This is a genomic window from uncultured Bacteroides sp. (assembly GCF_910586915.1).
Lineage (GTDB): Bacteria > Bacteroidota > Bacteroidia > Bacteroidales > Bacteroidaceae > Bacteroides.
Genome location: NZ_CAJULN010000001.1, coordinates 1 through 57,671, shown reverse-complemented (window position 1 = coordinate 57,671; position 57,671 = coordinate 1). Strand labels below are relative to the sequence as shown.

Genomic DNA, 57,671 nt, shown 5'->3' with positions numbered 1-57,671 from the left:
TTGGCTGCTGCGTATTGTGAGAAATCCACAATCGGATTTTTGCTGTCCGTGTTGTCCATGTAGAACTTGTTTATGAATTGGAGTTTCTTCAAGCGGTAAGTCAGGTCGATGTTTCCACTGAAATTGTCACGTTTAGAATCCTTCATCACTCCCGATATTCCGTTGTAGGAGAGCCCGATACCGAACATGAACGCTCCTTCGCCACCGTCGGCGTAGACCGAGTGGCGATGATTGAGACCGGTTTGCAGCGGTTCGGAAAGCCAGTAAGTATCCACTCCGCGGGCGATGTCTGCCAGTTTGTTGTTGTAGGATTGCATCAGACGGATTTCCTGTTCAGTGCCGGAGAAGTTGCTGTATCTCCCCACCAACCGCTCAAACTCCAGTTTCTCGCGTGCATTCATCAGATTATAGCTGGTGAGGTCGGCCCAGGAGATGTTGGCACTTCCGTTGTAGGAGAGATTAAGTTTGCCCGATTTCGGTTTCACGGTTTCCACCACTACCACACCGTTTGAAGCCTTCGAGCCGTAGATGGCTGTAGAGGCTGCGTCTTTGAGGATGGTGATGGAGGCGATGCGGTTCATATCCATGTTGTAGATGGTTTCGAGCGAAGACTCGAAGCCGTCGAGGATGAAGAGCGGCTGGTTGGGGTCTTCGGCCAGTTCGTCGCGGGTGCTGATGAGGCTCGACTTGCCGCGTATTTCGATGTCGGGCATACGGTTGGGGTCCGAGCCGAAGGCGCTGTTCTCCAAGACGTTGAACGAAGGGTCGAGCGTTTTCAGGCTGGCGATGGCGTTGGTCGTTCCCACGGCTTTCAGCTCGTCGGCGGTGAAGGAGGAGGCGGAGCCGGTGAAGCTCTCTTTCATCTTGTTGACCACGCCGGTCACTACCACGGCGTCCAGTTCGTTCACGTTTTCCACCATGACGATTTTCAGCGTGCTTTCACCGTCGTAGACGATGTTTTGCGTTTTCATGCCGATGGAGGTGAAGTTGAGCACCGTGCCGTGGGCGAGCGGTTTGCCGAAGGCGAAGTTACCGTCGATGTCGCTCACCGCCCCCTGGCTTTTGTCGCGGGTGAAAATGTTGACGCCCGGTATTCCCTGTCCCTCTTTGTCGAGCACACGGCCTTTGAGCAGCGTAGTGGCAGGAGCATCCTTGCCGTTGGCAGAGGTGATGACGATGGTCTTGCCCTTGATGTTGTAGGAGAGTCCGGTGCCGGCAAGCAGCTTCTCCATCACCTGCTCGATGCCCACGTTCTTGAACGACGCCGATACGCGGATGCCTTTCAGCAGCGATGTGTTGTAGAAGAGCTGGTATTTGTACTGCTTGCTCAGTTTCTCCAGTACTTCGGCCAACGGGCGTTTGTTGGCGGTCATCGTGATGGCGTCCTTTTGTGCGCTTTGCGCGCGCACTTCCGGAGCCGAGAAGGAGAGGATGAATGCGAGTAGCATCATGAGTCCCCGTGAGATAAATCTTACTTTCATGTAGTGCTTTTTTTATGATTAGACTTAATGTTCGTTCTCTTTTTCGCGTACGTCGATTTTCTTCTCGCCGTGGAGATGGAAGTCGAGTTCGTTGGTCATGCGCAGCGTTTCGAGCGTTTCGGCGAGGGGTTGCTTGCGCGAGAGTATGCCCGTGTAGCGTATGTGGCTGATGTCGTCGCTTACGGTGATGTCGACGTTGTACCAGCGTGATATTTTGCGCATGATGTGGTCGATGGTTTCGTTGCAGAAGATAAACTCGTCGTTGGTCCAGTCGGTGTCGGCGGCGAGGTCGGCACTGGTCACGGTGTGCTCGCCCGTGGCGTGGCGGTAGGTGAACCGTTGCCCGGGCAGCAGGGTGGCGAGGGGCTGTTTCTCTTTGCGCACGGTTATGCTACCTTCGGTCAGGGTGATGGCCGTTTCGTGTTCTTCGGGGTAGGTCTTGACGTTGAAGGCGGTGCCCGTCACTTCGATTGCCAGTGCGTCGTCCAGTTGCACGACGAAGGGCTTCGCCTTGTCGGGCGCTACGTCGAAATAGGCTTCGCCGCACAGCTTCACCCGTCGGGCGTGCGCCTCGAAGTGGGCGGGGAAGAGCAGTTCGGAGGCGGCGTTGACGTGTATGGTTGTTCCGTCCTCCAACGTCAGGCGGTGTTCGCCGCCGGCGGGGACGATGAGTTTGATAAGCTGCCGGCGGTCTTGCGGCAGGCTGATAGCCACCTCTTTCTTACCGTCGCCGGTGGTGTTGACAAGGCGGTTGCCTACTACGGAGAGTTGTTTCTCTTCCAGCGTCAGGCGGTGTCCGCCGTCGGTGCTGATGCTGGTCTTTTCGTTGCCGGGGATGGCGGCGGCCCATTGCGGCAGGGGGCGTTCGGCTTGTTGCGGTGCAGTCAGCCGGGCTATGCCGAAGAGTAGCACGAGGATGGCGGCAATACCTCCGCACAGGCGGCAGAGCGTGGCGGGAGTGATGATGCGTTTGCGCGGTGCGGGCGGCGGAAGCCGTCGGTGCAGTTGCCGCAAGGCCTCTTCGGGGTCGATGGATTCGCGGAAGCGGATTTCTTCTGTGAGTGTCTGCTGCCTGCCGATGCTTTCGTACAGGGCAGGCGATTGCTCTTTCCACGCTTTCAGCAAGGGGGAATCGGGTGTTTTTCCTGTATATAGCTCGCGGGCAAGTGCTTCGGCCAACTGTATGCTTTCTTTCAGATTGTTGTCTGTCATTAAGATTAATCAATGTTGTATTCTTTAATAAGAACAACTTAAGGGCAGATGAGTATGATATGAAAGGGCGTTTTTTTTCAATTTTCGTTTGTTTTATTAAGAAACGGGTGGTAACGCATCTATGCGCTGTGTGCAGGAGATATATGCGCTGCGTGCAGGATATATAGCTGCTGCGCGTAGGATATATGTCTCCTGCACGCAGCGTATATAGGCCTTGCGCGTCAGCAGTTAAGGCCCGCGAAAAGCAGTGAGTACAGGAGGAAGCGCAGCTCTTTCAGCTCGGTGCGCAGCTTGGCGTAGGCGTGCATCTTGTGCGACTTCACGGTGGGGAGTGATATTTGCAGCAGTTCGGCTATCTCCTGGTTCGATTTGTTTTGCAGCGTGAGGAGTATGATTTTCTGTTCGCTTGGGGTGAGTTCCTTTATCTTGGCGTGGAGCATGGCCGACACCTCCTCGCGGATGACACTTTCGATGGTAAACTCCTCGCTTTGCATCTTTTGCAGTTCCCCGTTGGCATACCGGGCTTTCACGTCCTCGTGCTTGAGGTAGTTGATGACGCGGTTGGAGATGGAGCGGTAGCAGAAGGTTTTGGCGGCAAGGCAGGTGGGGAAGTTGGCACGCTGCTCCCAAAAGCTCACGAATACGTCTTGAACGATGTCGCGTGCCTCCTCTTCGTTCAAGCAATACCGGCAGGCAAAGGAGATGAACGTAGCGTAGTGCGTTTTGAAGAAGTGGTCGAACTCCTCTCTGCTACTTGCTCCTTTGTCTGCCGGAAGGGTGATATTTCGTTGCTTTGTTCTACTCATAAAAGTCTATTTATCGCAAAAATACGCATTTTTTTTGCCTGAATGAACTTTATGGTAGTTTTTTATGGTTTCAGTGCCGCTTCGTTTGCGGCGTGGCCTACCAGGCTACCTCTACGGCGGCGGGATAAATGCGTTGCGGGTCGAAGAAGGTGGCGCAACTGTTTACCAAGTGTTTGAGGTCGGGTTTCACTTTGCCTTCAAACACCTGCTTGCCGTTTACCGTCACGGTGACCTTCTGTTTCAGGTCTACCAGTTCGCTGTTGAGGTAGAGCAGCACTTTGCCTTTGGCGGCGGGCGTGTAGCTCTTCTTGAATTTCAGTTCGATGCCCCAGTGCGGGTCTTTCTGGATGGTTTCGTAGGTTACGTCGTCCACGTTGAGCGCGATGTGGTTGCCCTCGATGGTCATTTCGTAGCGGGTACGGGCGTCGGCCGAGGGACGCTCTTTCACAACGAGGTTGTAGAAACCCTTGCGGTGCAGGCCGTCCATTTCGAAGTCTTCCCACAGCACGTATTTCGGGTAAGGGTTGCGGGTGTACTGCTTCAGCCACGGCGTGGTGGGGCGGTAGTCTATGGAGTGTCCGCGGTTGGGAATCAGTTCGATGCGGTGGGTGAAAAGCCCTGGGTGTTCTTTCTGCAGGCGTTCAAACTCGGCTTTGACATAGCCCGTCAGCATATTGCGGTAGAATCCACGGTCGACGGCTCCCGTGAGGAGCGAGAAGGCGATGTTGGCGCAGTTTTCCGCCGGTGCGTTTTTCAACGGTTCACCGCCTGCCATAGGGCCTGCTCCGGCGAGGTAGTCGGCATAGAACGAGGCAAGGCGCTGGCTGCCGTAGCCACCTTCGGAGATACCGAAGATGTACACCCTGTCCGGATTGATGTCGCCCGAGGCGAGCGCCTGGCGGAGCAGTTTCTCCCAGGCAAACTGTTTGGATTTCTGCCACCAGCGGTAGTATTCGCCTTCGTTGGGTATCTGCGGGATGAAGTAGGCCGACGGGGCGTCGTCGAACATCTGGCATATTTGGAGTCCCGTAGCCCACTCCGCCGCTTTCGGGCCGGAGCCGTGGGTGTAGAGGAAGAGCGGGTAGCCTTCATCGGGCTTCGCTGTGCCTTTGCTGCCCCAGTAGTAGGGCATCACAGCTTTCGGTTCCAGTTCGGAAGGGAGGTTCCATTGGGCGTTAGTCTTGTCCGACAGGGGTTGCAGGGGCGACAGCTTCTCTTCGTCCAGACGGCTGTTGGCCGTTTTCCACGCTTCCCATACCCGTTGGCGGTATTCGTCTGTCTTCGACAGGCTGAGCCGTTTTCCCTGTGCGAAGGCGGGGGCTTCTCCTGCCGATGTCAGGCAGGTGGTGAAGTAGTTGAGCAGGGCGGTGTTGTCCTTGCCCGCATTGCCGGCGGTGGCGGTGTTTGCTCCTGCTAAGCAGAAGAGCACGCCGCATAGGGCGGCGTTGCGCATAGCGTTCATAGCTTTCATGGTATTGTTATGTATGGTTGATAGTTTGTCAGGTTGATGGCGGCAAAAGTATGGATTTACTTTGAGATGCAAAACATTTTGACGGGTTTTATTTGTAGCATTACAGATTGGCACAGATTGACACCGATTTCTTTTAGTCTGATTATGAACTGTTAAGACGAATCGGTGTCAATCTGTGCCAATCTGCGGTGAGTTACGGTATACCGCCTGCCTTTCCGGTGGAACTGTTCGGTTTCCGGTGGCTTAATCCAGCAATTTCAGCAATTGCCGGTAGAGTTTGGGGTCGGAAGGACGTTTGGCGAAAGCATCCACAATCTTTCCCTGCCGGTCGATGATGACGATGCGAGGTACCGAACGTATTCCGTAGTGTTTCGCTATGTCCGACTTGAAACCCTTTGGCACGTTGAGTTGCAGGGTTTCCCCGTGCTTGTCTTTCACAAGTTCCCTCCACGCTTTGAGCAACGGTTCGCCGGTGTCGAGCGACAGTGTGAAGAACTGTATCTCCTTGCCCTTCATCTTCTCTGCCAGCTTCTCCATGTGCGGCATTTCCGCCTTGCAGGGGACGCAGCCGCTAAACCAGAAGTCGAGCACCAGCACCTTTCCGGCATAGTCGGCCGAAGAGTACGTCTTTCCGTCGATATCGTTGGCGGTGAATGCGGGCGCCGTGTTGCCGCGTGTGATGTTGGCGTAGTGTGCCTTTATTCCGTCGTACTGCTGTGCCAGTTGCGCCAGTTCGCTGAGGAATGCTTCGCTATGCACGGGCACGGCAGCCTTCGCTACCGACAGGTACACCGGAAAATCGTCCGAGTAGCCCGCCTTCAGTATTTGTTTCAGATAACGTATCAGGAAGGCGGCCTTCACCTCATTGTCCGATATTCTTGCCGCATACTGTGCGAGGAAGTTCGTCGGGTCGGGTTGCCACTCGCCGTTCTTCTCCAGCGTTTCCATCGACTCGCGCATCACGCTGAACCATTTGGGGTAATACAGCAGCGCGGCATCCTCATACCGGTTCTTCCGTACATCGTCGTAATAGCCCGCCGGTAAGTCCAGCTCCTTTTTCATGAACACGCGCATCAGATTCGGGCCGTTTAGCAGTTGGTGGAGGAATGCATATTGGTAATAATACGCGTGTATGTGCTTGAACTCGTCGGGCAGGTCGGACGCCTTGAGTGCATCGAGCAACTCTGCAAGTACTCCGTGCTGATACTCCAGCCACTCTTCGGAGTAGGGAGTGATGTGTTCGGGGCTTTTGAATACCGAAGAGTGCTGCTGGATGAAGCGGTTGATTGCTGCATTGTCTCCTTCGAAGGATACTTTTCCGTCCTTCTCCCCGATGCAGCTTGTAGAGCCGGGAGTGACAAACACGGTCGACATACTGCTGTTGGACGCCATGTAATAGTAGTAGGCAGGCTTTTCCAATGGCAGCGTTACCGTCTCTCCCGGCTGCACTTCCCGGTAGCCGTGCACCGTGTCGCTTTCGCTTTGGAAATAGATTTTCTTACCGTTGGTCTCCGCCTTGAAGGTGATGCGTGCCATTTTGCCGTCGGAAGAGGAGGCAAACCCCTCTGTATAGGTGAATATACAGAGAAGTGTGGCTATAAATAGAGTAAATGTTTTCATTATTTGCTGTTTTGTATTAAGTTACTGTTTTGCATGGCCGATACGGGGAACGGGAACGTCAGCAGGTGCGAACCGGGCTGAAGAGTGTATGTCTCTCCGCCGATTTCCCGCGTCAGTGTCTCGTTGAATTCGGTGCAGAAACGGCGCATATCGAAGAACCCGTTGCTGGTGAACAGCAGTTCGCGTTTGCGTTCTTCGCGCACGATTCGCATGGCATCGGCATCGTCGGCAGCCGTGAGTGCGGCGTAATACTTGGCTATGATGCGGTTCTTGCGCACTTCGTTCACGTATTTCATGGCGTTCTCCTTGTCATTGCGGCGTGCGTAACACTCGGCAGCCATCAGATAGACTTCGGAGAGCTTGATTCCCGCAGGGTTCCAATGGTAGCCGGCACTTAGACTTAACATGATGCTTCCCGGTTCGGCGGTAGGCCGTGTGGGAGTTGCTCCTAAGTTGAAGGTATAGCGCAGGTCTTCCTTCGGTTCATACAAGTCCATTACCGGCTTGCGCACCATATTGGGAGAAGGGTCGAACTGTGTCAGTCCGTTCTGCGAGAGAAGGTTTTCGGCATCTTCATACGGGTGGTTGAAGTACATCATTGAAGTGAACATACGGAACATGGAGTACATGGGCATTCCATATTCTATCATCTCTTCTGTGTACATGGGGTATAATTGCAACATATAACCGACTGCTGCTTGATACTCCGTATTCATGTTCCACAATCGGTGGCGTCCTTCGCCTTCCGCTTCCTTGATACCGTCCAGCGATGCTTGGAGCGCTTCGTCGAATTCCCTCTTGAAGAGGTGCACTTTGGCTTTCAGCGCGTAGCCGAACGACTTGTCGGGGCGGAACGTATTCATTGCCACGTGCGGAAGATGGGGCAAGGCCTCCTCGATGTCGCGCTGAATCAGCCGGTAGGCATCGGCCACGGTCGACTGCACACCTTTGGCTTCCATATCGAAGTCTTCGCGGAGGATAATTCCGCGGTCCTGCTCTGCCGTTGCCGGATTGTAGGGCTTGGCGAAGGTGTTGATAAGGTAGAAGTAGGCATACGCACGCATGATTTTGGCCTGTGCCATACCGTAGCGTTTATCCTCTTCGCTTCCTTCGGAGTCGTTGATGTTTTGGATGATGATGTTGAAGTTGGATATCTTTTTATAGCACATGGTGTACATATCGTCGCTTCCGGTGGCTATCATGTAGGCGGCGCGGTCGAACTCCTCGTCCCAATAGAATGCTGCCGAGTTGAGCGGCGCGGAATAGTTTTCGAGCAACTCCATGTTGTGTGAGGTAGCTTCGCCGCACAGATACCATTCCGACTGGATGGGATATCCGTAGACGTCTTCAATCAGTCCCAGATAGTCGCTCGTCTGATTGAGCACGAACTCTCCTTTGGGGACGAGGTCCAGGTAGTTGTCGCAGGCACTTAGGCCGAGGGCTGCGGCTATGCAGCCGATGATGATATTTCGTTTCATACTTGCTGAGTCGTTTTAGAAGTTGATGTTGATACCTAATATGTAGCTGGTTACCTTCTCGTCGGTCCGTGTGCCGGAGTTGGCGTTGAAGGCTTCGGGGTCGATGGCCCGTTTGTTGGCCGCCCAATAGCAGGGGTTGTTCACCTGGGCGCGCAGGCTCATTCCCTTGAATCCCGCTTTGCTTATCCACGCTTGGGGCAGGGTGTAGCTCAGCCCGATGTTGCGTATCTTGATGAATGCGGCGCTTGCGGTGTTGTAGTCGGCATATCTCCATTGGTATTCGCGGTCGGCACTTAGCCCGTAGACGGTCATTGAGGGGATGTCGGTATCGGTATGTTCCGGCGTCCAACGGTTGGCAACGTCTTGGTGCACGGCGCCTTTGTAGGTTTCGGAGCGCAGTCCGCTATAGAGCGGGGTGGCGTCGACGCGCAGTGAGTGTCCCGCATAGTAGACCACTTTGGTGAAGAAGCTGAGCTGCTTCCAGCGCAGGTTGATGTCGAGTGCGCCGTTCCATTTCGGGTCGAGCTGGCCTACGCAGGTCAGTGCGTCGATTTCGTCGACGGGCTTGAGCGATACGACATTGCCTTCGGCGTCGTACACCGAGGGGTCGCCCGTTTCCGTCAGTCCGGCATAGCGGTAGGCGTAGAGCGAGTTGTAAGTGTCTCCTTGCAGGTAGAAGCTGCCCGGACTGGCAAGCATATCTTTGGCGGAGGTAGGTATGTAGCCCACTTTCTTAATCTTGTTGCTGTTGTAGGAAGCGGTGAAGGCAGTGGTGAGCGACCAGTCGCGTTGGTTGAGCCAGTCGTACGACAGTGAAAGCTCTATACCTCTGTTGCGCATGGCGCCGTTGTTTACTCGTGCCGTCTGGAAACCAGTTGATGGGTCGAGGCTGGTGTTGGCAAGCAGGTCGGAGCTGTAGCGCTGGTAGAAGTCGAAGCTACCGCTCAGTTTTTTCAGCAGGGAGAAGTCGACTCCGGCGTTGAAGGTGGAGGTCTTTTCCCAACGGAGCAGCTTGTTGGGTGGCGTGAGGATGGTGGTCAGGTTGGCCTGGCTATATGGAGAGACGGCGTAGCTGCCCAGCAGGTAGGGCGATGTGTTTTGGTCCACGTTACCCGTGATGCCATACGTGGCGCGTAGCTTGAGCATATCCACCCAGGCAACGTCTTTCATGAACGCTTCGTTCGAGATGTTCCAACTGGCTCCTACCGACCACAACGGGCGATAGCGGTATTTGGGGTCGGTGCCGAAGAGGTCGGCCTGCTCGATGCGGACGCTACCGTTGAAGGCATAGCGTGCGTCGTACGAATAGCCCGCGTTGAGGTAGGCCGATACGTAGCGGTGGTGCGAGTTGCTTACTTGCAGTTGCTCTGTCTTGTTGAAGGCGTTGTTGCCCAACTGGCCGATGACACCTTCGTTCAGTGCCGCCCAGTCCACTTGCTTGTAGACGAGTTTCTGTTCGTCGTAGCCGTAACGTTCGCCAAGTGTCTTGCGGTATTTGTCTTCGCGTATTTCTCCACCCAGGAGCGCGGTAATCTCGTGCTTGTCGTTGACGGTGGTCTGGTAGTCGAACTGTCCGCGCAGGTTCATGTACGCCCAGCGTGCGTGCGATTCTCCCATTCGTCCGCCCTGGGGGATGTAGTAGATGAATCCTCCCTTCGGGTTGGTGACGGCATACTGGTTTATCATGCGTCTCATGTAGAATGAATCCTCCTCGTCCTGCCGTTCGGCGTTCTGGTCGCGTCTTTCATACTGGAACTTCACGCCGAATTTCAGTCCTTTCAGCAGTTTGAAGTCGGCGTGTGTGAAGAGCTTCCAGTAGAGGTCGTCGGTATCCTGCATATTCTTGGCCGATTCTTCCACGGCGTTGTATCCCATCGGCTTCAGCCCTTCGGTCTGGGCTATTGCCTGCGAGTTGTGGTAGTTGTGGGGGTAGATGTAGGCGTAGCTTCCGTCGGCGTTGTAGAGCGACTCGTAGGGCATGGCGGTTGTGGCGCCCTGATAGCCGGCTTGCGTGTAGCTGCTGTTGCCGATACCCACGTTTGTTCCTACGGTGAGCTTGAACCACTTGGTGAGGTCGAGTTCGTTTTTCATGTAGAACGTGAACTTGTCGAAGCCGTTGTGCTTGTTGTAGGTGCTTTCGTTCTCGTAGCGTGCCGAGAAGAAGAAGTTGGACTTGTCGCCCGCTTTGGAGAGCGAGAGATTGTAGTCCTGCACGAAGTTCATCCGTTGCAGTTCGTTGCGGTACTCTTTGCGGTAGTCGTTCTGCCGCAGGAGGTCGATGGAAGCGTTCAGTTGGCTTTCGGTGATTTCTCCTTTGGCAAGGCTTTCGTAAAGGCGGTCTACGGTGGAGAGATATTGGGGCGCCTTCATGTCGTTGAGCGATTCGAAGTAGTCCGACGGGCTCTCCAGGTAGTTGGGATGATGGGTGAGGTAGTCGATTTCATAGTCGATGATGTCGCTCGTGGAGGCGTAGCGGCGGTAGTCGAGCGATGGAAGCGGGTTAAGGTAGAAGTTGGCCGACACGTTGATGTTCGCCTTCTTGCCCGTAGCGCGTTTGGTGGTTACGACGATGACGCCGTTTGAGGCACGCACACCGTAGAGAGAGGTTGCCGCAGCGTCCTTCAGCACGGTGATGGTCTCGATGTCCTCCGGATTAAGCTCGTTGATGCTCACACCCGTGACGGGTTGTCCGTCCAGCACCAGCAGGGGTGTGGAGTTGATGGAGAAGGAAGAGGTACCGCGGATGCTCATTTTCCCGTTGTAGTTGCTCAGGCCGGGCGTGGCGCCTTCCAGCTTGCTGCCCAGGTCGGGCGCCTGTATTTTGTCGAGGTAGTTGCTCTTCACGATGGTGGCTGCGCCGGTGGCACGTTCGCGCGAGATGGTCTGGAAACCGGTGACGATGACCGCGTCCAGTTGTTTCACATCCTCCACCATGACCACTTGCAGCAGTTGTTCGCCACTGTACACCACGTCGTGGGGCTTCATGCCCACGGAAGAGAAGTTCAGTACGGTTCCGTAGGCGAGCGGCTGGGCGAAGGTGAAGCGTCCGTCGATGTCGGTGATGGTTCCCTGGCTCTTGTCCTGGGTGAAGATGGCCACTCCCGGAAGCACATTCCCGTCGCTGTCGGTGACGCGTCCGTGCAGGGGCGTCTTGGCCGTTTCTTTCTTGGGGGGTGTGGTGATGACGATGGTTCTTCCCTTGATGGAGTATTGCAGTCCGGTTCCTGCCAGGAGCGTCTTCATGGCGTGGTCGATTCCGGTTTCTTCGAGCGAGGCGGACACGTGGACACCTTTCAGTAGCGAGGCGTTGTAGAAAAACTGGTAGCCATACTGCTTGCTCAGTTTCTCCAGCACGTTTTCCAGCGGTTTTTTACTTACCGTGACGGTGATTTTCTCCGGCTGCCCCGTCTGGGCGTAGGCCGTCGGAGCGGTAAAGGACAGAAGGAGCGAAGCTGCCAACACGAGTCCTCTTGAAATAAGCTTTTTTGTCATAGCTGTGTGAAGTTTATGATATATTCTGTTGTTATTCATTCCGTTTCTCTATCGCGTCTATCCTCCGCTCGTCGCGGTATATCTTGAAGTCGAGTTCGTTGGTGAGATGCAGGATGTGGAGAATCTCCGCGAGCGGCTGCTTGCGCGACAGCATACCGTTGTAGCGTACGTCACGTATCTCTTTGCTCACGTGGATGTCGACGTTGTACCAGCGCGACAGCTCGTTCATGATGTTGCCGATGGTTTCGTTGTGAAAGACAAACTTGTTTTCCGTCCATCCCGTGACGGCGGGTATGTCCGCCGCCGACGTGGCGTAGTCGCGCGTCCTCTTGTGGTAGGTGAACTGCTCGCCCGGAGATAGCGCGGCAAGCACCTTCTGCCCTTCGCGCACGTTGACCGAGCCTTCCGTCAGGGTGATGGCGATGTGCTCCTCTTCCTCGTAGGCTTTGACGTTGAAGGAGGTTCCCGTCACCTGCACGTTCAGCGTGCCCAGCCGCACGTTGAAGGGCTTTTCGGGGTGGTGGCTCACGTGGAAGCAGGCCTCTCCCCGGAGTTCGACCTGGCGCACGTGCTGCGTGAAGTGTGCGGGGAAGAGCAGCTCGGAAGCCGCATTCACCTGCACCACCGTGCCGTCTTCCAGCGTGAGGCGGTATTCGCCGCCTGCCGGAACCGAGAGCTTGTTGAAGCGGTTGCCGGGATGCAGTTCGATGGCGATGTCTCTCTTGCCGTCGAGCGTGTGGGCGGTGAGCCGGTCGCCTTTCACCACGAGATCGTTGGCTGCCAGTTCCACCGGACGGCCGTCGCGGGCAATGAGCGAGGTCTTGGGCGGTTCGGGCACGGAGGCGGCCCATTGGGCAACGCTCTCTTCGCTGCCGGCCGTCCAAAGCAACCGGGCGGCGGCCACTCCGAGCAGCAACAGGAAGGAGGCGGCGATACCTATATTATATAAGGTACGTCGGTTCCATCTGCTTGCCGGGAGGTTCATCCGGCGGCTCACTCTCTCCAATTCCGCTACGGTGTCGACGGAGTCGTGGAAGGAGATTTCCTCGAGGAGATGCTCCTGCTTCCGTATCTCTTCGTACAGCCGTGCCGAATCCTCCTTCCACTTCCGCGAAAGGGGTGTGTCGGAGGGTTGTCCGGTGCAGATTTCCTTCGCCAGCTCGCCGGCTATCTGCATACTTTCTTTGAGTTCTTTATCTGTCATTGATATAACGGGATTTGTGTCATTTCCCAAGTAAAACAACACATATCGAATGTAGTATGATAAAAAATCAATTTTTTATAAAATAATTATTTCCCTGCTCCCACTCCCCCTATCACCGGGTTGCAGCGCATATATCTCCTGCGGCAAGGGTGTGCATCGCGCCGGGGAGGTTATAAAACAAGCAGCAGGAAGCGCAGCTCCTCGAGTTCGGCACGCAGGCGGGCATATGCGTGCATCTTGTGCGTCTTTACGGTGGGAATGGAGATAGAAAGCAGTTCGGCTATCTCCTGGTTCGACTTGTTCTGCAGGGAGAGAATGATGATTTCCTGTTCGCGCGGGGTGAGCTCCTTGATTTTGCGGCGCACGATGAACGACACCTCCTCGCGGATGATGTTTTCGAGAATAAACTCCTTGTTCTGCATCGCTTGTAGCTGGCTCTCGGCATAGCGGTCTTTCACCGCCTCGTGTTTCAGGTGGTTGAGGCAACGGTTGGAGATGGAGCGGTAGAAAAAAGCCTTGACGGCGAAAAGCGAGCTGAAGTTTGCCCGTTGCTCCCAAAAGGCGATGAAGACATCCTGGACAATGTCTCGCGCCTCCTCCGCATCGGGCAGGTAGCGGCAGGCAAAGGAAAGGAACAGGGTATAGTATTGTTTGAAGAATAAATCAAACTCCTTCTTGTTGCTTACTCTACTTGTTCCACTGTGGCCGATGTTATTTTCTTGCGATATTGTCATTCAGTCATTGTTCTTCTCCGCACGCTACAAAAGTAGCCATTTCCTTTCAGCAGCTAAACTTTTTTGGTGTTTTTTTCGAATGTTTTCTTTTCTCCTGTCGTCAGTTTCTCCCGAATACTGACGATTTGTTAGCCGATTCCCGCTTCTGCTTTTTCTGCTGATTCGCAGGGCAAGTTCGGCGGGGAAGTGCTATCTTTGCGCCCCGGATTCGATTTGTAAACACGATGTTTGTATGAAGAAAATGCTTTTATGGGCCGTGCTGTCCGTCTGCCTGTTGCCGTTGCGGGCACAGGGAGAGTTTGCGCAGATAGATTCGCTTATTAAGAAGATGCTTCCCGAAGCCTCCGAAGTTGGCATAGCCGTGTACGACCTCACGGCAAAGAAGCCCCTCTACCACTACCGGGCAGAGAAACTCTCCCGCCCCGCCTCCACCATGAAACTGCTCACGGCCATCACCGCCCTCGCCCGCCCCGACGCCGACGAGCCTTTCCGCACCGAAGTGTGGCACGACGGCGTGATAGAGCGCGACACGCTGCACGGCAACCTGTATGTGGTGGGCGGATTCGACCCCGAGTTCGACACCCCTGCGATGGACTCGCTCGTAAGCGCCGTGTGCACTTTTCCCTTCTCCGCGATAAACGGGCAGGTGTATGGCGACGTCTCGATGAAAGATTCCCTCTATTGGGGGCACGGCTGGGCGTGGGACGATACGCCTGCGGGCTATCAGCCCTATCTCTCGCCGCTTATGTTCTGCAAAGGAACGGTGGAAATCTCCGTCGTCCCCTCCACCACGCAGGGCGATACGGCAAGTGTCTCCTGCCGTCCCGTCTCCTCTTATTACACGCTGACCAACCTGACCGCATCGCACACTCCCTCTGCCGGGAAGTTCTCGTTCACAAGAGACTGGCTCACGAACGGCAACAACCTCGTCGTGGCGGGCAATGTCGCCTCCGTGCGGAAGGACGACATCAACATCTACGACTCTCCCGCCTTCTTTATGCACACCTTCGTCAAGCGTCTGCGGGCAAGGGGGGTGGCAACGCCCGCATCGTACGCCTTCGCCCCGCTGCCGTGTGCCGACAGCATCCGGCTCGAACGCATAGCCGTTTGGGATACCCCCGTGCAGAAAGTCCTGAACCAACTCATGAAGGAGAGCGACAACCTCAATGCCGAAGCGCTCCTCTGCCGCCTCGGCGCGCGTGCCACGGGAAAGAAACAAGTAGCTGCCGAAGATGGAATTGTGGAAATCATGAAGCTGATTCGCCGCCTGGGCCACGACCCGAAGGATTATAAGATTGCAGACGGCTGCGGGCTGTCCAACTACAACTACCTCTCTCCCGCCCTGCTGGTCGACTTCCTGAAATATGCGTATTCGCGCACGGACGTCTTCCGCAAACTCTATAAGTCGCTTCCCGTGGGCGGCATAGACGGCACGCTGAAGAACCGGATGAAGCGTGCGCCCGCCTTCCGCAACGTGCACGCCAAGACAGGCTCGTTCACGGCAATCAATGCGCTTGCGGGCTATCTCCGCACGAAGAACGGGCACGACGTGGCCTTTGCCATCATGAATCAGAATGTCCTTTCGGCTGCGAAGGCAAGGGCGTTTCAGGATAAGGTCTGCGAGGTGATTATCGGGCGGTAGCCTGGGGCTTTTGCCGGTGGTGTGAGGGGTGTAAAAGAAAAATTGTATTCTCTGATATACAAAAACAAGTGGATTTTGTTTATCAGAGAATACAATGATAGGCGTGCAGCGCAGGATGCTGTAAATCCTACGTTCTATTTACCTGGCATATTCCGCCCAGTCGGTATTCTTCATGTCGCCGCTTTTGGCAAGTTCGGCGTGCATACCGAGTGCCGCCCGGATGGCGTGCGGAGTCTGTGCCTTGCCGCCGGTGAGTTTGAGGTAATCCCAAAGCAACTGTTTGTAGTCGGGGTGTGCACAGTTTTCGATGATGGCTTGCGCGCGCTCCTTCGGGCTCTTGCCGCGAAGGTCGGCAACGCCCTGTTCGGTAATGACGATGTTGACGTCGTGCTCCGTGTGGTCGTGGTGGGACACCATCGGCACGATGGCACTGATTTTTCCCTCTTTGGCTACCGACGGGCAGGTGAAGATGGAGATGTAAGCATTGCGTGTGAAGTCGCCCGAACCGCCGATGCCGTTCATCATCTTCGTGCCGCCGATGTGGGTAGAGTTGACGTTGCCGTAGAGGTCGACCTCAATGGCGGTATTGATGGAGATGACACCGAGCCGGCGCACCACTTCGGGGCTGTTGGAGATTTCGGACGGACGCAGCACGAGCTTGTCGCGGAAGAAGTCCATATCGTCGTAGATGCTTTGCAGACAGTCGTTGGTGACGGTGAGCGAGCAGGTGCTTCCGAACTTGATACGCCCTTCGCGAATCAGCCCGATGACGGAGTTCTGAATCACTTCGGTGTACATTTCGAAGGGCGGAATCGTCTTGTCGCGTCCCAGTGCGCCGAGCACGGCGTTGGCGATGTTGCCCACACCCGACTGCAACGGGAGGAAGGTGGGAGGGATGATGCCGCGCTTCATGTCGGCAGCGAGGAAGTCGGCCACGTTCTGCCCGATTTTGTCCGTCAGCGGGTCGGCTTCGGAGAATGAGCGAGCCTCATCGGGCCAGTTGGTTTCCACTACGCCTACGATTTTCTTCGGGTCTACCTGTATGTAGGGCAGTCCGATGCGGTCGCTCGGCTTGTAGATGGGTATTTCGCGGCGGCAGGGCGGGTCAAGCGGTTCGTACACGTCGTGCAGGCCCATACACGATTTGCTGTGCGCGCTGTTCAGTTCGACGATGATGCGGTCGGCAAGGCGGCAGATGGTGGGCGAGATGCCGCCGGCGGCGGTGAGGTAAATCTTACCGTCGGGAGTCACTTCGCAGGCTTCGATAATGGCTATGTCTACTTTGCCCATGAATCCGTAGCGCACTTCCTGCGCCATCTGCGAGAGGTGTATGTCGTTGTAGGCAATCTCGCCGTTGTTCACCGCCTTGCGGAAGTCGGCGTTCGTGGTGTAGGGGGCACGGTAGCGGATGGCTTTGACGCGTGCCAGGACGCCGTCGCAGGATTCGCCGGTAGAGGCTCCCGTGAAGATTCCTACTTGGAAAGGTTTTCCCAGGGCGTGTTCCGCTTCCGCTATCTTTGCGAGTTCGGCCGTGACAGCCTTGGCCGTTCCTGCGGGGGTGAACCCGCTCAGGCCGATGTTGTAGCCATGTTTGATGAGGCTTGCAGCTTCTGCTGCCGAAATACGATTGAGTGACATAATGGTATAATTTCGTGATGAATACTGTTGATATGTAGTGGGGCGGGGCGGGCGTCGGCGCGTGCTCCTCTCCCCTGTCAATATTTCCTTTGGAGTATCTCTCCCCAGATGAGGGCGCGGCGTGCTTCTTCGGCCGAATGGATGGTGAAGTCGCCGTTGCCGGTGGCGGCGGTGTCGTGGGGCGCGCCGTTGTGCGGGTTTTGCCTGCGGTTGAGTTCGTCTTGCGCGGCGCTGTTGGCTATGGAGGCGGCTACGGACACTTCTTCTCTTTTCTTCTTCTTCGGGGGATGCTGTTGCTGTTTGGGTGCTTTCCGGGCGTTGCGTTTGGGGGCCGGCGGTTCGACGGGTATCGGCCTCAGCAGTTCGTGGGGCGACTGGGGGCGTGCCCAGGGTTCGGGCACGGGCACTGCGTCCGGTGCTATTTCGCCGGGCGTTGGCGTGGGGGAAACGGGTCGTTTTCCGGTTGTTTTTTTCGCTTGGCTGTTCTTGTTCATCTCCTTGAACACGCCTACAAGGATGACGCCTGCTATAAAGAGAAATTTCAGAAAATCTTCCATAGTGTTTCGCTGTTAATTAGTTGTCTGCCAAAGATACGTATTTTCTCCGGTTTAAGCCAACATTCGGGGTATGAAAAAAGGGCAGCTTCACAGCTCCCCTTAATTTTTTTAACCTAAACCTTAACTATGAAAAAATCTAATGTTTCTTTCATTGCACAAATGTGAAGAATAAATTTAAAAGCTCCAAGAGGCGGGCGCGAAAATGTTTGCTCTCTTAACATTAATTACGAATTTGCCCCTCCTGCTGTAAGTTTTCGCTTTATTTTTGCCCCAACCGGCCGCTTATTGAAAGCGAAGCCCTATCTTTGCAGCCGGATTTTTAAATATTATAAGACTTGAATATGAACGAATTGACGGGAGCGGACTTTAAATCCGCAACTGAAACGGCCGACGACAACAAGAAGTTGTTTATCGAGACGTACGGCTGCCAGATGAACGTGGCAGACAGTGAGGTGATAGCCTCGGTGATGCAAATGGCGGGTTACTCCGTGGCGGAAACGCTCGAGGAGGCCGACGCCGTGTTTATGAACACCTGTTCCATCCGCGACAATGCGGAGCAGAAGATTCTCAACCGCCTGGAGTTTTTCCACTCGATGAAGAAAAAGAAGAAGCACCTGATTGTGGGCGTGTTGGGGTGCATGGCGGAGCGTGTGAAGGATGAGCTGATTACGAACCATCATGTCAACCTCGTGGTGGGGCCTGACGCCTACCTCACGTTGCCCGACCTGATTGCCGCCGTGGAAGCGGGCGAGAAGGCCATCAACGTGGAGCTTTCCACCACCGAGACGTACCGCGACGTGATTCCCTCGCGCATCTGCGGCAACCACATCTCGGGCTTTGTATCCATCATGCGCGGTTGCAACAATTTCTGTACCTATTGCATCGTGCCCTATACGCGCGGAAGAGAGCGCAGCCGCGACGTGGAGAGCATTCTCAACGAGGTGGCCGACCTCGTGGCGAAGGGTTATAAGGAAATCACCCTCTTAGGGCAGAACGTCAACTCCTACCGCTTCGAGAAGCCGGAGGGCGAGACGGTCACCTTCCCGATGCTGCTCCGCACCGTGGCGCAGGCGGCTCCGGGCGTGCGCATCCGCTTCACCACATCCCATCCGAAGGATATGAGCGACGAGACGCTGGAGGTTATCGCCACCGTGCCCAACGTGTGCAAGCATATCCACCTGCCCGTGCAGAGCGGAAGCTCGCGCATCCTCAAGCTGATGAACCGCAAATATACCCGCGAATGGTATCTCGAACGGGTGGCAGCCATCAGGCGCATCATCCCCGACTGCGGACTGACGACGGACATCTTCTCCGGCTTCCACTCTGAAACGGAGGAGGACCACGCACTGTCGCTTTCGCTCATGGAGGCGTGCGGATACGACGCTGCCTTTATGTTCAAATATTCCGAACGCCCGGGAACGTACGCGTCGAAGCATCTCGAAGACGACATACCCGAGGAGGTAAAGGTGCGCCGGCTGAATGAGATTATCGCCTTGCAGAACCGCCTTTCGGCGGAAGCCAACCGCCGTTGCATCGGCAAGACGTATGAGGTGCTCGTGGAGGGAGTGTCCAAACGTTCGCGCGAGCAGCTCTTCGGACGTACGGAGCAGAACCGTGTCGTGGTGTTCGACCGGGGGACGCACCGTGTGGGCGACTTTGTGAATGTGCGCATCACTGAGGCCAGCTCGGCAACACTCAAGGGCGAGGAGGTCTTCTGATTTTTTCACCACAGGGTACACAGCGTCTCACAGAGTTTTTCTTCAAGGCGTCCCAGCCGGCTGCGCTCACACGTATGAGAGGGAGCGCAGGCAAACGTAGGAAGAAAAACTCTGTGAGACGCTGTGCCCTCTGTGGTGCACCTCTACATCATCATGTGCCGTCGCACCGAGAACTTCACGATTGCCATCGCGTTGATAGCCGTGAGCGGGATGTCCATCGGCTCGTGGTGCGTGTTGTAGCTCACCAGCTTGATGCATCCCTCCTTCTCCGAGCGGTTGGCGTACTTCACCGCCAGATACTCGTCGCCGTCAATCATGAACGACACTAAATATATCTCTCCGTAAATCACGTTTTCAAAGCTGCTTATCTCCTTGTACCCGATGATGTCGCCCGACTTGAGGATGGGGTACATACTGTCGCCGTTCACATACACTGCCCCGTCGCAGGCGGAGATGTTCGGAATGAGTATCTTGCCCAACGCATACTGTTGCTTGTTGGTGAACAACGTCTTGAGGTTGGCCGCCGCCGTGATGTCATACAGCACCACGCTCCGGTCGTCCTTCGCCTCCGGAGTTTTAGGGTTGTGAATAATCTCCACCTCTCCCCGCGCCAGCTCGCTCTCGCAGAAACGCTGCTGGCGTTGCGGGACGCCCTTTCCGAGCAGCAGCCAGTTGTAGTCGACCATATTCCCGAACTTGTCGAGCAACAGTTTGAAGTCAATGCTGTTGCGTGCCGCCCAGTTGGTCACCGTCGCTCTCGAAACTTCCAGATATTCAGCCAATTCGCTGTCTCTTTTCAGGTTCAACACCTGCTTGGCACGCCTGATGATGCCGGGTACGTCCAAATTTGTATCCATGCTGTTAGTGTTTAAATTTTGATGTAAAAAATCATAAACTCGCTACTTGCTCATTCATAAACGGTTATCTCTTTTTTTAAAAGGAATGGCTAAAATAATTTGTTTTCTTATTGAAAACTAATTTATCTTTGCAGCGAGAAACAATCAGAAATACGTTTCAAAATTATAAATTTAAAATAGAAAAACCATGAAAAACCGCAAAAAGTTTACGAAAGGTTGTCTGCTCCCCCGTCCGCCGCCTCTCCCATCCCCCTCTTCCGGTGGGCGGAACTCCTGTCGAATCCGCTTTCCAACCTCTATATATCCTGCCCGCAGCATCTATATATCCAATGTGCATCCGACGTATCTCCTACACACAGCAGCTATATGTCCTGCGCGCAAGCCATCTGTTACCAATACACAAACGAAGTTTTAGATATGAATACAATACAAACCTCCCAGCACATCTGCGGATGCTGCAAGCGGGAACTTCCGCGCGAAGCCTTCTACATGAACCGACGCACCCGTGCGGCGGACAACTACTGCAAGGAATGCCGCAAGGCAGACACACGCAAACGCCGCGACCAAAGTAAAAATATATTGTTCGAAAACAAACCCCTTTCCTACCCCGTGATAACCGAGGTGAAGGACTCCGCCCTGCGTATGTTCCTCATCCTCCGTGCGCGGCAGGTAGTGGCGGACAGCATACGCCGCAAGCAGGAAAAGGATAAACTACGCGCACTATGGGAAGAATAAAACAGGGACTCGACTATTTCCCCATGAGCACCGGTTTCATGCACGACCGCATGGTGCGGCGTGTCATGAAACGCGAAGGCGACGCCGCCTTTGCCACACTGGTAGAGACGCTCTCCTACATCTACGCCGGAAAAGGGTACTACATCGCCGTGGGCGACGCCTTCTACGACGAACTGACGGACGGTCTCTACAGCACCGACACGGACGACGCGAAACGCATCATCGCCCTTGCCGTGGAGTACGGACTGTTTGACGCCGGGCTTTTCCGCCAATACGGCATCCTCACCTCCGCCGACATCCAGCGGCAGTATCTCTTCATCACCAAGCGGCGCAGCAGCTCGCTCATCGAGCCTGCCTACTGCCTGCTCGATGCGGAGGAAATCGCCTCCTACCAGTCGTGCCGCAACGGCAGGAAGAGCGCAGAAGATACCGACGCACAAACGCCCCTCGAAGCGACAACATCCGCCGGTGTTGCAACATCAACCGCCGATGCTGCAACCGTGGAAGCCGAAATGTCGTCATCGGGTACACAAAACAAAGAAAAAGAAAAACAAACAAAAACAAAGAAAAACAAAACAAACCACCTCTCTGACTCTCCTCAAGGAGAGGATGGAGGAGGAAAAATCCTGAAAGGAAGGAAGATGACGACGCAGGAGGACATCGACACCCTGCAACCGCCCGCCGACGGCACGCCGCGCAACTTCGACGGACTGCTCGACAACCTCCGCTCCTACAAGATTCCGCCTTCCGAGCAATATGCCATCATCCTCAAAAGCAACTTCGGAGCCATCGGACACCCCGTATGGAAGGCTCTGAGCAGCATTCGGGGGAGCAACGGCAAAATCAAACTGCCCGGTCATTACCTGCTCAGCGTAATTAATTAATTTATGAACGCACTTTGAAAAAATGATTGGGTCAGTTCGGACAATAGCCGTATCTTCGCAGTGTCATTGAGCTTGAGGACAAAACGAAACTAATTTACTAACACAAAAAAACAATTACAACTATGCCAGTATTGTACAAAGCCATCCAGTCGATTCTGGAAACGAAAGAGAAAAAGAAACTGTTTTACCCCCGTGTGATATACACCGGCAACGTGAGCACCGCCCGAATCGCCCAGGAGATAGCCGCCTACTCGTCCCTCTCTCCGGGCGACGTGAAGAACACGCTCGACAACCTCATGACCGTGATGTCGCAACACCTGCAAGCATCGGAAAGCGTGACTCTCGACGGCCTCGGCACCTTCCGCCTGGTGATGAAGGCTGGCGGCAACGGCGCCGAACTCCCCGAAAAGGTCTCTGCCGCCCAGGCTTCGCTCACCGTACGCTTCCAGCCCGCCTACACCAAGAACCCCGACCGCACCACGGCAACCCGTTCGCTGGTCACCGGCGCCAAGTGTGTCCGCTTCGACCTTGCCGACGCTCCGGCTTCGGGCGGCAACTCCGGTAACCCCGGCGGCGGTTCGGACGGTGACGACGGCGAAACTCCGGACCCGGGAGTATAGGCCGCCCGTCGCAACGCAAACACACGAACACAAATTAAATTATCCACTAACCATGCGAACCATCAACTTAATCGTGGTGCATTGCAGCGCCACGCGGAGAGACTCTGCACTCTCTCCGGAAGCCCTCGACAGGATGCACCGCCGGCGCGGCTTCAACGGCACAGGCTATCACTACTACATCCGCACGGATGGAACGGTGCACCCCACCCGTCCGCTCCACCGCATCGGCGCCCATGCGAAAGGCTTCAACGCCCACTCGATAGGCATCTGTTACGAGGGCGGTCTCGACTGCCGCGGACGTCCGGCAGACACCCGTACGCCGGCACAACGCTGCGCGCTCCGGCAACTTGTCGGGCAGTTGCAACAGCTCTTTCCCGGCTGCCGCATCTGCGGACACCGCGACCTCTCGCCCGACGCAAACGCAAACGGCGTGGTCGAACCCCACGAGTGGCTCAAACAGTGCCCGTGCTTCGACGCCGGGAAGGAATTCAACCTGCCCGGCAAAGAGATAACACAACATGAAACAAACATTTAAAGAAACAGAAAGGAGGTAAACAATGGCAATGAACAAAGGAGTTTGGGATACAATCCTGAAAGTAATCATCGCAGTGGCTTCGGCTTTGGCAGGCGTCTTGGGCGCTAATGCGATGAATCTGTAAAGAAAGGGATTTAGTCTCCCTTCTATCAGACAAGAAAGCGCGCCGGAAAGGCTGCTATGCGTATCCGGCGCGCTATTAACAGAATATTAAATCAAACACGATTGACAGAGTATGAAACGACTGATATTATTTTTTATGTTCGGGTGCGTATTGCACCAAGTAATGGGGCAGGAGTTTGAACCCAGTCCCCAGGCTCAGGGTTATCTGCACGATAAAAACACGATTGTGGACTACGCTCCTGCGGTGTCGCAGGCCTTGATGTGGATGGATGTCTTCACCATGGTCGTACGGATTGGGTTACGGGCGGCATGGGGTCGGCAGGTGGCTTGCCCCTTGCCCCCTCGGAGAGCGCACCAACTTTAGCCGAAGGCGTTCAAAGTTGATAATGCGCTATCAACCTGCAAGCAGGTTACCACGCCAGCGAAGGTAAGCACTTTTTCTGGAATAAAAAAAGAATATAGGCTTGTGCTCTTTTATTAATATTGTTTGATTCTGTTGATTAGTAAAACTCTATTTCCTTTATTTAATGCGTTTGTTATAGAGTCGGGTAATAAGTTGTAATCTTTGCACATATTGTTCAATTCAGGGCTGATAAGGCTAATTATAGACCCTTTGTTATCAGAAAACATAGGTTCTATAATATCATATACAGAAGATTTCCTTGTAAATTTCTTATATCCAAAATTATTGGTGAATGGATTGAAAACAGCTGTGTATTGATTGTCCCCATCTTCTAAAAGTCCTATCCAAATGCTGTCAGAAATGCAGATTGGATTGTTGGCAAAGTGCAAATAATCTGTAGATTGTTCTTTTTGGATAAATGTAATATAATCAGTCTTTGCAATTTGAGGAACTGATTTGTTTAAAAAGTTAAAAATTATAAACGATTTAATTTTCCCATCTTTATCCAATATTGTTAAGGAATCCGATGGTGACCGGTAAAAATTTAATCCTGTTTTATTGCTTCTTATGATATGATTTGTTGTATATCCTCCAATATAATTGTTTCTATAGTTTAACGATTTACTAATAGTATTCATTTCAGAATCTGTATAGATTATGCTTGGTTTCTGTGTCCCATCAGGTGTTGTATTGAATATGAAATTACCATTTTTAAGTCGTTTTAAAGCATCTGCAAAAAAAGGAATTTTCCTTTCTTCTAAGAACGAACCTTCTTCACTATAGTGGATGACTTTTTTTGATTTTGTGTCTAAGATATACAGACCTGTTGTATCTATATCAAAGTCCCATGGTGAAACATATTCTCCTGGACCTTGTCCAATTCGCCCATATTTTGTTATAGGATTTCCGTCTTTTTTAAATGAAACGATAGAACGAAGTGTTTTATCCAAAATAAAATATTTATTATTATGTTCTATTATCTTATCAGCATAAGAAAACATAATGTTTTCCTTTTCTTGAAGGATTACAAATGCAGTGTCTGATATCAAGTTAATAATTGAGTCGTAGTAGTTTTTGTTTGTAGATACTTCTACTTTGTATATATTGTAATTAGAAGAAATAGTGCTCTCAAAATTGTTTTTCTTATTAGAACAATTTGAAAAAGAAAGCAACAGAATAAACAATGCTGTTATATTTTTCATGAACGTTTCTTTGTTAGGTAATTGATATTATTCTGTTCTGTGTGAATTCGAATGTATCGTTTGAATGAAAATAGTACAAAAAAACTTTTTACTCGTTTATTTTGTACTATCGGACAGCTTATGTAGTATTACTCTGAAACAAAAATAAGCATATGTTTCAGAGTAATACTTAATCAGTAAAGTACTAGAAGCAATCGCTATCTTCGCATGGGTTAGAATTAATGCCACGACATACCATTTTATGCCCACCTCCATAGCATTTTACTTGCTCTCTTGGTCCTGTATTTGAGGTTCCTGTTTCGCCATTAGCTAACGCCTCAATATTAGCCAAAGCGAGTTCGGACAATTCGGTTTTTTGCTGTGATGCGTACACGCCATAACCGGCTGCTAATGTGATAACCAGTGCCAATGCAATTTTCTTAATGTTTGTCATAATCGTATATATTTAAAGTTGCTGTTTGCAAATATAAAAAAGAGCAATCAATAAGCAAAATAAATTCTGTTTATATTGGATTACAGTTCCTTCAATTTCTTTTTGATGGCTCCAATGACATATCCTTTGGGATTTTCTGCCATACGTGCACCATTCTTCAGCTCTGCCAGGAATCCTATGAAATCCGGAATCCGGTTCTGCCCATCAACGAGCGTTTTTTTGTTCTTGTTTATTTCTGGAGAATCGAAGTTATACGAGAATCTGAGGTAATAATAACGTCAGTTCGATATAAGTATTAAATTTATAGTGTCCAATTATAACATTTAAACGATTACCACTATGTTCTCAGAGGCTAAAGTTACAGAGATTTATTGTATGGCCGATGATTTTTGCAAGGAATTTGCTGTCCAACAAGAAAAATATATGGTCAAGGATACCTCGCATAAGCATCGTAATAAACCCAACCGGATGAGTGATGGGGAAATTATGGTTATTCTGATTCTGTTTCATTCCGGTGGTTTCCGATGCTTCAAGCACTATTATCAGGAATATGTCTGCAAACATCTGACCCATTTGTTTCCCAAGCGTGTGTCTTATAACCGTTTTGTTGAATTGGAAAAGGAAGTGTTGCTCCCACTGGCCATCTTCATCAAACAGGTACTTTTAGGAACCTGCACGGGGATCAGTTTTGTGGATTCCACTCCTTTGCGTGTGTGTCGCAACCAACGCATATTGATTCATAAGACATTCAAGGGACTCGCCGAGAGAGGGAAATGCTTGGGTGGGATGGTTCTTCGGTTTCAAATTACATTTGATAATCAATGATAAAGGAGAAATCCTCAATTTCATGCTTACACCGGGGAATGTGGATGACCGGGAACCCTTGAAACAGGGACGGTTCTTAGAAAATATAAAAGGAAAACTGTGTGCCGACAAAGGATATATCGGACAGGCATTGTTTGAGACTCTTTTTCTTGGTGGCATACAATTGGTTACCAAAGTAAAGAACAAAATGAAGAACTCACTGATGAGTATTGCGGATAAAATCCTGTTAAGGAAGCGTGCCTTGATTGAAACGGTTAATGATGAACTGAAGAATATCGCACAGATAGAACATTCAAGACACCGCTCTTTCAACAACTTCATTGCGAATGCTCTCTCGGCAATTGCAGCATATTGCTTTTTTGAAAAGAAGCCCGCCATTGATATAGAATTCATCAAAGACAGGCAACTTACATTGTTTTAAGTTATATCGAACTGACGTTACATTTAGACAACAAAGCTACTTTTCCTTCAATACCTAAGTCCAATGTAGCAGTAGTTATTCCTAAAGCACGGAACACCTTTCTCATAGTGGAAATTGTGACGGAGTATTTCCCCTTTCCAACTTACATACCTGAGAACGTTTCACACCTATACGTTCGCCAAGTTCCTCTTGTGTGAGGTTTTGTTTCAGGCGTGCATTCTTGATAGCTTCCTCTACGAAGTAAGCATTTACCTCGTCTTTGAGCTGCGCTTCCATCGCATCTCTTTCAGGAGTTCCTACTTTTCCCCATACTTCATTCACCAGATTGTTTGCAGGGGTAAACTTCATTTTTTTCATTGTTATTACTTTTATTGTTAAAATATTCTTTTCTTATTTCTTCTACCCGTTGTATCTCTTTTTGAGAGATTTTCTGTGTTTTCTTTATGATTCCGTGTGTGACAACAACAAGTGTTTCCGTGTCCCCAAAAACAATCTGTAGCATATACTATTAAGCAATGTGCGCAACTCCCAAATTTCAGAATCATCCAGTTTCTTGAAAGATCTTTATCCATCACTCCGCTTTCCAGTTTGCGGATGTTATAGGTAATTTTCTGCTGCGCTTTAATAGATTGAAGCCTCACAAAACTTTCAGCTTCTTCACTCAATATGACTTTTATAGTTTTTGTATCCCATTATATTTAACTTCAAATGCAAAGTTGCTTATCTGTTTCCAAATAAGCAAACGTAATAAATATAACTATACCTGTTTTTAATATTATTTTATTAAAAGAAGTGGTTGTTTTATTTATATGATTTCTCAAAACCGATGGTTTAAGAGATTTCTTTATTTTTATTTTGAGAGGTCATATAAATATCCTATTTTCACTCCCTAAAATATTCCCTAAAACTATTCGGTATATGGTACGGAAGATGCGCCGTATGCTTTTATGCATACGGAATATGAATCTTCCCCTTTGCTCCGCCCGACGAAAACGGTCGGCTCCGGTAAGGCGTGGCATACTGCCGGCAAAGGCGTTACCTACTCTTATGGGATGAATGCGGCTGAGGAAGTCCGTCTTTACCGCATCTCTCCCGAGGGTATTCTGCTCTCTGCGGGTTTTTTTGCGCCCTGTACATTAGAGAAGGTGACGGAGACGGACGAAGACGGTCACGTCGCTATCCGTTTCACTGATAATCGTGGTCGCGACATTCTGCATATCAGTATGGACGGTGCTGAGCGTCTCTGCACCTATTATGTGTACGACTATCGTGACCATCTTTGCCTGGTTCTTCCTCCCGAAGCCTCCCACCGTTTGGAGAATGCTCCGGCGGCAGAACAGGAGACTATTCTCCGCCGTTTTGCCTACCGATACGTGTACGATAGCCGTGGACGTATCACGGAGAAACGCTTTCCCGGTTGCGAGCCTGTCTGTTTCGTCTACGACCGCCGCGACCGTACCATACTCACGCAAGACGGCCGTCAGCGTTCCTCTTCTTCTCTTTGCTGGAGATACTTTGCTTACGATGCTAAGAACCGTGAGACGGAAAATGGAGAAATCACCCTTTCGTCTCCCATGAGCCGTGAGCAGTTGCAGGCTGCTTACGATGCAAGTCCTGACTATGCAGTTACAGGTCTCCGTACTCCCCTGCAATGTACTTATTACGATGCATATCTTCCGAGCGTTGCCCATCCTTTCGTCTCTGCCGAAGGTTATTCGGTCGAACATCATCTTCGGACAGTCGGCTTGGTGACCGGACGGAAGAGCCGTATCTTGGGTACTGACCGTTGGGTTTCCTCCACCATTTATTATGATGATGAAGCGCGTGAGATTTATTCTGTGAGTACGCTTCCCGAATCGGACGGTCAGGTAAAGGAACTCCGCCTTCATACAGCATATAACTTTACGGGGCAGGTAGTGAAAAGCCGTTGGGAAGTGATAGCGGGCAATGTGTCGAACAACTTGGAGAGTACTTTTGCGTACGATGATCGTGGTCGTCTGATTATGCAGAAAGATTTCTGGAACGGTCTTTCGTCCGACACTCTTCATTATGTGTACGATGTAGTGGGTCGCTTGACAGAGAAGAGACGTGGCAATCGTACCTCCGAACAGTATGCTTATAACGTTCGTGGGTGGCTTGCTTCGCACAGTCTTTCAGGGCTTTCGCAACGTTTGCATTATACGGACGGTCCGGGCACACCTTGCTATAATGGCAATCTCAGTAGTATGTTTTGGACAGACGGTAGCTCTTCCGTTTCTCCCCGTGGCTACCGCTTTACTTACGATGGTCTGAACCGCCTGCAAGACGCTGTTTACGGCGAAGGTAACCTGCTTCAATCAAACGTCGGTCGTTTCAACGAACAAGTAACAGGCTATGATAAGAATGGTAATATCACCGACTTACTGCGCTACGGACAGGCTGGTGCCGCTACTTACGGTCTACTTGATAACTTGAACCTGACTTACTCGGGCAATCAATTACAATCGGTTTATGACAACGCTGCTCATTCTTCTTACGGCAATGGTATGTCCTTCATCGACGGCTCTAACCTTCCCGTTGAATACGCCTATGATGAAAATGGTAACTTGACTAAAGATTTGAATAAAAAGATAGCTGATATTCAATACAATTTATTAAATTTGCCGGAGAAGGTCGAGTTTGAAAACGGTGACTGTATCTGTTACTTGTATGCGGCGGACGGAACGAAGCTCCGTTCTACATATATTTCAGGAAATGATGTGACTACGGTTTCTTCTTTCGGCTCTGCGGTCTATGAGAATGATGTTTTAACAATGGTTTTGACTTCGGACGGTTATATCACGCCATCGGATGGTAAGTTTCATTATTATTTCTACGACCATCAGGGTAATGTTCGTGCTGTACTAAACCAGGATGGAGCGGTAGAGGAAACGAATGATTACTATCCTTTCGGCGGGTTGATGGCTTCCTCTTCTTCTGTTTCCGTTCAGCCTTATAAGTATAACGGTAAGGAATTAGATAGGAAAGGTAGGTTGGATTGGTATGATTACGGTGCCCGCTGGTATGATGCTGCGATTGGCAGGTGGCATATGGTAGACCCGTTAGCGGAGAAATATTATGGGATTACTTCTTATTCATATTGTGGGAATAATCCTGTTAACTACATTGATCCTTTCGGAATGGACTATTGGAGTACGAGTGATCCGAATGAAATATCTCGCTTTTTGGGTACTCTCCATTTTGACAATGGTTCTATTTTTGAAATTTTCAACTTCGATTCCTGGAATCACGCCACTGATAGTGAATTCACTGGTAATTTGACATTTAACGATCAAACGAATACCTTCTATTCAAGTTATGGTGTTGTAGAAAATGGAGTTCCTACCAGTGTTGGTATTTCTGTAAAAGCCTTAAATGTTTGGGAAGGTGGAGCTTCAATTGAAGGTGGTCGTGGTCGATGGTATAGAAGGGCATCAGGCAGGTTGGAGAATATTTATCCTGAACATCAGTTATTAAAACTTTTTTTAGGTGGATATGTTAATCCTGTTTCATTTATCTATAAAAGTACAGATGGATTGTTTGGTTTTTCGTCTTTGGCAGGTAAAGGAAAAGGGGGTAAGATAGGCATAGGTAAGTGTTCGACTAAAGGAATGCCGCATGGTGATGGTGGAAGGGCTTTAACACAGGCGGAGAAGCGGATAATGGAGTTGGAGAAACAGCTTCAGACGGCTACAGGAAAAGAGAAAGTGAAAATTTCCAAGAAAATTAGTAATATCCGAAAGGATGCTGAAAGGAAAGCAAAAGGTGAAACTCATTGGCGAAAATAGATTATAGTATGGAGAAATTAGAATTAGTTCCCAATGTTTCTGTTGGGATGTTTGTTTTAGGAGACAATATTAACAGGTATTTGAGTTTGTCACATACTGTAGAACATATAGATCGTGGATTTTATTCTTATGATGACTACGAGTTTCCAGAACAATATGTATCTATGTGGGTGGAGAATCAAAAGATTGAATTTATTACTTGTGATACATATTGTTTTTGGCATAATGAAAACTTAATAGGAATGTCATACGATCGTTTTTTATTATTGATAGGAGGACAGCAACCCGATGATGAAGATGTCTGTTATATACCTATATCCAAAGATAGAGGACAAAATCAAAAAGTTTATGACTTTGAAAATTTAGGTCTGCAAATATGGGTGTGGAGAAATAAGATTAAAACAGTCATAATTTCAAAGGATATTTTAGAGGATGAATAGAAGTATGGAATAATATTTCATTTTCAGATTATATTTTATCGGTTAATAAATAAAGATGTGTCATAATACCCAAATAGAAGAATTTACCCCTGCCATAGTGAAGTGGCAGGGGTAAATTCTTCAAAGAGTATGTTTTGATATACCCTCATTTGGGATATTTGATGTTACCAATATCAATATGACTTCTTGAAACGTCTCATGAGCAAGCGGCTGGCTATGACCGAAACGGAAATATCACCTACGGACAGGCTGGTGCCGCTACTTACGGTCTACTTGATAACTTGAATCTGACTTACTCGGGCAATCAATTACAATCAGTTTATGACAACGCCGTTCATTCTTCTTACGGCAATGGTATGTCCTTCATCGACGGCTCTAACCTTCCTGTTGAATACGCCTATGATGAAAATGGTAACTTGACTAAAGATTTGAATAAAAAGATAGCTGATATTCAATACAATTTATTAAATTTGCCGGAGAAGGTCGAGTTTGAAAACGGTGACTGTATCTGTTACTTGTATGCGGCGGACGGAACGAAGCTCCGTTCTACATATATTTCAGGAAATGATGTGACTACGGTTTCTTCTTTCGGCTCTGCGGTCTATGAGAATGATGTTTTAACAATGGTTTTGACTTCGGACGGTTATATCACGCCATCGGATGGTAAGTTTCATTATTATTTCTACGACCATCAGGGTAATGTTCGTGCTGTACTAAACCAGGATGGAGCGGTAGAGGAAACGAATGATTACTATCCTTTCGGCGGGTTGATGGCTTCCTCTTCTTCTGTTTCCGTTCAGCCTTATAAGTATAACGGTAAGGAATTAGATAGGAAAGGTAGGTTGGATTGGTATGATTACGGTGCCCGCTGGTATGATGCTGCGATTGGCAGGTGGAACGGAATCGATTCCTCCTGTGAGAAATACTACAATTGGAGCCTTTATGCTTATTGTAAGAATAATCCGGTGTTGAGGATAGATTTAGATGGGAAGGATGATTATGTGATAAATCAAAGGGCAACTTTTTAAAACTTCAACAAATAAACTTCCTTATGATAGATTGATTAGGATAAATAATGAGGATATTTCAATTGTTGTAAAAGATAAGAAATTCCTTGTAGGAATGTATGCTATGCAGAAGTCACATAATAATACCAAAATGGAATATTATAATTCAACAGTGAATCTTGACGATGCGGCTGCTGTCTTTAAGTTTGGTGCGGATTACACGAAAGTAGAATGGAATCATGTAGTAGCTCTTCATTCGCATCCACAAAATGATAGAACTTCTGATAATGATATGAGTCTTTTGAAAATCAATTTGGGTGCTATTTATTATGTTAGTGAACAAAAACTTTTGTTTTATAATAGTAAAAAAGCCCGTATTGAAAATGAGATTTTTATAATAAATACAAGTAGTGAACTGTTGAAAAGGTTGAATGAGAAATTTATGAAGTAATGAGAAGTGTATTTTTAAATTTGTTGTTTTTATTTATTATGGTAGGCTGTACACAGCCTACCATAGACCAAGTTCAGCAATCGGTAAAAGAGCAAGCCTGTTTGTTGGTTGACAGTGGAGTTATAGTCAATAAGTATGTGATATTGTATGAATTGGCAATAAATGATTCCAATCATATTTATGAAATTCATGCATCAGATTATCCCGCATGGGAGGGGGATTATCCTTCAAAAATCGTTCAATACAAGGACAGATACCTTTGTTTTATAGAATTGGATGAATTTCCAATGTCTGCAGAAGAAATGATAGAGCAGACCGGTTATTCCAATAATATTAATATGGAATTCAATGGAGGGGAAACATGGGTATTGGTAGTTTCCAAACGTGGCGAGAAGAAGAAATTGATAGAAATTTCGTTGCTTGAGCCAGGTTGGGTTACATATTTTAATATAAAGGAATTGTGGCCTTACTTTTCCGGATATGTGAAAGGGGGAAAGGTACAGATGGGAGTTATGTCTCATGATGTTGAGTCGGAAGAGTCTTTTTCATGTTATAATGTAGATAGCATAAGACAAAAAATCTTTTGGGATGAAGCACAAATGAAAACGATGATAAAAGAGATCAATGGGAAGATGTATTTAAGAAACAATACCGATTCTACAGTCTGTGTGTCATCAGAAAACCTGAAACATTATGCTGTTGTTAACAATCATGATAGCTTGTATTTGTCTCTTTGTGATTCTTTGCCTATAATTTTAGGACCTGATGAATATAAAATAGTCAATTATAAGAGTCTTCCTCGTCAAGACTGTTTTTTCAAGAATATATCGTTGGAGAAAGACTGTTGGGGCTATCTTTATGATTTGTTTTGCAATTCTACTTGGGGAAACAGTTCAAGATATGAAGAATGATTTAATTGAAGACTTTTATATTCAGGATGATGTATTGTCTGTTTTCACTGATAATAATAAATACATATATAAATTATAAAGTCTTGTTGGATTTGAAAGCTGCTGTTTATGGCGAAGGCTATTTGTTCCAGCAGCTATATATGCTGGAAGTTAGACATATATGTCCTGCAAATCAGTTATATGGAGAGGGGAGATAGCAGATAATCTTATTAATTAATTTATGAACGCATTTTGAAAAAAAGATTGTGTCAGTCTGAACAATCGCCATATCTTTGCAGTGTCATTAAGCTTGAGGACAAAACTAAAATGATTTATTAACACAAAAAACGATTGAACTATGCCAGTATTGTACAAAGTCTTCCAGTCTCCTCTGGAAACGAAAGAGAAAAAGAAACTGTTTTACCCCCGTGTGATATACACCGGCAATGTGAACACCACGCAACTCGCCAACGAGATAGCCGCCTACTCGTCCCTCTCTCCGGGCGATGTAAAGAACACGCTCGACAACCTTGTGACCGTGATGGCACAACACTTGCAAGCATCGGAGCGTGTGACGCTCGACGGCTTCGGCACGTTCCGCATGGTGATGAAGTCCAGTGGCAGTGGCGTCGAACTCCCCGAAAAGGTATCTGCCGCTCAGGCTTCGCTCACCGTGCGCTTCCAGCCCGCCTACACCAAGAACCCTGACCGTACCACGGCAACCCGTTCGCTGGTCACCGGCGTCAAGTGTGTCCGCTTCGACCTTGCCGACACGCCGACTTCGGATGGCAACAACGGCGGCAACCCCGGCGGTGACGACGGTGAGACTCCGGACCCGGGAGCATAAACCGTCCGCACGACACAACACAAACACGACAACCGGCTAAACAGAATCCTGGTCGGACTCACGCAAGTTCGAGATAAAACCAAAAGATGGTAAACCACCCGTCATTGACAAAGCGAAAGTCAATGGCGGGTTTCTTTTTTTTGAGGAAACAACCTTTCAATCAATTCACCAGGAAGTGATTGAAAGAACGGCGCCGCGAATGTCACATCCGCACAATGGCTTTCGGGTGCCTACAGGGAGTAAATCTTCTATTAAAAGTCCTTAACAAAAGCCCGTCACCTCGCTTTTTATTTGTTTCTTTGCACCAAATTCGGGTATAGTGTTGTCAGGCGGTTCGGGGGCAGCACTTAATTTTGTTTGAAATTAATGGAGAAACTCAGTATAAATGCTTGTCCGGTGTGTGGCAGTACGCACTTGAAGCGCCTTATGACTTGTACGGATTTTTATGCTTCGGGCGAACAGTTTGAGCTGCATTCGTGTGAGGACTGCGGATTTACATTCACGCAAGGCGTTCCCGTAGAAGCAGAGATAGGCAAGTATTACGAGACTCCCGATTACATCTCCCATACCGATACGCGCAAGGGCGCGATGAATACCATTTACCATTACGTACGCTCCTATATGCTGGGCCGCAAGGCGCGCCTGGTAGCAAAAGAAGCACACCATAAGACAGGGCGCCTGCTTGACATAGGCACGGGAACCGGCTATTTCGCTCACACAATGGTGCGTCGTGGCTGGAAAGTGGAAGCGGTGGAGAAAAGTCCCCAGGCACGCCAATTTGCGAAAAAGCACTTCCAACTGGACGTGAAGCCCGAACCGGCCCTGAAAGAGTTTGCTCTCGGTAGCTTTGATGTAATCACCCTTTGGCACGTGATGGAGCACCTGGAACACCTCAACGAGATTTGGCAGATGCTTCATGAATTGCTGACCGAAAAAGGCGTGCTGATTGTAGCACTGCCCAACTGCTCTTCTTACGACGCGCAACGCTACCGGGAATATTGGGCGGCTTATGACGTCCCCCGCCATCTTTGGCATTTCACCCCGGACACTGTACAACAGTTGGCTTCCCGCCACGGATTTATTATGGCAGCACGCCACCCGATGCCGTTCGACGCGTTCTACGTATCCATGTTGAGCGAGAAGCACCGTGGCAGCGCGAACAGCTTTCTGAAAGGGCTGTACGCCGGAACGCTTGCCTGGTTTAGCGCTTTGGGACAGAAAGAGCGGAGCAGCTCCATGATTTACGTATTCCGAAAAAAGAGATAGCACACATGGGAGGTAAGAGCAAACATAAGTCAGGTTCGTTTTTCGATATGCAGTTCGTCACGTCGAGCGTCAGTACCACTCTGGTGCTGCTGCTGTTAGGGATGGTTGTCTTTTTCGTGCTTACGGCGCACAACCTTTCCGTGTATGTCCGTGAGAATATCAGTTTCTCCATTCTCATCAGCGACGACATGAAAGAGGCGGATATCCTCAAACTCCAGAAGAAATTGAACAAGGAATCGTTCGTGAAACACTCCGAATACATCTCCAAGAAGCAGGCCTTGAAAGAGCAGACCGAAGCGATGGGAACCGACCCCGAAGAATTCCTGGGATACAACCCCTTCACCGCTTCCCTCGAAATCAAGCTGCACTCCGACTATGCCAACTCCGACAGCATCGCGAAGATAGAGAAACTGATAAAGAAAAACTCCAATATACAAGACGTGTTTTACCGGAAGGAATTGATTGATGCCGTGAATGACAACATCCGGAATATCAGTCTGGTACTGCTTGCTTTGGCCGTAGTGCTCACTTTCATATCCTTCGCCCTGATAAACAATACGATAAGACTTGCCATCTATTCCAAACGCTTCCTCATCCACACCATGAAACTGGTGGGAGCGAGCTGGGGATTCATACGCGGTCCGTTTCTGCGGAAAAACGTATGGAGCGGGATACTGGCAGCCATCATTGCCGATGCCCTATTGATGGGATCCGCCTACTGGGCAGTGACCTACGAGCAGGAATTGCTCCACGTCATCACCCCCGAAGTCATGCTGGCGGTATGCGCAAGCGTATTGCTGTTCGGTATTGTAATAACGTGGCTGTGCGCCTACTTCTCCATGAACAAGTATCTGAGAATGAAAGCAAACAGCCTGTACTATATTTAATCTCAAAACAAAGAAGAAACAAACTATGTCTGACAAGCGGAAATTTGCCTTCGATAAAGTGAACTTTATCTTGCTCGCGATAGGAATGGCGGTTGTTATCATCGGCTTCCTGTTGATGTCCGGACCCTCGTCGTCCGAAACGGTTTTCGAACCCGATATTTTCAGTGTACGCAGAATAAAGGTGGCGCCTGCCGTCTGCCTGTTCGGTTTTTTGTTTATGATATATGCCGTGTTGCATAAACCCCGGGTGCTTACAAATAAAGAAGAATAAATAGAGTTATGAGTTGGCTGGAAGCATTGGTGCTCGGACTGATTCAGGGATTGACCGAGTATTTGCCTGTAAGTAGCAGTGGCCATCTGGCTATCGGGTCGGCGCTGTTTGGTGTAGAGGGTGAAGAGAACCTTGCCTTTACGATAGTGGTGCACGTGGCTACGGTGTGCAGCACGTTGGTGATTTTATGGAAAGAGATAGACTGGATTTTCCGGGGACTGTTCAAGTTCCGGATGAACGACGAGACACGCTACGTCATCAACATACTGGTTTCAATGATGCCCATCGGTATCGTAGGCGTGTTCTTTAAGGACTATGTAGAAGAGATTTTCGGTTCGGGACTGCTCATCGTGGGCTGTATGTTGCTGCTCACTGCCGCCCTGCTCACCTTCTCTTACTACTACAAGCCGCGCCAGAAAGAGAACATCTCGATGAAGGACGCCTTGATTATCGGTATCGCACAAGCCTGCGCGGTGATGCCGGGACTCTCCCGTTCGGGTTCTACCATCGCTACGGGACTGCTGCTGGGCGCCGACAAGGCGAAGCTGGCACAATTCTCCTTCCTGATGGTCATTCCGCCCATTTTGGGAGAAGCGTTGCTCGACGGGATGAAGATGATGAAGGGCGAAGATGTGGTAGGCGACATCCCCGCCTTGTCGCTTGTTGTCGGTTTCCTCGCCGCTTTCGTGGCGGGCTGCCTGGCTTGCAAGTGGATGATTAATGTGGTGAAGAAAGGAAAACTAATCTATTTCGCTATCTACTGCGCGATAGCGGGATTGGTAACGATTATATGGAGCTGATGAATTTTAAAAAAGGAGAAGTACTGTTTTTCGACAAACCTCTTGGCTGGACATCGTTCAAGGTAGTGGGGCACGCCCGTTACCACATCTGCCGGCGGATAGGGGTGAAGAAACTGAAAGTGGGCCATGCCGGCACGCTGGACCCCCTTGCGACAGGAGTCATGATTGTATGTACGGGTAAGGCAACGAAGAGAATCGAAGAGTTCCAATACCATACGAAGGAGTACGTCGCTACGCTCCGGTTGGGAGCCACCACGCCGTCGTACGATTTGGAGCATGAGATAGACGCCACCTACCCTACCGAACATATCACGCGGGAGCTGGTGGAAGAGGTGCTGACACGCTTCGTCGGTACGATAGAGCAGGTTCCGCCCGCCTTCTCCGCCTGCATGGTAGACGGGAAGCGTGCCTACGAGCTGGCACGCAAAGGCGAGGAGGTCGAACTGAAGGCGAAGCAGCTTGTCATCGACGAGATTGAGTTGCAGGAGTGCCGCCTGGACATTCCCGAGCCGATGATTCGGATTCGCGTCGTATGCAGCAAGGGGACGTATATCCGCGCCCTGGCACGCGACATCGGTGAGGCACTCCACAGCGGCGCCCACCTGACAGGGCTGGTTCGCACCCGTGTGGGCGACGTCCGCCTGGAAGACTGCCTCAATCCAGAACACTTCAAAGCGTGGATTGACGGTCAGGAGATAGAAAATGAGGAAGAAAATAATTAACGTAATAAGGAATAGATATGAAATTATCACAATTCAAATTTAAGTTGCCCGAGGATAAGATTGCTCTGCACCCTATGAAATACAGGGATGAGTCTCGTTTGATGGTGCTGCACCGTAAGACCGGTAAGATTGAGCACAAGATGTTCAAGGAAGTGTTGGACTACTTTGATGACAAGGATGTGTTTATTTTCAACGATACGAAAGTGTTCCCTGCCCGTTTGTACGGTAACAAGGAGAAGACGGGTGCGCGTATCGAAGTGTTCCTGTTGCGTGAGCTGAACGAAGAACTCCGTTTGTGGGACGTATTGGTAGACCCTGCCCGTAAGATTCGCATCGGCAACAAGCTGTATTTCGGCCCCGACGACTCGATGGTGGCGGAAGTAATTGACAATACCACCTCGCGCGGACGTACGCTCCGTTTCCTTTACGACGGCCCTCACGATGAATTCAAGAAAGCCCTCTACGAACTGGGCGAAACGCCCCTTCCTCACTCCATCATCAACCGTCCGGTGGAGCCGGAGGATGCCGAACGCTTCCAGTCCATCTTCGCGAAGAACGAAGGTGCGGTGACTGCTCCGACTGCCAGCCTGCACTTCAGCCGCGAGCTGATGAAGCGTCTCGAAATCAGAGGCGTCGATTTTGCCTACATCACCCTCCACGCCGGATTGGGCAACTTCCGCGACATCGATGTGGAAGACCTGACGAAGCACAAGATGGACTCCGAGCAGATGTTTGTAGACGAACTCGCAGTGAAGACCGTCAACCGGGCGAAGGATACAGGCAAGAATGTCTGCGCGGTGGGCACGACCGTGATGCGCGCCATCGAAAGCGCCGTGAGCACCGACGGACACCTGAAGGAATTCGAGGGATGGACCAACAAGTTCATCTTCCCGCCGTATGAATTCACCGTGGCCAATTCGATGATTTCCAACTTCCATATGCCGCTTTCCACACTGCTGATGATTGTGGCGGCTTTCGGCGGATACGAGCAGGTGATGGATGCCTACAATGTGGCGTTGAAAGAGGGTTACCGCTTCGGTACCTACGGAGATGCGATGCTGATTTTGGATAAATAATGGCAAAAGTATATGTAGGCCTCGGCACAAACTTGGGAGACAAGGAACAGAATCTCCGCGATGCCGTGCAAAAGATAGAAAAGCAGATAGGGAAAGTCGTTTCCCTGTCTGCTTTTTATGTCACCGCCCCGTGGGGCTTTGCCTCCGACAACAGTTTCCTCAATGCCGCCGCCTGCGTGGATACGGCACTCTCTCCCTGGGAAGTATTACAGCAGACGCAGGCGATTGAACGCGAGTTGGGGCGCACGAAGAAATCGGTCGGCGGCGTATACAGCGACCGTCTCATCGATATCGACCTCCTGCTTTATGAAGACCTGGTGCTTTCCGCCACCTCCCCTTCGGGTGCGGAGCTTACCCTTCCCCATCCGCTGATGGCGGAGCGCGACTTCGTGATGCGTCCACTGGCGGAGATTGCGCCCGAAGTGGTGCATCCCGTGTCGGGAAAGACGATGAAAGAGATGGCCGGTGAATAGTCAATCGATAGCGGTGCGGCAACCGTATTTATGTGTTAAATACCCCCCGAAGATACGCATTATCTCCAAAAACTCTTTATCTTTGCCGCCGAAATGAAAGTGTGGACAGATTTGAGTAGCTTGCAACCACGGAAAAAAATGCTAAAACACGTCTTACCGACGCCTTTCGGCTTGTCTCCCCGCAGCACTCACCTCCTCTCCTGCTCGATTATTTTTTAATTCTCAATTCTTAATTTTTAATTCAACAAAGATGGGATACTTATTTACATCCGAATCGGTGTCAGAAGGACACCCCGACAAGGTAGCCGATCAGATATCGGACGCCGTACTTGACAAACTGTTGGCCTACGACCCCAGTTCGAAAGTAGCTTGCGAAACACTGGTGACTACGGGACAGGTAGTGCTGGCGGGTGAAGTGAAAACAAAAGCGTACGTTGACCTCCAGCTCATCGCGCGCGAAGTGATTAAGAAAATCGGCTATACCAAAGGAGAGTATATGTTTGAGAGCAACTCCTGCGGTGTATTGTCCGCCATCCATGAGCAAAGCCCCGACATCAACCGCGGCGTGGAGCGCCAGGACCCGATGGAACAGGGCGCAGGCGACCAGGGTATGATGTTCGGCTACGCCACCAACGAGACGGAAAACTATATGCCCCTCTCGCTCGACCTGGCACACCGCATCCTGCAAGTGCTTGCCGACATCCGCCGCGAAGGCGAAGTGATGACCTATCTGCGCCCCGACGCCAAGAGCCAGGTTACCATTGAATACGACGACAACGGAACCCCCGTTCGCATCGACACCATCGTCGTCTCTACGCAGCACGACGACTTTATCCAACCTGCGGACCATTCGCAGGAGGCACAGTTGAAGGCCGACGAAGAGATGCTGGCCGTCATCCGCCGCGATGTAATCGACATCCTGATGCCCCGTGTCATCGCTTCCATCCACCACGACAAGGTGCTGGCACTGTTCAACGACAAGATTATCTATCACGTCAACCCTACCGGGAAGTTTGTTATCGGCGGCCCGCACGGCGACACCGGCTTGACAGGCCGCAAGATTATCGTCGATACTTACGGCGGCAAGGGCGCACACGGCGGCGGCGCTTTCTCGGGCAAAGACCCCAGCAAGGTAGACCGCAGCGCAGCCTATGCCGCACGCCACATTGCCAAGAACATGGTAGCGGCAGGCGTGGCCGACGAGATGCTGGTGCAGGTAAGTTACGCCATCGGCGTAGCGCGCCCCATCAACATCTTTGTAGATACGTACGGCCGTTCTCATGTCAACATGACCGACGGAGAGATTGCCCGCGTCATCGACCAGTTGTTCGACCTCCGTCCGAAGGCCATCGAAGAGCGTCTGAAACTCCGCAACCCCATCTACCAGGAAACTGCCGCTTACGGCCACATGGGACGCGAACCGCAGGTGGTTACCAAGAAGTTCTTCTCCCGCTACGAGGGCGACAAGACGGTAGACGTGGAGCTGTTCACCTGGGAGAAACTCGACTATGTGGATAAAATCAAGGCTGCCTTCGCTTTGTAACAAGACCATGTAAGAGGGTCGTTCAGAAACTCGTTATGGATAGAAAGCCATTCTTTGCGGGCTGCATACACTTGTGGGCAGTCGCAGGGAATGGCTTTCTCCGTTTGCGTACAGCGCATATATCTCCTGCGTGCAGCGTATATATACCGTGCGTGCAGGAGATATATATCCAACACGCAGCGCATACGTCTCCTGCACGTACGCCACAGAGCACCTGTGCGGAGCACGGAAAGAAGGCAACGGATAATCCCGGGAAGATAAACACGAATAACGGAATTTTTTAGTAATTTTGCGCCCGTCGACATAATAACCCCTAAGTACAGCGTGATGAAGATGAACCGTATAAACTCCGTATGCGTCTACAGCGCATCGAGCACCCGAATAGCCCCCGTTTACTTTGAAGCAGCCCGCCGGCTCGGACAGTTGCTTGCCCGGCACCGCATCCGTCTCGTCAACGGAGCCGGAAGCATCGGGCTGATGCGCTCGGTGGCGGATGCGGTGCTGGAGAACGGCGGCGCGGTCACCGGAGTCATCCCCCGCTTCATGATAGAGCAGAACTGGCACCATACGGGACTGACCGAACTCATCGAAGTAGACTCCATGCACGAACGCAAGCAGACGATGGCCAGCCTGAGCGACGCCGTCATCGCCCTGCCGGGCGGGTGCGGCACGCTCGAAGAACTACTCGAGATAATCACCTGGAAGCAACTCGGACTCTATCTCAACCCCATTGTCATACTCAATGTGGACGGATTCTTCAACCCGTTGCTCGAAATGCTCGAGAAAGCCATCGGCGAGAACTTCATGCGCCGGCAGCACGCAGACATATGGCGGGTGGCACACACGCCCGAAGAGGCCGTGCGCCTGCTTTACGAAACTCCCGTATGGGACGCTTCCATCTGTAAATTTGCAGCGATATGACAAGGAGCGACACAATAGACACCCTGCACACCGACACCCTGCCGCTCTTCCAGCAAGCGCAGCCGCTTTCGGCACAGGCAGCGAACGACACCCTGCCCGCACCCGTTGCAACCCACACGGCACAGGAATCCGGTGCAGGGTTCGAGGGAACCCCCGTCTCCTACGCGCCCCGCACGGACGATGCCATCTCGCTCACCCTGCTCGCCTGCTTCTTCCTCTCCTCTCTCGCCCTGTCGCGCGGGAAGAAATTCCTTACGCAGCAAGCGAAAGACTTCCTGCTGCACCGCCAACGGGCGAGCATCTTCGACAGCTCCACGGTGGGCGACATCCGCTACCTCCTCGTACTTGTGGTGCAGACGTGCGTGCTGTCGGGAATCACCTTCTTCAACTATTTTCACGACACCACCCCCCAACTCATGGAACGCGTCTCCCCCCTCCTCGTGTTGGGAACATACGTCGGCTTCTGCCTCGCCTATTTCATACTCAAATGGCTGCTTTATATGTTTCTGGGCTGGGTGTTCTTTGATAAAAACCTGACAAATATGTGGCTCGAATCCTATTCGGCACTCATTTATTATGCCGGATTCGCCCTTTTTCCGCTCGTACTTTTTCTGGTCTATTTCGACTTGAGCCTCACCAATCTGATTTTAATTGGTTCTATTGTTTTAATTTTCGCTAAAATGTTGATGTTTTATAAGTGGATAAAGTTTTTTTTCCATCAATTTAACGGGCTTTTCCTTTTAATTGTGTACTTTTGCGCCCTTGAAATCATACCTTGCCTGCTACTCTATCAAGGTCTGATTCGAATGAATAATATTTTGCTAATAAAATTTTAGGACGTTGAAAATTAAAAAAGTACTTGTGTCGCAGCCTAAGCCTGCATCAGAGAAGTCTCCCTATTACGACATAGCAGAGAAGTATGGCGTAACCATAGACTTCCGTCCCTTTATCAAGGTCGAAAGTCTTTCGGCAAAAGAATTTCGGCAACAGAAGATTTCGATTCTCGACCATACTGCTGTTATTTTCACTTCGCGTCATGCCATCGACCACTTTTTCGGTCTGTGCACAGAACTGCGTGTAACCATCCCCGAGACCATGAAGTATTTCTGCGTCACGGAAGCAGTGGCCCTGTATATCCAGAAGTATGTACAATACCGCAAACGCAAAATCTTCTTCGGAGCTACCGGAAAACTGGAAGACCTCATGCCTTCCATCGTGAAACATAAAGCGGAGAAATATTTCGTCCCCATGTCCGACGTGCACAACGACGATGTGAAAAACCTGCTCGACAAGAGCGGAATACAGCATACCGAAGGCGTGATGTACCGCACAGTGAGCAACGACTTCACATCCGAAGCGTTCGACTACGATATGCTCGTATTCTTCAGCCCGGCAGGAGTGGCCTCCTTGCAGAAGAACTTCCCCGACTTCGACCAGAAGGACATCAAGATAGGAACATTCGGGGCAACCACCGCGCAGGCCGTACGCGACGCCGGACTCCGCCTCGACCTCGAAGCGCCCACCGTGCAGGCACCGTCGATGACAGCCGCGCTCGATATGTTTATCAAAGAAAACAACAAATAAACCAAGCTGTGGGTATATACACCTTGTGCAAAGCCGAAAGGCTGAACAGCAAAACGCAAATCGGAAAGATGTTTGAAGGCGGCGCGTCGAAGTCGTTCTCCATCTTTCCGATACGCGTCGTATATATGCCCGTGGAGCAAGGAGAAGCGGCAGCCTCCATCCTTGTCAGCGTGTCGAAACGGCGCTTCAAGCGGGCGGTGAAACGCAACCGCGTGAAACGTCAGATACGCGAAGCCTATCGCAAGAACAAAGACCTGCTCACAGCCGCGCTGCAACACAGCGGCCGCCGGATTGCCATCGCCTTCATCTACCTCTCGGACGAACTCGTAGCCACTGCCGAACTGGAAGAGAAAATGAAAACAGCGCTCGCGCGCATCTCCGAAAAACTCTCCTTATGAAACCGCACAGTGACGGGATATCCCTCGCATGGACATCCGTGAAACGGTTTCTGAGAAGCGCCTGCTCGCTCCTGCTGCTGCTCCCCGTCTACTTTTACCGCGCGTGCATCTCGCCGCTCACACCCCCTTCGTGCCGATTTACGCCCACCTGCTCCGCCTATGCCGTCGAAGCCATCAAGAAGCACGGCCCCCTGAAAGGGCTTTACCTCACCGTGCGGCGCATTCTGCGATGCCATCCCTGGGGCGGTTCGGGCTACGACCCCGTGCCGTGAAACGTCTGCCTTTTCCCCATGCTCGATATCCATACCCATAAACAGGAAGCCGGCCTCGGTGGCAAAGCCATTGTCAACTACCGGCTGTCGGAAGCACCGCCCTTCGCCGAAGGCTGTTGCTATTCCGTGGGCGTCCATCCCTGGCAACTGGCGGAAGCCGATGCCGGCCGCCAATTGCAGATGCTTGCCCACCGCCTGCCCCACAAGCAGATAGTGGCAATCGGAGAGGCGGGGCTCGACAAACTCGCCGCCGCCCCGATGGAGACTCAGGCAAAAGCCTTCGCCGCACAGGTACACCTCTCCGAAACCTACCGCCTGCCCCTCATCATCCACTGCGTCAAGGCAATGGAGCAACTCTTAGCAATAAAGAAGCAGCTCCGTCCCCTGCAACCCTGGATATGGCACGGCTTCCGTGGAAAACCCCAGCAGGCGGCACAACTACTCCGGCAAGGCTTCTACCTCTCATTGGGCGAGCATTATCCTCCCGAAACCATGAGACTGATACCCGACGACCGCCTCTTCCTGGAGACCGACGAAAGCCCGCTCGACATCGGCGAAATCATCCGCCGTGCCGCCCAGGTGCGCGGAGTGGAAGCGGAGACACTGCGTGCCGTCCTCCGCCGGAATATCCAAAATCTCTTTTTTAAGGCTTAACAGTTGTATCTTTCGAGAAAGTGTCGTACTTTTGCCACTTACAGGATTGAAAAAGAACAAAAACTAATAATTAAACAGATAATACGATGAATTTTGTAGAAGAATTGAGATGGCGCGGTATGTTGCAGGACATCATGCCGGGAACGGAAGAGTTGTTGGGCAAAGAACAAGTGACTGCCTATCTGGGCATCGACCCCACTGCCGATTCACTGCACATAGGCCACCTTTGTGGAGTGATGATTCTTCGCCATTTCCAACGCTGCGGCCATAAGCCGTTGGCACTCATTGGCGGCGCCACGGGTATGATTGGCGACCCTTCGGGCAAGTCGGCCGAACGCAACCTGCTCGACGAAGAGACCTTGCGCCACAACCAGGACTGCATCAAAAAACAGCTTGCCAAGTTCCTGGACTTTGAATCGGACGTACCCAACCGCGCCGAACTGGTGAATAACTACGACTGGATGAAAGACTTCACCTTCCTCGACTTCGCCCGCGAGGTAGGCAAGCACATCACTGTCAACTATATGATGGCAAAAGACTCCGTGAAGCGTCGTCTCAACGGCGAAGCGCGCGACGGATTGTCGTTTACCGAATTCACTTACCAGCTCCTCCAGGGCTACGACTTCCTTCACCTCTATCAGACGAAAGGCTGCAAACTCCAGATGGGCGGTTCCGACCAATGGGGAAACATCACTACCGGTGCCGAACTGGTGCGCCGCACCAACGGAGGAGAGGTGTTCGCACTCACCTGCCCGTTGATTACGAAAGCCGACGGAGGCAAGTTCGGCAAGACGGAATCGGGCAACATATGGCTCGATCCCCGCTACACTTCACCCTATAAGTTCTACCAGTTCTGGCTCAACGTGAGCGACACTGATGCCGAACGCTACATCAAGATTTTCACCTCCATCGAAAAGGAAGAAATCGAAGCACTCATTGCCGAACATCAGGCAGCACCGCACCTGCGCATCCTCCAAAAGCGCCTTGCCAAAGAGGTGACCGTAATGGTTCACTCCGAAGAGGATTACAATGCTGCGGTAGACGCTTCGAACATCCTGTTCGGCAATGCCACTTCCGATGCCCTGCGCAAACTTGACGAAGCAACCCTGTTGGCAGTGTTCGAAGGAGTGCCCCAGTTCGAGATTTCGCGCGATGCGCTGGCAGAAGGCGTGAAGGCGGTAGACCTGTTTGTTGACAATGCTGCCGTATTCGCTTCGAAAGGCGAGATGCGCAAGATGGTTCAGGGCGGCGGCGTTTCGCTCAACAAAGAGAAGCTGGCAGCATTCGACCAGGTGGTTACGGTGGCCGACCTGCTCGACGAGAAATATCTGCTGGTTCAACGCGGTAAAAAGAACTACTATCTCCTGATTGCGAAGTAAATTCCGGCAATTAATTGAGAGTAGCAAAGAAAAAAATGCATGAAAAGTTTGGAGGTTTGCTTGCAAACCTCTATCTTTGCATCGCTTTTTAACAGAAAGCACATAAGTTTGGACTATGGTGTAATGGTAGCACAACAGGTTTTGGTTCTGTTTGTCCAAGTTCGAATCTTGGTAGTCCAACAACCAAACGAAGAAAAGCCCTAAGAGACAATCTCTTGGGGCTTTCTTCGTTTTCAGTAAGTTCCTGCATGGGGGAGGGAGCGAACCGAAAAATCTCTTTCCCATCCTATTATAGTTCGTTAAAAAAGCACACGTTGCAACAGCTTTGGACATTTTTGATGGATAATTAGAACAAAATTGCAAGGTAAACCCGTTTTCTTTTGCTATTTTTGCATCGTGTACGCAAACGGTGTGCACAGAGAAAGAAATCCCAGTCAGTAATTATATAATAAAACAAGGTATGAAAACGAACTATGAAATTCGCTATGCTGCGCATCCCGAAGATGCAAAGAGTTATGATACTGCAAGAATCCGCAGAGATTTTCTGATTGAAAAGATATTTGTCCCCAATGAAGTGAATATGGTATATTCCATGTACGACCGTATGGTAGTGGGTGGAGCTTTTCCGGTAAGAGAGGTACTGACGCTCGAAGCGATTGACCCTTTGAAAGCACCTTTCTTCCTCACCCGCCGCGAGATTGGTATTTACAACGTGGGCGGTCCCGGTATCGTAAAGGCAGGCGATGCCGAATTCGTGCTCGATTACAAAGAAGCCCTTTACTTAGGTTCGGGCGACCGTGAAGTGACCTTCGAAAGCAAGGATGCCGCACATCCCGCCAAATTCTACTTCAACTCGCTGACCGCCCACCGCAACTACCCCGACCGCAAAGTGACGAAAGCCGACGCGGTAGTGGCCGAAATGGGTTCTTTGGAAGGTTCCAACCATCGCAACATCAACAAAATGCTGGTCAATCAGGTATTGCCCACCTGCCAGTTGCAGATGGGTATGACCGAACTGGCTCCGGGAAGCGTGTGGAACACCATGCCGGCACACGTGCACAGCCGCCGTATGGAAGCCTATTTCTACTTTGAAATCCCCGAAGACCACGCCATCTGCCACTTCATGGGCGAAGTGGACGAAACACGCCACATATGGATGAAGGGCGACCAGGCGGTGCTTTCGCCCGAATGGTCTATCCACTCGGCCGCCGCTACGCACAACTACACCTTTATCTGGGGTATGGGCGGCGAGAACCTCGACTATGGCGACCAGGACTTCTCTTTGATAACAGACTTGAAATAAACAACTAAAATAATTATCATCATTTAATAACCAGAAAATTATGAACCAGTTTTTGAATTTTTCTTTGGAAGGTAAAGTAGCCCTCGTTACAGGTGCTTCTTACGGTATCGGTTTTGCCATCGCTTCTGCTTTTGCAGAACAAGGTGCTACGGTTTGTTTTAACGACATCAATCAGGAGTTGGTAGACAAAGGTATGGCCGCTTATGCAGAAAAGGGTATCAAGGCTCACGGTTACGTATGTGACGTGACAGACGAACCGGCCGTTCAGGCTATGGTTGCTACGATTGCCAAAGAAGTAGGTACGATTGATATTCTTGTAAACAACGCAGGTATCATCCGCCGTGTTCCCATGCACGAGATGGACGCTGCCGATTTCCGCCGTGTGATTGACATCGACCTGAACGCTCCGTTCATCGTAGCTAAGGCCGTTCTTCCCGCCATGATGGAGAAACGTGCCGGTAAAATCATCAACATCTGTTCTATGATGTCTGAGCTGGGTCGTGAAACTGTATCTGCTTACGCTGCCGCTAAGGGCGGTCTGAAGATGCTGACACGCAACATCTGCTCCGAATACGGTGAATACAACATCCAGTGTAACGGTATCGGCCCGGGTTACATCGCTACTCCGCAGACTGCTCCGCTCCGTGAGCCGCAGGCCGACGGAAGCCGCCACCCGTTCGATTCGTTCATCTGCGCCAAGACTCCGGCAGGTCGTTGGCTGGACCCGGCAGAGTTGACCGGTCCTGCCGTGTTCCTTGCTTCCGAGGCGTCTAACGCTGTCAACGGTCATGTGCTTTACGTAGACGGCGGTATCCTTGCTTATATCGGAAAACAACCGAAATAATAGAACATAGAAGATTAATCCGTAAGGTGATAGCATGGCAAAGAGCATCCTCTTTTCATCTGTCACCTTACTTTTTGTTTCAATAAGAATCAATCATGAAGAAGATATTTTTTCTGCTTGCTGCCGCTCTGACGGCTTTTGCTTCCTGTGCCGGAAACAAGCAGGCGGTGACGGTCAGCGTGACCAACCCTTTGGCTTTGAAACGTGCGGGAGAGATGGTTGAAGTGCCCATGAGCGATGTCGTTGCAAAGCTGCAACTGGCAGACACGGCACAGATTGTCGTACTTGATGCCAACGGCCGGCAGGTGCCTTACCAAGTGACATACGACGGGAAAGTGATTTTCCCGGCTGCGGTGGAGGCCAGCGCTACGGCTACCTACACCATTCAGCCGGGCACTCCGGAACCGTTCGGAGTCATTGCCTGCGGCAAATACTACCCCGAACGCCTGGACGATGTTGCCTGGGAGAACGACCTTGTAGGTTTCCGTGCTTACGGCCCCGCCTTGCAGGCGCGCAACGAGCGTGGCTTCGGCTACGACATCTTCACGAAGTACAATACTACCGAGCCTGTCCTGGAGAGTATGTATGCCGAGGAGCTGAACAAGGAGAAGCGTGCACAGATAGCCGAACTGAGAAAGACAGACCCGAAAGCGGCTGCCGAACTGGGACGTGCCATCTCTTACCACATCGACCACGGATACGGGATGGACTGCTACGCCGTAGGGCCCACATTGGGCGGCGGTACGGCTGCTTTGATGGCGGGCGATACGATTATCTACCCTTACTGTTACCGCACGCAGGAAATCCTCGACAACGGCCCGTTACGCTTTACTGTAAAGCTGGAGTTCAATCCGCTTGTAGTTCGTGGAGACTCTAACGTAGTGGAAACTCGTGTTATCTCTTTGGATGCAGGCTCATACCTCAACAAAGCTGTTATTTCATATACCAATCTGAAAGAGGCAATGCCTGTGGTTACAGGGCTTGTGCTGCGCGAGCCGGACGGTGTGGTTGCCGCCGATGCCGCCAACGGTTATATTGCTTACGTTGACCCTACGACCGACCGCAGCGGTGCGAACGGCAAGATATTTGTCGGTGCTGCATTCCCCGCACAGGTGAAGGAGGCAAAAGCGGTTCTTTTCTCCGAAGAGGAGAAGAAGGAGCGTGGCGGTGCCGACGGCCATGTGCTGGCTGTCAGCGAATACGAACCGGGCTCTGAATATACTTATTACTGGGGTTCGGCCTGGGATAAGGCTGCTATCAAGACGGCTGACGCATGGAATAATTACCTGGCTGAGTATGCGCAGAAGTTACGTGCGCCGCTCGTAATTGCTTACTAAGAGACTGTTTTGTTCGCTCTTCATAGGACCGATTTGCGGGAGATATAGCTCCTGTTTCCACCGCATATATGTCCTGCGTGTAGCATCTATATATCTTGCGTCCAGCATCTATATCTCCTGCACGCAGCGCATATATGTGCTGTAACAGGCTGATTATTAATCTGTAACTGTATTGATTGACAAACCGCTTCAGCCATCTGCGGGGATTGGCTGAAGCGGTTTGTCTTATTGTTTGGTGTGTATTGCAGACGGTTTAGCGTATAGAAAATCCGGTACACCTTTTTGCCGTATTGATTTTCAGGGCAGAGGCTATTGCTGGAATTTCATCGTCGTGAGTTCTGTATAGGAAAGGCTCTACCATTCCCATTAGTGACCCAACACGTGTTTCTTTGGATGGGGGAGTGGCAGTGAAGGCTTCCAGACAAATGGCATCGGGATGATAATTACCCCACGAACCATTGTCTTTGAAAGATAAGATGGTATATTTTCCGTCCTCTTCTTCGCCATATTCAAATGTGCCTGCCATGCTCACGGATGTATCCCATGTCAAGTAGCCTTCGTTGGTATCCCAAATTACTGTGTGTACTTTGTAACTTCCGTAATCACCCATGTATTTCCCTCCGTTGACCGTAAGTTCCCTAGTCTTTTGGTTGTATGCGACAGGGATAGTAAGGTTGAGTCCGTTCAGCAGGATACTGTATGTATTTCCCGACTTGCTTAAAGTGGTGGAGAGGTATTTCAGTTTTCCATCCTCAGCGTCGGTGAAGTATAGCCTGTAATCACCTGCCAAGTCTTTGTCAAATTCACATTGTGTCACTTGGATGGCGTCTTGATAAGTGCCGGCAGTATAAGTGATGTTGCCTTTACGGATGTGTCCGGTGTTGTTCTCTTTCAAGGTGATGTTCATCTTTCCGTCTTCAACAGCTACCGAAATCCATTCTTCGGAAGAGTTCAGCGTGAGTTCGGTGTTGCAGGTAAGGTCGAATGAATAAGTGGCGGCTTTGTCGTCAGCCATGATTTGCGAACCGGCACTCAACTCAAAGATTACTCCCGACTGATGTACTGCAATGCGGGTGGAATCGGCACCGCAACGGATGGTAAGCATGGAGGTACGCCCTTCCAGGCCGGGGTTCTGTTCGACATTGACCTGAATGGTAGAACCTGACACGGTAGTGGTGCACCATCCTTGACCGGATGTCTTTACGCTAATTTCGCCCGGTGCTTCCACTTCGATAGTGCCTTGTGAGGCTGCCGCCGGGAAACTTACGTCCCGGCTGACAATCTTGATGGAGGATTCCTGAACATATTCTATACCTTCCTCGTTTGTACAAGCGGTATAGCTTATTGCACAAAGTGCGAATAATAGGAGGCTAAATATCTTTTTCATATGTGTACGCGTTTATTTTTTTACAATAGATGTCGGATAGGGGACACGGTATTCATCATTAATAAGCCAGGGAGCGGAGGCTCCTCCGAGTGTTGTATTGGAGGACGGCGCACCGTTGAATTCGTAAAGGATAAAGGAATCTGCCGGTGTATCCAGATAAGTATTGGTTACAAACTTATAGGTTCCTTCCTTTGCCGTGTCTTTTACCAGGAACATTCCGCACTCGGTAGACCATGAGAAATAGCCTTCTGCATCCAGTCCCCAACCACACAGCCATATTTGTTTGCCACCGCTTTCGCCAACTTTCTGCGAGGTAATGTTCAGATATCCTTTTGACCTCACATAGTTGGCTACTACGTTGTAGTTGTCGTTGAGTCCTTGAATCAGATAACGGTTGTTTTCTTTATCCGCTACCAGTGTCACGTCGATAGAACCATAATGGTAATTGAGTTCATACGTGCCGGCAAACTGGTCAAATGGCGTATAATCTGCGGGAAGGTTGCCCGTCAGCGTTACGTCATTGCCTGCCGAATCCTTGCCTGAGAATGTGTAAGTATCCGCATTATAAGCCAATTCCGAGATGCTGGCGCCATTGATTTCTATCGGTTGGTAGAAGCGGATACCCGTTTCGCTCGGGATGAAGCTGTTGCCTGCCACGATGCCTTCGTCGCCTTTCATATAAGTAAACTCCATATAACGACTGTCCAGGTCGATGCTGCATATCAGTTCTTGTGTGCCAGCCGTTCCGGTTGCGGAAGAAAGAATGAGATTCTCGCTGACGGCAGAAATGGCGTTGATGTAGTCGGCAGCAGTTTTCGTCAGGCGGCGCAGGTACATTTCGTTTCCTGTACGTTTGCCGCGCAATGTAATCAGGTCGTCGGTCGCTTCCATAATGATAAATTCAAAGTCGCCGTCATAACCTTCGTAATGCGAGGAAGAAGGAGTAGAAAAGAAATGCATCAGTGTGTTGTATGAGTCGAATGACAATACCGGCCCGTTGTCGTTGGTCATCTTATAAAGACTTGACTCAAACACTCCTGGGGCAAGCTCCGAACCCACTGTAGCTTCTTGATTGTCAAACTTTACGGTGTAGACAAAGCCGCCATACGACAGATAACGGTCTGGATAATAGTCGAATATCCATCCTTCTTCCGAACTGGTAAGTATCTTCTTGGTATTGTCGAGCATCTCCTGCATACGGATAGAAGAGGGAGCGTCAAAAATATCTTCTTGGTTTTTCAGGCACGATTGCAATAATAATGCCGGAAGCATTGCAAGAATATAGAGTAATGTTCTATTGAGTTTCATAATCATGATGTTTTAGTTATTTAACGGTCAGGTCTTCAAGGTCTACTTTGCCACTGAAAACTTCGTTCTGGCGGCGTTGTAGTGTGTTGCGCAATACATCTAAGTCGATGCCGAAAGAAGTGCTCATGTAGCTTTTTACAATATCCAACTTCTGCTGGATGAGGGCGAGGCTTTCGCTGCTGGCCCCTTCGAGCATATTTTCCCACGATGCTTCGTCGTTGGTGATGTAGATAGACATCATTTCGGCGAAGTCTTCCTGATAGGAGTGCTGTGCATAGGAGGAGATGAACCCACGCGACAGATAAATCTGGTTGAAAGGTTCTTCACTCCAACTGTCTGCTACGTAGCCGTTGCCCGTTACCAACTGGAAATCCGTAGGAATGGGTTTTGTCTGGTTCAGGATATGGGTAAATTCATGGTGTATTGTTTTGAAATAATAGTGGTTGAGCATATTTGCGTTTTGTATGTACCGGTCCAGGTCGTTCACACCTGCCAGCAGGATTTTACGTCCGCCCTCTGCCGTTCCCAAGATGAAGGTTCCGTTGTTTTTGTACTCCCATTCGCCGATGGTGAAAAACATTTTGGGGAAATACTCGCAAGTGAAATCCACACCTGCTACCTCATTATAAGTCTCTACACACAGGTATTTTACCAAATGAGCTAATTTGATAGCCTTGTTGTAGTCGGCAGGTACTACGTAGTAATCGAAGTCGGATTCAATATCCTCGTAGCGATATTTGAATGCGATGTTATACGGATTGACAAAATTGGCTTCCAGCCAAGAGTCAAATTCAGTGCTTTCCGTGTTTCCCGGTGTGATAACACTTCTGTTGTAGTCCGGTTCGTCCGACGAACACGCAGCAACGGCGATGAGAAGAACCGACAAGAACAATTTATAGATTTGCTTTTTCATAAATTCTGTTTTAATAGTTGGTGGAAAAATTAACGTGGATTTGCTTCTAATCCGGCTTCGCGTACTTTGAGTGGTATTTGAAGCGCGCGCCGTTTGTCATCTTTGCTCAAGAAATCACTCTTATACTGCGGAGTTCCTGAAGCATTCATCACGCGGCGCGGGATTTCAATGCCATAACGTTTGATGTCGAACCAGCGCAATCCGGCGTGCATTGTCTCGATACGGCGGAAACCGAGCATACATTGCAGCATATTTTCTTGCGTGCTGCCTTCTTCTTCTATTTGGAAAGCAGGGTTGAGGTGTTTCTTGAGGGTAGACTGCAAGCCCTCTGCGTCCGAATAAGAGTATTCCTGCGCATCGTAGAACTGGGCAATGTTTGCCGGCGTAAGTGTCTTGGTGCTTTTGGTGATGTTTTGCATCCATGTAGTGAGGTCGGTTGCCGCTTCGTCATATTGTTTGAGCAATATGTAGGCTTCTGCCCGGTTCAAAAGACATTCGTCAGTGGTAAATGCCGGATAAACCGTATGGTTATAACCGATACCTGCTACCGGATCGGTATATTCAAACATATATGGCATTTTCCAGAAGATGGTTTTATCCATATTGGTTCCGGTATACACTTTCGGAGTCATGTAGAAGCTGAGTGCGCCACCCCAGATATTGGTCGCTCTCATGTCTTCGTTCATGGCAAGATATTGCCCGTGGCTGTAGCGGGAGTAATTCCGATAAGGACCAAATACGATTCCCAGTGTAGAGTATCCTGTAAGCATTAACAGATTGGCGTTGGAATTGGCATTCACGTATTCGTTGGTGATTGCATCCGCTTGCTGGGTCATGTTTGCCATGCCTTTCCAGTCACGCAACATGGTTTTGGGTTGCGAGCCCAGGCATAGGTTGGCGTATTTAATTGCTTCTTCCCATTTCTCGTAATATAGGTAGAAACGGCAGGCAAATGCATAAGCTGCTTTGGTGTTGAAATGATACTTGGGCACTTTGTAGTGCGAATCTCCTATCAACGGCAAGGCTTCTTGGATGTCGCGGTCTATTTTGCTGTAAAGTTCGGCAAGTGTGCCGCGTTCGTATTGTGGGTTGAGTTCCGTTTCGGGATGTTCGATGTACGGAAGTCCTAAATCATTGGAAGCCGTAGCTGTGTAGGGCTTGCAGAACATGCATCCCAGCATAAAATGATTGTAGGCACGGCAGAGCAAGGCTTCTGCTTTACATTCTTTCAGAGAATTAGTGGCAGTGCCCATCTCTTCGATGGCTTGCAGAGCTTCGTTGGCGGAAGCAATAGCTACAAAGGCAGATTCCCAAAAACTGTTCAGAGACTCATTAGCGTCTTCCGTTTCGTCTTTCCAAGCAAATGTTTCGTCAAACCAGCGATTGGTATTGGGGTTGTTGGCGCCGTAATCGTCCATATTGTCTGAAACCAATTCTGCTACCAGAACGGGTTCATGGTCGATGTAGGCAGAAGTTAAGATGCTTTGTATTTTCTCTTCACTGTCAAGTTGTGCGCGATTGTCCGGCATAGTGTCAAGGAAATCGTTGCAACTTGCCAAGGTCAATGCCGACAAAGTCAACATGAAGGCATTGTATAATTTATTGTATTTTTTCATATTCAGTTTGTTTTTGCTATTAAATACCTAACTTTAATGTCAGTGTAAATTGTTTGGGAGTAGGAGCAGCTACACCACCGGTGTTGAAGAATTCCGGGTCTTGACCGTTGAGCTTCTTGTCTGCGTAAAGCAGGAACAGGTTGGTGCCTTGAAGTTTCAGTGAAAGACTGGATAGTTTCAATGGTGCAACAAGATGTTTCGGGAAGTCGTAGCCCACTGAGATTTCCTTCATCCTGATAAAGTCTCCTTTGGCAATGCGTGCCGTAGAGTAGTTGTATGCATTGTATGCGTATGACAGGTTGGTGTCATTCTTGTTCTGGCGTTTGGAAGCTATTACAGGAATGTCTGTCTTGTTTTCATCGCCTGGGACTATCCAACGGTTGTTGAACTCTTTGGGGGTAGCGGTCAGGTCATTGTATTCTTTCTTAAATACGGGGTCGAGCCTTACCACATTACCGAAGGAGTAAGTAATGAATACGTTTAATGATAGTCCTTTGTAGCGGAAGATGTTGCCGAAGCTACCAACGTCTGTTGGGTCTACATTGCCGGAGTATTCGAGGAAACCGAGTTTTTCGGGGTCGCTCGTTTGGAAGTAGATACCTGTTGTGGAGATGTTTCCATCTTGGTCAAGGAAAGTAGGAAGTCCTTCCTGGTTCAACCCTTTGAAGGGGATGGAGAAAAGAGAACGTACGGGATATCCCTCTTGCGCGAAACCGTTGCCCGAAACAAGGTCGATAATGCGTTTGCTTGTTTTCAACTTGGTTACTTCGTTTTTAGAGTGTGAGTAGATGATATTGGTAGTCCATGAGAAATCTTTTGTCTTAATATTGGTGGTAGTAAGGCTAAGCTCCACACCACTTGATTTCATGGTGGCGATATTTCCATACTTTTGGATTTGTCCGCCCAATCCTTGCGTGGTGGCCAATCCGATCAAGTCGTAGTTGCGGCGGCTGTACCAATCTACTTCCAAATTGATACGGTTATTGAGGAATCCGGTAGCCAATCCGAAGTTGAACTCATGCTTTTTCTCATAAGTAAGTTCCTGGTTGGCTACTTCTTTTACATACAGCATACTTTCGTTGACGCTGGCAAACGGACGCCAAGGAGTTTTTGAGCCGATGATGGCGTATGCGTTCGTTACAGAAGGACGTTCGGCGGTTAAAGAGTAAGAACCTTTCAGTGTCAGGTGCGACAGCGTCGGTTCCAATGTTTTGAACCATTCTTCTTCGTGCATATTCCATGAAGCGGCAACGTTCCATGTGGGTAACCACCGTGCTGTGCGGCTTTTTCCAAGTGAGTTGGTTCCTTCGTAACGGATTGTACCATTCAGCGTGTATCTTCCTTTGTAAGAGTATGTGGCGTTGCCAAAGAAGGCTGCGCTGCGTTCGTGGCGGTTGGTGAGAGTATAATATTGTGAGTTTTCTTCTTGGCCTTTTTTAAACGCTTGGTAAGCGTAATTGGCTACTTCGCCCATTGAATATTGCATACCCCATCCGCGGAACCATGTGGAGTGGCGGTCTACCGAGTTGGTTTCCATACCACCATAGAAATTGACAATGTGTTTTTCATTGAACACATCGTTGTAACTGACAGATGCACGCATATCCCATTTGAACATATTGCGGTCGGTGCGCTCGTAGATACCACCGTTGGGGAGAATGCTGATAGGCAGTGCATAAATGTTGTCGGGGTCGGTATATAGCAACGGATTTTTGTCGCGTATGGTAGCTGTAGGCATGGCGCGATAGGCTTGTGCCTGGTTGGAGTTGTCTTCGATGAAGTGCTCTTGCGAGGTAGTGGTGCTTTGGATACCGCCCAGTAAGGATAATTCGACTTTTGAGCAGGGCTTGTAGGTGAGGCGTCCTGTCAGTCGGAAGTCGCCTACGCCCAATTTCATGTAGTTATTTTCCAGTTCATTGAATATATTGAATGGGGCATAATTACGAGTGTAGAACTCATTGGGGTTGAGCGTACGTGAGGTATTCATAGAGTATGAATAGGGGTTGATATCGAAGTCTCGTTTCACTTCTCCTGATACGGGATCGGTTTCGCTGCCCAGTGTTCCCGGTGCTTTTTGTTTACGGTAGGAAGCATTTCCGATCAAGTTGAAATCAAGTTGCTTTGAAAGTTTGAATGTAGAATTCAAGTTGGCTGTGAAACGTTGTACGGAACTTTGTTGGTACCATCCCGGATCTAACATTGCACTGGCTGATACATAATGCTGTGCTTTTTCAGTACCGGAAGATAGGCTGACCGAGTGGTTGTGCATGATGCTGGTAGAAAATAGGCGGTCGAACCAATCGGTGTTGCGGTATTCTGCTGCACGTAAGTATTCTGCTTTGGCGCTTTCGCTATTGATTAATCCGAATTGTCCCGATGTTCTGTCGTACTCGGAGATGAGCTGGTACATTTTCCCGTACACACCGCTGCTGGATGCATTGGCGATTTCCGCATAGTTCAAATAGCCTTTTTGTGCCAATTCTTGGTAAACGGCCATTTGGTCTTGTGAATTCATGATATTGTAAGTGTTGTAGCTTGGCTTCAGACGCATTGTAAATTCGCCCGTGTAGCTGATATGGTTTTGTCCTGCTTTACCTTTTTTGGTGGTTACTACAATTACACCTGCCATAGCGCGTGCACCGTAAATGGAGGTTGCAGAACCGTCTTTCAGGATTTGGAAGCTCTCGATGTCGTCGGCATTCAAACCGGCAATGGCAGAAGAAATCAAAGTTTCTGCATTACCCGATGACAATTCGTCTGCCGATACTTCCACTACGTCTTCCATGATAACGCCGTCTACTACCCACAGCGGCTTGGAGCTACCGTAGATAGATGTAGCGCCACGTACACGAATTTTAGGGGCTGTACCGAATGTTCCTGATACATTTTGAACAGATACACCGGCAGCCCGTCCTTCCAATCCACGGCTGATGTCGGCCATACCGTTTAGCTTCACGTTGTCTGCCGTTAGTTTCGTTGAGGCTCCCGTAAACAATCGTTTGTCCATTTTCTGCATACCTGTTACTACTACTTCTTCCAGAACTTCAGAGTCCGGTTGGAGTATGATTTTTATGGTTCCTGTTTTGATGGCAACCTCTTGGGATTTCATTCCAATATAGCTGACTTTCAAAGTTCTAGCAGAACTTGGTACATTTTCAAGACTGAACTGGCCATCCATATTAGTG

The 57,671-nt window shown here is 50.2% G+C and carries 50 protein-coding genes, 1 tRNA gene and 3 pseudogenes (1 of these 54 running past the window's edge); 33 read left to right on the top strand and 21 right to left on the bottom strand.

The genetic code is table 11. The features are described from left to right. From QZ331_RS00270 to QZ331_RS00230, 9 genes are all read right to left on the bottom strand, one after another. Positions 1–1,481, bottom strand: the 5' end (the start) of a protein-coding gene (locus QZ331_RS00270) for a SusC/RagA family TonB-linked outer membrane protein (protein ID WP_294626928.1). Its footprint begins 1,822 nt before the window's first position; 1,481 of the gene's 3,303 nt are visible here — the first part of the coding sequence; its start codon is at positions 1,479–1,481; its stop codon lies off the left edge, out of view. A gap of 24 nt (positions 1,482–1,505) precedes the next feature. Then, positions 1,506–2,693, bottom strand: a complete 1,188-nt coding sequence (locus QZ331_RS00265; protein WP_294626927.1) for a FecR domain-containing protein — start codon at positions 2,691–2,693, stop codon at positions 1,506–1,508. Positions 2,694–2,914: 221 nt separating this feature from the next. Next, positions 2,915–3,499, bottom strand: coding sequence for an RNA polymerase sigma-70 factor (locus QZ331_RS00260; RefSeq protein WP_294626925.1), 585 nt, complete (start codon positions 3,497–3,499; stop codon positions 2,915–2,917). A 97-nt stretch (positions 3,500–3,596) separates the two neighbouring features. Continuing rightward, a complete protein-coding gene (locus QZ331_RS00255; protein ID WP_294626923.1) occupies positions 3,597–4,970 on the bottom strand; it encodes a hypothetical protein in 1,374 nt (457 codons plus the stop codon). A 243-nt stretch (positions 4,971–5,213) separates the two neighbouring features. After that, entirely contained in the window at positions 5,214–6,590 is a 1,377-nt protein-coding gene (locus QZ331_RS00250; RefSeq protein WP_294626921.1) for a TlpA disulfide reductase family protein, read from the bottom strand. After that, complete coding sequence (locus QZ331_RS00245; protein ID WP_294626919.1) at positions 6,590–8,068, bottom strand: RagB/SusD family nutrient uptake outer membrane protein; 1,479 nt, start codon at positions 8,066–8,068, stop codon at positions 6,590–6,592. Before QZ331_RS00245 ends, QZ331_RS00250 begins: the two co-directional genes overlap by 1 nt. 15 nt (positions 8,069–8,083) lie before the next feature. Next, complete coding sequence (locus QZ331_RS00240; RefSeq protein ID WP_294626918.1) at positions 8,084–11,560, bottom strand: SusC/RagA family TonB-linked outer membrane protein; 3,477 nt, start codon at positions 11,558–11,560, stop codon at positions 8,084–8,086. A 31-nt stretch (positions 11,561–11,591) separates the two neighbouring features. Beyond that, a complete protein-coding gene (locus tag QZ331_RS00235) occupies positions 11,592–12,764 on the bottom strand; it encodes a FecR domain-containing protein (RefSeq protein ID WP_294626916.1) in 1,173 nt (390 codons plus the stop codon). 170 nt (positions 12,765–12,934) lie between these two features. Further along, a complete protein-coding gene (locus tag QZ331_RS00230; protein WP_294626914.1) occupies positions 12,935–13,498 on the bottom strand; it encodes an RNA polymerase sigma-70 factor in 564 nt (187 codons plus the stop codon). Between the two features lie 232 nt (positions 13,499–13,730). Between QZ331_RS00230 and dacB the strand changes: the two genes are divergently transcribed. Continuing rightward, positions 13,731–15,140, top strand: coding sequence for a D-alanyl-D-alanine carboxypeptidase/D-alanyl-D-alanine-endopeptidase (gene dacB / locus QZ331_RS00225; RefSeq protein ID WP_294626912.1), 1,410 nt, complete (start codon positions 13,731–13,733; stop codon positions 15,138–15,140). Positions 15,141–15,278: 138 nt separating this feature from the next. On the opposite strand, the gene QZ331_RS00220 is transcribed toward dacB, so the two are convergent. Further along, a complete protein-coding gene (locus tag QZ331_RS00220) occupies positions 15,279–16,778 on the bottom strand; it encodes an acetyl-CoA hydrolase/transferase family protein (protein ID WP_294626910.1) in 1,500 nt (499 codons plus the stop codon). Positions 16,779–16,855: 77 nt separating this feature from the next. Next, positions 16,856–17,335 (bottom strand): ferrichrome ABC transporter substrate-binding protein, encoded by a 480-nt coding sequence (locus QZ331_RS00215; RefSeq protein WP_294626909.1) that lies wholly within the window; start codon positions 17,333–17,335, stop codon positions 16,856–16,858. A gap of 341 nt (positions 17,336–17,676) precedes the next feature. Here QZ331_RS00215 and miaB point away from each other — a divergent pair, with 341 nt between their 5' ends. Continuing rightward, positions 17,677–19,053: a tRNA (N6-isopentenyl adenosine(37)-C2)-methylthiotransferase MiaB gene (gene miaB / locus QZ331_RS00210; RefSeq protein WP_294626908.1), complete on the top strand. Its 1,377-nt coding sequence runs from the start codon at positions 17,677–17,679 to the stop codon at positions 19,051–19,053. A gap of 143 nt (positions 19,054–19,196) precedes the next feature. Here the strand turns inward: miaB and QZ331_RS00205 are convergent, their stop codons facing one another. Next, positions 19,197–19,910: a S24 family peptidase gene (locus QZ331_RS00205; protein ID WP_294626906.1), complete on the bottom strand. Its 714-nt coding sequence runs from the start codon at positions 19,908–19,910 to the stop codon at positions 19,197–19,199. A 417-nt stretch (positions 19,911–20,327) separates the two neighbouring features. Between QZ331_RS00205 and QZ331_RS00200 the strand changes: the two genes are divergently transcribed. The 5 genes from QZ331_RS00200 to QZ331_RS00180 all read left to right on the top strand — a co-directional run bounded on the left by QZ331_RS00200 (position 20,328) and on the right by QZ331_RS00180 (position 22,808). Further along, positions 20,328–20,645 carry a hypothetical protein gene (locus QZ331_RS00200; protein ID WP_294627240.1) on the top strand — a complete coding sequence of 106 codons (318 nt, stop codon included), beginning with the start codon at positions 20,328–20,330 and terminating at the stop codon, positions 20,643–20,645. Beyond that, the gene (locus tag QZ331_RS00195; protein WP_294626905.1) at positions 20,633–21,529 is read left to right on the top strand and encodes a DUF4373 domain-containing protein; all 897 of its coding nucleotides are present in this window, start codon (positions 20,633–20,635) and stop codon (positions 21,527–21,529) included. Before QZ331_RS00200 ends, QZ331_RS00195 begins: the two co-directional genes overlap by 13 nt. A 122-nt stretch (positions 21,530–21,651) precedes the next feature. Further along, on the top strand, positions 21,652–22,149 hold the full coding sequence (locus tag QZ331_RS00190; protein ID WP_294626904.1) for an HU family DNA-binding protein: 498 nt from the start codon (positions 21,652–21,654) through the stop codon (positions 22,147–22,149). A gap of 52 nt (positions 22,150–22,201) precedes the next feature. Then, entirely contained in the window at positions 22,202–22,684 is a 483-nt protein-coding gene (locus tag QZ331_RS00185; RefSeq protein ID WP_294626902.1) for an N-acetylmuramoyl-L-alanine amidase, read from the top strand. A 28-nt stretch (positions 22,685–22,712) separates the two neighbouring features. Then, complete coding sequence (locus tag QZ331_RS00180; RefSeq protein ID WP_294627238.1) at positions 22,713–22,808, top strand: smalltalk protein; 96 nt, start codon at positions 22,713–22,715, stop codon at positions 22,806–22,808. 476 nt (positions 22,809–23,284) lie between these two features. Here QZ331_RS00180 and QZ331_RS00175 read toward each other — a convergent pair whose 3' ends face one another. After that, a complete protein-coding gene (locus QZ331_RS00175) occupies positions 23,285–24,412 on the bottom strand; it encodes a 6-bladed beta-propeller (protein ID WP_294626900.1) in 1,128 nt (375 codons plus the stop codon). 184 nt (positions 24,413–24,596) lie between these two features. Then, entirely contained in the window at positions 24,597–24,845 is a 249-nt protein-coding gene (locus QZ331_RS00170; RefSeq protein ID WP_294626899.1) for an NVEALA domain-containing protein, read from the bottom strand. A gap of 339 nt (positions 24,846–25,184) precedes the next feature. Here QZ331_RS00170 and QZ331_RS00165 point away from each other — a divergent pair. After that, positions 25,185–26,091 (top strand): annotated as a pseudogene (locus QZ331_RS00165) (IS982 family transposase). A 1-nt stretch (position 26,092) separates the two neighbouring features. Here QZ331_RS00165 and QZ331_RS00160 read toward each other — a convergent pair. Together QZ331_RS00160 and QZ331_RS00155 are read right to left on the bottom strand one after the other, a co-directional pair. After that, positions 26,093–26,448, bottom strand: a pseudogene (locus QZ331_RS00160) (helix-turn-helix transcriptional regulator). Next, a pseudogene (locus QZ331_RS00155) lies at positions 26,405–26,759 on the bottom strand (type II toxin-antitoxin system RelE/ParE family toxin). Before QZ331_RS00155 ends, QZ331_RS00160 begins: the two co-directional pseudogenes overlap by 44 nt. A 279-nt stretch (positions 26,760–27,038) precedes the next feature. On the opposite strand from QZ331_RS00155, the gene QZ331_RS00150 reads away from it, so the two are divergent. From QZ331_RS00150 to QZ331_RS00030, 25 genes are all read left to right on the top strand, one after another. Continuing rightward, positions 27,039–29,897: an RHS repeat-associated core domain-containing protein gene (locus QZ331_RS00150; RefSeq protein ID WP_294626897.1), complete on the top strand. Its 2,859-nt coding sequence runs from the start codon at positions 27,039–27,041 to the stop codon at positions 29,895–29,897. Between the two features lie 8 nt (positions 29,898–29,905). Continuing rightward, positions 29,906–30,337 (top strand): hypothetical protein, encoded by a 432-nt coding sequence (locus QZ331_RS00145; RefSeq protein ID WP_294626895.1) that lies wholly within the window; start codon positions 29,906–29,908, stop codon positions 30,335–30,337. A gap of 281 nt (positions 30,338–30,618) precedes the next feature. Further along, positions 30,619–31,365: an RHS repeat-associated core domain-containing protein gene (locus QZ331_RS00140; RefSeq protein WP_294626894.1), complete on the top strand. Its 747-nt coding sequence runs from the start codon at positions 30,619–30,621 to the stop codon at positions 31,363–31,365. A 130-nt stretch (positions 31,366–31,495) separates the two neighbouring features. Continuing rightward, positions 31,496–31,795 carry a hypothetical protein gene (locus QZ331_RS00135; RefSeq protein ID WP_294626892.1) on the top strand — a complete coding sequence of 100 codons (300 nt, stop codon included), beginning with the start codon at positions 31,496–31,498 and terminating at the stop codon, positions 31,793–31,795. Beyond that, positions 31,795–32,706 (top strand): Imm65 family immunity protein, encoded by a 912-nt coding sequence (locus QZ331_RS00130; protein ID WP_294626890.1) that lies wholly within the window; start codon positions 31,795–31,797, stop codon positions 32,704–32,706. Before QZ331_RS00135 ends, QZ331_RS00130 begins: the two co-directional genes overlap by 1 nt. 337 nt (positions 32,707–33,043) lie before the next feature. Continuing rightward, positions 33,044–33,532 (top strand): HU family DNA-binding protein, encoded by a 489-nt coding sequence (locus tag QZ331_RS00125; protein WP_294626888.1) that lies wholly within the window; start codon positions 33,044–33,046, stop codon positions 33,530–33,532. 366 nt (positions 33,533–33,898) lie between these two features. Next, entirely contained in the window at positions 33,899–34,798 is a 900-nt protein-coding gene (locus QZ331_RS00120) for a methyltransferase domain-containing protein (protein WP_294626886.1), read from the top strand. Between the two features lie 5 nt (positions 34,799–34,803). After that, the gene (locus QZ331_RS00115; RefSeq protein ID WP_294626884.1) at positions 34,804–35,685 is read left to right on the top strand and encodes a permease-like cell division protein FtsX; all 882 of its coding nucleotides are present in this window, start codon (positions 34,804–34,806) and stop codon (positions 35,683–35,685) included. Positions 35,686–35,710: 25 nt separating this feature from the next. Then, positions 35,711–35,956, top strand: coding sequence for a DUF3098 domain-containing protein (locus QZ331_RS00110; protein WP_294626882.1), 246 nt, complete (start codon positions 35,711–35,713; stop codon positions 35,954–35,956). Positions 35,957–35,964: 8 nt separating this feature from the next. After that, the gene (locus QZ331_RS00105) at positions 35,965–36,756 is read left to right on the top strand and encodes an undecaprenyl-diphosphate phosphatase (RefSeq protein ID WP_294626880.1); all 792 of its coding nucleotides are present in this window, start codon (positions 35,965–35,967) and stop codon (positions 36,754–36,756) included. Then, positions 36,756–37,478: a tRNA pseudouridine(55) synthase TruB gene (truB, locus tag QZ331_RS00100; protein ID WP_294627236.1), complete on the top strand. Its 723-nt coding sequence runs from the start codon at positions 36,756–36,758 to the stop codon at positions 37,476–37,478. The genes QZ331_RS00105 and truB overlap by 1 nt, the downstream gene beginning before the upstream one ends. 17 nt (positions 37,479–37,495) lie before the next feature. Beyond that, on the top strand, positions 37,496–38,554 hold the full coding sequence (gene queA, locus QZ331_RS00095) for a tRNA preQ1(34) S-adenosylmethionine ribosyltransferase-isomerase QueA (protein WP_294626878.1): 1,059 nt from the start codon (positions 37,496–37,498) through the stop codon (positions 38,552–38,554). Continuing rightward, positions 38,554–39,027 carry a 2-amino-4-hydroxy-6-hydroxymethyldihydropteridine diphosphokinase gene (gene folK, locus QZ331_RS00090; RefSeq protein ID WP_294626876.1) on the top strand — a complete coding sequence of 158 codons (474 nt, stop codon included), beginning with the start codon at positions 38,554–38,556 and terminating at the stop codon, positions 39,025–39,027. The genes queA and folK overlap by 1 nt, the downstream gene beginning before the upstream one ends. Positions 39,028–39,277: 250 nt before the next feature. Beyond that, positions 39,278–40,570 carry a methionine adenosyltransferase gene (metK, locus tag QZ331_RS00085; RefSeq protein WP_294626875.1) on the top strand — a complete coding sequence of 431 codons (1,293 nt, stop codon included), beginning with the start codon at positions 39,278–39,280 and terminating at the stop codon, positions 40,568–40,570. A 333-nt stretch (positions 40,571–40,903) separates the two neighbouring features. After that, positions 40,904–41,491, top strand: coding sequence for a TIGR00730 family Rossman fold protein (locus tag QZ331_RS00080; protein WP_294626873.1), 588 nt, complete (start codon positions 40,904–40,906; stop codon positions 41,489–41,491). Next, positions 41,488–42,327 (top strand): DUF4271 domain-containing protein, encoded by an 840-nt coding sequence (locus tag QZ331_RS00075; RefSeq protein ID WP_294626872.1) that lies wholly within the window; start codon positions 41,488–41,490, stop codon positions 42,325–42,327. The genes QZ331_RS00080 and QZ331_RS00075 overlap by 4 nt, the downstream gene beginning before the upstream one ends. A 4-nt stretch (positions 42,328–42,331) precedes the next feature. Continuing rightward, positions 42,332–43,075 (top strand): uroporphyrinogen-III synthase, encoded by a 744-nt coding sequence (locus tag QZ331_RS00070; RefSeq protein ID WP_294626870.1) that lies wholly within the window; start codon positions 42,332–42,334, stop codon positions 43,073–43,075. Between the two features lie 8 nt (positions 43,076–43,083). After that, a complete protein-coding gene (gene rnpA / locus QZ331_RS00065; RefSeq protein WP_294626869.1) occupies positions 43,084–43,473 on the top strand; it encodes a ribonuclease P protein component in 390 nt (129 codons plus the stop codon). Further along, positions 43,470–43,745 (top strand): membrane protein insertion efficiency factor YidD, encoded by a 276-nt coding sequence (gene yidD / locus QZ331_RS00060; RefSeq protein ID WP_294626867.1) that lies wholly within the window; start codon positions 43,470–43,472, stop codon positions 43,743–43,745. Before rnpA ends, yidD begins: the two co-directional genes overlap by 4 nt. An 18-nt stretch (positions 43,746–43,763) precedes the next feature. Next, positions 43,764–44,399 (top strand): TatD family hydrolase, encoded by a 636-nt coding sequence (locus QZ331_RS00055; RefSeq protein WP_294626865.1) that lies wholly within the window; start codon positions 43,764–43,766, stop codon positions 44,397–44,399. 86 nt (positions 44,400–44,485) lie between these two features. Then, positions 44,486–45,778 carry a tyrosine--tRNA ligase gene (gene tyrS / locus QZ331_RS00050; RefSeq protein WP_294626863.1) on the top strand — a complete coding sequence of 431 codons (1,293 nt, stop codon included), beginning with the start codon at positions 44,486–44,488 and terminating at the stop codon, positions 45,776–45,778. A gap of 109 nt (positions 45,779–45,887) precedes the next feature. Beyond that, a tRNA-Gln gene (locus QZ331_RS00045) sits at positions 45,888–45,958 on the top strand. A 280-nt stretch (positions 45,959–46,238) separates the two neighbouring features. After that, entirely contained in the window at positions 46,239–47,081 is an 843-nt protein-coding gene (gene kduI, locus QZ331_RS00040) for a 5-dehydro-4-deoxy-D-glucuronate isomerase (RefSeq protein WP_294626861.1), read from the top strand. A 40-nt stretch (positions 47,082–47,121) separates the two neighbouring features. Then, entirely contained in the window at positions 47,122–47,925 is an 804-nt protein-coding gene (locus QZ331_RS00035; protein ID WP_294626859.1) for a gluconate 5-dehydrogenase, read from the top strand. Between the two features lie 95 nt (positions 47,926–48,020). Then, a complete protein-coding gene (locus tag QZ331_RS00030) occupies positions 48,021–49,262 on the top strand; it encodes a DUF4861 domain-containing protein (RefSeq protein WP_294626857.1) in 1,242 nt (413 codons plus the stop codon). Positions 49,263–49,515: 253 nt separating this feature from the next. Here QZ331_RS00030 and QZ331_RS00025 read toward each other — a convergent pair whose 3' ends face one another. The 5 genes from QZ331_RS00025 to QZ331_RS00005 form a co-directional block, all read right to left on the bottom strand. Next, positions 49,516–50,649, bottom strand: a complete 1,134-nt coding sequence (locus tag QZ331_RS00025) for a BACON domain-containing protein (protein WP_294626855.1) — start codon at positions 50,647–50,649, stop codon at positions 49,516–49,518. 12 nt (positions 50,650–50,661) lie between these two features. After that, the gene (locus QZ331_RS00020; RefSeq protein ID WP_294626853.1) at positions 50,662–51,957 is read right to left on the bottom strand and encodes a DUF4302 domain-containing protein; all 1,296 of its coding nucleotides are present in this window, start codon (positions 51,955–51,957) and stop codon (positions 50,662–50,664) included. A gap of 16 nt (positions 51,958–51,973) precedes the next feature. After that, complete coding sequence (locus QZ331_RS00015) at positions 51,974–52,870, bottom strand: putative zinc-binding metallopeptidase (protein WP_294626851.1); 897 nt, start codon at positions 52,868–52,870, stop codon at positions 51,974–51,976. 29 nt (positions 52,871–52,899) lie between these two features. Beyond that, on the bottom strand, positions 52,900–54,486 hold the full coding sequence (locus QZ331_RS00010) for a RagB/SusD family nutrient uptake outer membrane protein (RefSeq protein ID WP_294626849.1): 1,587 nt from the start codon (positions 54,484–54,486) through the stop codon (positions 52,900–52,902). A gap of 19 nt (positions 54,487–54,505) precedes the next feature. Next, a partial coding sequence (locus tag QZ331_RS00005; RefSeq protein WP_294626847.1) for a SusC/RagA family TonB-linked outer membrane protein occupies positions 54,506–57,671 on the bottom strand: 3,166 nt, incomplete at its 5' end.

Coding starts and splice junctions, on each gene's coding strand:
- QZ331_RS00020 (WP_294626853.1), bottom strand. CDS start 51,957: ATGAAACTCAATAGAACATTACTCTATATTCTTGCAATGCTTCCGGCA.
- QZ331_RS00105 (WP_294626880.1), top strand. CDS start 35,965: ATGAGTTGGCTGGAAGCATTGGTGCTCGGACTGATTCAGGGATTGACC.
- QZ331_RS00125 (WP_294626888.1), top strand. CDS start 33,044: ATGCCAGTATTGTACAAAGTCTTCCAGTCTCCTCTGGAAACGAAAGAG.
- QZ331_RS00015 (WP_294626851.1), bottom strand. CDS start 52,870: ATGAAAAAGCAAATCTATAAATTGTTCTTGTCGGTTCTTCTCATCGCC.
- QZ331_RS00175 (WP_294626900.1), bottom strand. CDS start 24,412: ATGAAAAATATAACAGCATTGTTTATTCTGTTGCTTTCTTTTTCAAAT.
- QZ331_RS00195 (WP_294626905.1), top strand. CDS start 20,633: ATGGGAAGAATAAAACAGGGACTCGACTATTTCCCCATGAGCACCGGT.
- QZ331_RS00055 (WP_294626865.1), top strand. CDS start 43,764: ATGCTCGATATCCATACCCATAAACAGGAAGCCGGCCTCGGTGGCAAA.
- QZ331_RS00235 (WP_294626916.1), bottom strand. CDS start 12,764: ATGACAGATAAAGAACTCAAAGAAAGTATGCAGATAGCCGGCGAGCTG.
- QZ331_RS00110 (WP_294626882.1), top strand. CDS start 35,711: ATGTCTGACAAGCGGAAATTTGCCTTCGATAAAGTGAACTTTATCTTG.
- QZ331_RS00245 (WP_294626919.1), bottom strand. CDS start 8,068: ATGAAACGAAATATCATCATCGGCTGCATAGCCGCAGCCCTCGGCCTA.
- folK (WP_294626876.1), top strand. CDS start 38,554: ATGGCAAAAGTATATGTAGGCCTCGGCACAAACTTGGGAGACAAGGAA.
- QZ331_RS00180 (WP_294627238.1), top strand. CDS start 22,713: ATGAACAAAGGAGTTTGGGATACAATCCTGAAAGTAATCATCGCAGTG.
- queA (WP_294626878.1), top strand. CDS start 37,496: ATGAAATTATCACAATTCAAATTTAAGTTGCCCGAGGATAAGATTGCT.
- QZ331_RS00130 (WP_294626890.1), top strand. CDS start 31,795: ATGAGAAGTGTATTTTTAAATTTGTTGTTTTTATTTATTATGGTAGGC.
- QZ331_RS00010 (WP_294626849.1), bottom strand. CDS start 54,486: ATGAAAAAATACAATAAATTATACAATGCCTTCATGTTGACTTTGTCG.
- QZ331_RS00135 (WP_294626892.1), top strand. CDS start 31,496: ATGGAATATTATAATTCAACAGTGAATCTTGACGATGCGGCTGCTGTC.
- kduI (WP_294626861.1), top strand. CDS start 46,239: ATGAAAACGAACTATGAAATTCGCTATGCTGCGCATCCCGAAGATGCA.
- QZ331_RS00080 (WP_294626873.1), top strand. CDS start 40,904: ATGAACCGTATAAACTCCGTATGCGTCTACAGCGCATCGAGCACCCGA.
- QZ331_RS00240 (WP_294626918.1), bottom strand. CDS start 11,560: ATGACAAAAAAGCTTATTTCAAGAGGACTCGTGTTGGCAGCTTCGCTC.
- QZ331_RS00025 (WP_294626855.1), bottom strand. CDS start 50,649: ATGAAAAAGATATTTAGCCTCCTATTATTCGCACTTTGTGCAATAAGC.
- QZ331_RS00200 (WP_294627240.1), top strand. CDS start 20,328: ATGAATACAATACAAACCTCCCAGCACATCTGCGGATGCTGCAAGCGG.
- QZ331_RS00145 (WP_294626895.1), top strand. CDS start 29,906: ATGGAGAAATTAGAATTAGTTCCCAATGTTTCTGTTGGGATGTTTGTT.
- QZ331_RS00260 (WP_294626925.1), bottom strand. CDS start 3,499: ATGAGTAGAACAAAGCAACGAAATATCACCCTTCCGGCAGACAAAGGA.
- yidD (WP_294626867.1), top strand. CDS start 43,470: ATGAAACCGCACAGTGACGGGATATCCCTCGCATGGACATCCGTGAAA.
- QZ331_RS00075 (WP_294626872.1), top strand. CDS start 41,488: ATGACAAGGAGCGACACAATAGACACCCTGCACACCGACACCCTGCCG.
- truB (WP_294627236.1), top strand. CDS start 36,756: ATGAATTTTAAAAAAGGAGAAGTACTGTTTTTCGACAAACCTCTTGGC.
- QZ331_RS00250 (WP_294626921.1), bottom strand. CDS start 6,590: ATGAAAACATTTACTCTATTTATAGCCACACTTCTCTGTATATTCACC.
- metK (WP_294626875.1), top strand. CDS start 39,278: ATGGGATACTTATTTACATCCGAATCGGTGTCAGAAGGACACCCCGAC.
- QZ331_RS00035 (WP_294626859.1), top strand. CDS start 47,122: ATGAACCAGTTTTTGAATTTTTCTTTGGAAGGTAAAGTAGCCCTCGTT.
- QZ331_RS00230 (WP_294626914.1), bottom strand. CDS start 13,498: ATGACAATATCGCAAGAAAATAACATCGGCCACAGTGGAACAAGTAGA.
- QZ331_RS00030 (WP_294626857.1), top strand. CDS start 48,021: ATGAAGAAGATATTTTTTCTGCTTGCTGCCGCTCTGACGGCTTTTGCT.
- miaB (WP_294626908.1), top strand. CDS start 17,677: ATGAACGAATTGACGGGAGCGGACTTTAAATCCGCAACTGAAACGGCC.
- dacB (WP_294626912.1), top strand. CDS start 13,731: ATGAAGAAAATGCTTTTATGGGCCGTGCTGTCCGTCTGCCTGTTGCCG.
- QZ331_RS00220 (WP_294626910.1), bottom strand. CDS start 16,778: ATGTCACTCAATCGTATTTCGGCAGCAGAAGCTGCAAGCCTCATCAAA.
- QZ331_RS00255 (WP_294626923.1), bottom strand. CDS start 4,970: ATGAAAGCTATGAACGCTATGCGCAACGCCGCCCTATGCGGCGTGCTC.
- QZ331_RS00185 (WP_294626902.1), top strand. CDS start 22,202: ATGCGAACCATCAACTTAATCGTGGTGCATTGCAGCGCCACGCGGAGA.
- tyrS (WP_294626863.1), top strand. CDS start 44,486: ATGAATTTTGTAGAAGAATTGAGATGGCGCGGTATGTTGCAGGACATC.
- QZ331_RS00115 (WP_294626884.1), top strand. CDS start 34,804: ATGGGAGGTAAGAGCAAACATAAGTCAGGTTCGTTTTTCGATATGCAG.
- QZ331_RS00190 (WP_294626904.1), top strand. CDS start 21,652: ATGCCAGTATTGTACAAAGCCATCCAGTCGATTCTGGAAACGAAAGAG.
- QZ331_RS00205 (WP_294626906.1), bottom strand. CDS start 19,910: ATGGATACAAATTTGGACGTACCCGGCATCATCAGGCGTGCCAAGCAG.
- QZ331_RS00150 (WP_294626897.1), top strand. CDS start 27,039: ATGCATACGGAATATGAATCTTCCCCTTTGCTCCGCCCGACGAAAACG.
- QZ331_RS00120 (WP_294626886.1), top strand. CDS start 33,899: ATGGAGAAACTCAGTATAAATGCTTGTCCGGTGTGTGGCAGTACGCAC.
- QZ331_RS00265 (WP_294626927.1), bottom strand. CDS start 2,693: ATGACAGACAACAATCTGAAAGAAAGCATACAGTTGGCCGAAGCACTT.
- QZ331_RS00215 (WP_294626909.1), bottom strand. CDS start 17,335: ATGGAAGATTTTCTGAAATTTCTCTTTATAGCAGGCGTCATCCTTGTA.
- QZ331_RS00170 (WP_294626899.1), bottom strand. CDS start 24,845: ATGACAAACATTAAGAAAATTGCATTGGCACTGGTTATCACATTAGCA.